Genomic DNA, 55,231 nt, shown 5'->3' on the forward strand with positions numbered 1-55,231 from the left:
AACGGCGCACTCCCCCCGCGCACTCGGTCCACGACCCCGTTTCGTGTGACGCCCGAGACTATCCAAGTACCAGGCCCCACACGAGATGGACGCCCCCCACGACCGGACCGTTCCCTCATCCGCCCCGGCAGGGGTTCACGAGGAACGAGGTGACGTCGTTGACGGCGGACCTGGGCCCCGCTCCCGGTCAGCGGTTGACGGTCTGGATCTCCCGGACGGTGACGGTCTGGTGGCTCACGAAGGTGCCGTCCTGCATGCGTTGCGGGTTCGGATGGCCGGTGCCCGTCCAGCTGATCTGCCACGTGACGGTGACGTCCAGCGTGTACGTCCCCTTGCCGGAGTCCTTGAGGAACACCACCCCGCACGGCGGCACGTTCCCCGCCCCCGGAGTCCACGCCGTCCCCGTCCCCTTGCACTTCCCCGACGCCGGGTACGTCTGCGCGTACGGGGTCCGGGGACGGATCTGGATCCCGGTCGGCCTCGCGGTCGTCGTCGCGGAGACGTTGTAGGCCGGAAGGAATGCGGTGACCGACACCGGGTGGAAGACGGTGGAGTCCATCCACACCCAGGTGGGGATGTTCACGCCCTGCTTCCCCGCGGGGTTGATCATCGCGTCGCCGGTGGGAATGAGAATCTCCCGGTACGCCAGCTCCGCCAGCACCTCGGGCGTGACCGCGTTCTTGTGCTCGGGCGGCGGCGGGTCGCCGAGGTCGACCCAGAAAGGTTCGTCGTTGCAGGAGTCCGCACCGGCCATACCGCCGTTCTCGGGCGGCGAATAGCCGGACCACCAATAGCCCTTGCCGGTCTTGTCCATGTTGAAATCGGTGTAGGGATGGCCGTCCTGGTATTTGTCCTTCTGCCCGGAGATCCACTCCCAGCTGGGGGACTGCTCCGCCCAGACACCTTCCGACGACTTCTTCAACTCGGCCGGGGTGTACGTCGGCTGGTACCAGCACGCGGGCGGCGTCCAGTTGCCCACGGGCTTCAGCGAACCCGTAGGGTGACCGCTCGTCCCGGTACCGTTCTTGCTCTTGTCGTACTGCACGCCGACGCTCGCGTTGATGGTCTGGTGACCCTTACCGTCGTCGCCCTTGCCGCCGTGGCCGTCGAAACTGGCGTGGGCGGCCCCTGGGGTCAGCAATGTCAACAGCGCCGCGGCCGACCCCGCGAGCAGCGCCGAGCGTCGCCCTATTGGGGCAGGCACTTCTTGTACCCCCGGATCGAAGTGATGTTGTCCGTCACCCATACTCCCTGCGCGTTCTTCTTCAGGTCGGTGTTGTAGAAGACGTAGTTCCTCGATTTGTCCTCGGTACTCGTCCCCCGGTCGACCTTGCCCGTCTTGCGGTCCTTGGGGAAGGCATTGGTCTCGTCACCGCAATAGAGAAGGGCCGCCTGGTCCTTGCTCAACATGGTTACTTCGCGGTTGTAGTAGCGAGTGGTCCCGTACAGCGACTGCCCCTGGCTCAGGAAGCTGTTGACGAACTCGACGGCATTGGTCGACGCCTTGCCGGTGCTGTAGAACTCCAGCGCGTCCGTGTGCGTGGAGCCCTGGATCACGGCGTCGTCGATAGCCGTCACGTATCCCTGGTTGTCCGCGAGGATCGCGTCCTTGACCGGGTCACCGGTCTTTCCACCCTCGAAGACGTCCTTGAAGTCCGCAGGGAAAGTGATCGTCGGCCGCTTCACCCCCGCCGCGGTCGGCGACGGCGCAGCCGACGTCGTCGTCGGCGCGGGCGCCGACGTGGAGACGTCCGTGCCCGGATCCTTGATCTTGCCGTCGTCCTTCTTCGAGCCGCCGCAGGCCGACAGCAGCAGCGCAGCAGAGACGGCCACGCAGGCGAGCGCCTGCGGTGCGCGCATGGTCAACAGACTCCCCGTTCGTTCGACAAAAGGCCGCCGAACCGGGCACAACGGCGCACTCCCCCCGCGCACTCGGTCCACGACCATAAGGGGAGCGGGTTCACGCGCGGACGGGGGTACGGCGATGAGCGGCGGATGGCGGGTGGCGGGCGCGGGGGTGGCCGCCGTGGTGCTCGTAGGGCTGGCGGGGGTGGCGGGGTGTCAGCCGTCCGACACGGGCGGGGCGTCGGGCAAGCAGGGGGCGCATACGAGCGACGCGCCCGCGGCCACCTCGTACCTCACCGGGGAGCCGGGGGCGGCCGGGCACGTGCTGGCCGTGAAGATCGACAACGTCGGGGCGGCCCGGCCCGCGACCGGGCTGGACGACGCGGCGATCGTGTACGCCATCGAGGTCGAGGGCGGGCTCTCCCGGCTGATGGCGGTGTACGACGACAGGCACCTGCCGAAGAAGGTCGGGCCGGTGCGCAGCGCGCGCGAGACGGATCTGCAGCTGCTCGCGGAGTACGACCGGCCCGCGCTCGCCTTCTCCGGCGCGCAGAGCGAGCTGCTGCCGGTGCTCAGGGCGAGCGACGACCTGACGGCGGTGACGGGCACGCGCGACTTCTACCGCGACTCCGCCCGCCGGGCCCCGCACAACGAGTACCTGCGGCCCGCGGGACCCGCCGCGAAGGGCGGCACCGCCGAGGACATCGGGCTGCGCTTCGCGGCGGCCGTCCCGCCCGGCGGTACGGCCGCCGCCACGGCGTCGGCGAAGATGCCCTCCGCGCGTTTCTCCTTCGCCTACGACGGCTCGCGCTACCGCGTCTCGATGGACGGCAAGGCCTCCCCGTGGTCGGCGGACAACGTGGTCATCCAGCACGTCGGCGTCCAGGAGTCGCGCTACCACAGCCGTACCGGCTTCGTCCCCTTCAGCCGGACCGTGGGCCACGGTCGGGCGCAGGTCCTGCGCGACGGACGGTCGTACGCGGCCGCGTGGGACCGCCCCTCCCCCACCGCGGGCACCTCCTACACGCTGGACGGCGCGCCGCTGGCGCTCAAGCCGGGGCACACCTGGATCGTGCTGGAGCCGTGAGAAGGTCTTCTGCTTTGTGGGCGATGTATGCTCGCTTTACACATCGCCCACATCGGAGGTGCCACATGTCCGTCACCCAGATCGATCTCGACGACGACGTGCTCGCGGCCGCGATGCGCCTGATGGGTACGACGACGAAGAAGGAGACGGTCAACACCGCTCTTCGCGAGTACGTCGCCCGGGTCGAACGGCTCGACGCGGCAGCGCGACTGGCCGCGATGGGCGCGCGGGGCGACTTCGACGAGGCCGCGCAGGCCCATGCGGCAGCCCGGCGGGCGGGGAAGCTCCCGTCGGTGTGAACGCGTACCTCCTGGACACCAGCGCCCTGTGGTATCTCTTCCGCACCCCGGGGGCCCTCGGCCCGTGGGAGGCGTTCATCGGCGCGGGCGCCTTCCGGCTGGCCGAGCCGACCCGCGCGGAATTCCTCTCTTCCGCGAAGAGCCCTCGCCACCGCGACGAACTCGCGGACGCGATCGACACCCTCTGCGGGCGCGCGGACGCCCCCGAGGGGGCTTGGCGCTGGGTCGACACCGCGCAGTACCGGCTCACCCAGCAGGGGCAGCACCGGTCCGCAGGTGCGCTCGATCTGCTGATCTGCGCCACGGCGGTCCATCACGACCTGACCGTCCTGCACGTGGACAACGACTTCGCCACCGTGACCGGCGTCCTCGAGGAGGTCCGGCAGCAGGACGTCCGCTCCGCCACCCCGGGCGGCGCCTGAACTCCGCGGGCCCTCACATCTGCACTTAGACAGCCAGCTGCACAGTTGGCTGTCCAAGTGCTACGGTGGAGGCATGACCGCGCAGCCCCCCGCCTCGCCCCCGCGGACCGACACCGGCGTCCTCGCCGGTGAGCTGCGGGTGGCGCTCGCCTCGCTGGTGCGGCGGCTCCGGGAGCAGGCGGACGGGACGGACCTCACGCGGTCGCAGTCGTCCGTGCTGCTGCGGCTGGAGCGGGAGGGGCCCGCGACGGCCACCGCGCTGGCCCGCGCCGAGGGCGTACGGCCGCAGTCGATGGCCAAGATCGTGCAGGCCCTGGAGTCCGCGGGGCTCGTCGGCGGCGCGCCCGACCCGAAGGACGGGCGCAAGACGCTGCTGAGCCTCACCGACGCCGCCCGCGAGGAATTCCGCACCGGCCGGCTCGCGAAGCAGGACTGGCTCACCAAGGCGCTCGACACGACGCTGACCGCCGAGGAGATCGACCGGCTGGCGTCCGTCACCGACCTGCTGCGGCGGCTCGCCCAGTTCCCCTGACCCACGACGCGCCGGCACACCCCCACCTCACCCCCGACACCGCTGACACCGCGCCCGGCACCGTACCCGCGTACTCCGGTCCGCCCGGCGCGCGCCCCCACACCGATCGACCGAAGGACTCCGCATGCCCGTCACCACGCTCGACGCGGCCACCGCGCTCGTCGTCATCGACCTCCAGCAGGGCATCGTCACGATGCCGCTCGCCCACCCCGTCGAGGACGTCGTGGCGCGCTCGGCAGAGCTGGCGCGGGCCTTCCGCGGTCGCGGGCTGCCGGTCGTGCTGGTCAACGTCGCCGGCAGCCCGCAGGGGCGGACGGACGCCGGGCCGGTCGTACTGGACGCGCCCGAGGGCTGGGCGGACCTGATACCGGAGCTGGAGCGGCAGCCCGGCGACATCCTCGTCACCAAGTACGCGCGCAGCGCCTTCACCGCCACCGGGCTCGCCGACCGCCTGCGCGAGCTGGGCGTGACGCAGGTGGTCGTGACCGGCATCGCCACCAGCGGCGGCGTCGAGTCGACCGCGCGGGACGCGCACGAGCTGGGCTTCCACGTCACGCTGCCGGCCGACGCCATGACCGACCGCAGCGCCGAGCGGCACGACCACAGCCTGCTCCAGGTCTTCCCGCGGATCGCCGAGACCGGCAGCACGCAGGACGTCCTGGGCGCGCTCGCCTCCCTGCCGGGACAGCCGGGACAGCCGGGGCTGTCAGGGCAGCCGGGACAGCCGGGGAGCGGCCCGGCCGCCGACCGGTCGTGACCGCCGCGACCCGCACCACCGCGACCCCGCCGGAGGCACCCGGCGGCGGCAAGCCGTTCGGTGCGCGCTTCGTGAGCCCGCTGCTGCTCGGCTCGACCCTCAACCCGATCAACAGCTCGATGATCGCGACCGGCCTGGTCGGCATCGGGCTGGACTTCCACAAGGGCCCGGGCACCACCGCCTCGCTGATCTCCGTGCTGTACCTGTGCAGCGCGGTCGCGCAGCCCACGATGGGCAAGCTCGCGACGATCTTCGGCGCGCGCCGGGTCTTCGTGAGCGGCGTGGTGATCCTGCTGGTCGCGGGCGTCATCGGCGCGACCGCGCCCGCCTTCGGCTTCCTGCTGGTGTCCCGCGCGCTCATCGGCATCGGCACCTCGGCCGCGTACCCGACGGCGATGGCGCTGGTCAGGAAGCGCGCGGACGAGGTGGGCACGGGGGTGCCGAGCCGGGTGCTGGGCAATTTCTCGATCGCCTCGCAGGTCACGATCGTCGTCGGGCTGCCGCTCGGCGGGCTGCTCGCGGGGGCGTGGGGCTGGCGGGCGCTCTTCCTGGTGAACGTGCCGCTCGCGCTCGTCACGCTGGTCTTCACGCTCGTCGGCGTGGCGCCTGACCGGCCGGTGCCGAAGGAGTCGCGCGCGGCCCTCTTCACCGCGGTCGACGTGCCCGGCATCGCGCTCTTCGCGGCGACGATCGTGAGCCTGCTGCTCTTCCTGTCCGACCTGACCTCGCCCGCCTGGTGGCTCGTCCCGGTGACGCTGCTGCTGGGCGCCGCGCTGGTGGTGTGGGAGCGGCGGACGGCGCGCCCGCTCCTCGACGTGCGGATGCTGGGCCGCAACCGGCGGCTGCTGCGCACGTACATCCGGCAGGCGGTCGTCGCGCTGGGCACGTACACCGCGCTCTACGGGCTGAGCCAGTGGATGGAGGAGAGCGCGGGCTACAGCGCCTCGCAGGTGGGGCTGATCATGCTGCCGCTGTCGGGCATCAGCATCGTGGTGGCCCGGCTGGTGTCGGGGCGCGGGTGGGTGCGGACGCCGCTCGTGCTGACGGGGGTGTCGCTGGTCGCGACCGGCGCGGTGATGCTGTTCGTCACGCACACCTCGTCCGTGCTGGTGCTGCTGTGCATGTCGGCGCTCTTCGGCTTCGCGAACGGCTTCTCCGGCTTCGCCAACCAGGCCGCGCTGTACGTGCAGGCGCCCGCCGATGAGATCGCGGTCGCGTCCGGCCTCTACCGGACCTTCGCGTACGTCGGCGCGATCTTCTCCTCCAGCCTGATCGCCATCGCCTTCGGGCACGCGGCGACGGACGCGGGGCTGCACGGGGTGTCGTACGTCATCGCGGGCATCGGTGTGCTGGTGCTGCTGATGAGCGTGCTGGACCGGGCGATCCCGGCCCGCGCGGAACGCTGAGCGGACCGCGGCCCCCGAGGTGCGGGGGCCGCGGCGGGCGTCAGAACGTGGCGGGCGGGTTGACCTGGGACTGCGGGATGCCGCTGCCGGTCAGACCCCACTTGGCGAAGATCTTCGCGTAGTCGCCGCTCGCGATGAGCTTGTTCACCGCGTCGCTGAGGGCCTTGGCCACCGGCGAGTTGCGGGCGGTGACGAAGCCGACGGTGGTACTGGACACCTCGCCGAGGAAGCGGGTCCCGGGGATGTGCGCGGCGTCGTACTTCAGGCCGAGCGTCGGGCCGAACATCACGTCGATCCGGCCGTTCCGGAGGCCGAGCACAGTGGCGGCCGCGTCCGAGGAGTACTGCACGGTGTACGGCTTCTTGCCGGCCGCCGCGCACTTGTCCTTGTTGGCCTCGAGGATCTGCTGGAAGGTCGAACCGGATCCGGTGGCGATGGTCAGGCCGCACACGTCGGCGATCTGCTTGACGGAGGTCAGGTCGGAGTCCTTCGACCCGAGGAAGGCCTGGCCGTCGTTGAGGTAGCTGGCGAAGTCGACGACCTGCTCACGGGCCTTGGTCACGCCGAAGTTGTCCTGGCCGACGTCGTAACGCCCGTTCTGGACGCCGGGGATGACGGTGGGGAAGGTGCCGTACTGGATGTCCCACTGCACGCCGAGCACCTTGGCGACGGCGTCGCGCAGGTCCACGTCGAGGCCGACGGACTTGCCGTCCACCTCGCCGCCGTGCGGGAGGGCGGACGTGCCGGGCTGCTTGGTGGTGCCGAGGACGAGCTTGCCGGAGTCGCGGATCTTCGCGGGGAGTTCGGCGGCGATCGTCGGGTCGGTGGTGATCGCGGACACCACGTCCTGCGTCGGGACCGCGCCGGAGTCACCGGGCTTGGCGGCCGCTGCCTGGGTGCCGTCCTTCCCCGCGTCGGAGTCCTTGCCGGAGTCGGAGGAGCCGCAGCCGGCGAGCAGCAGCAGGGCTGCGGTCGCGGCGGCGAGGGCCGCGAGGGGGCCGCGTCTCGCGAGGGGCGTTCGGGCGGGGCGGCGGCGGGCGCGGGCGCTGGTCACGGGAGTGCCTTTCGTACGGCGGGGACGGCGGGGACGAGGGGGACGAGGGGCGGGGAGGGTACGGGCAGGGGCCGCGGAGGTGCGGCGGGGCGGGCTCACAGGACCGCCGAGAGGAACGCGCGGGCGCGCTCGTGGCGGGGGGCGGCCAGGACGTCGGCGGGGGCGCCGGACTCGACGATCCGGCCGCCGTCGAGGAAGACCACGGTGTCGGCGACCTTGCGGGCGAAGCCGATCTCGTGCGTGACGACGATCATCGTCATGCCGCTGAGCGCCAGGTCCTGCATGACGCCGAGCACCTCGCCGACCAGTTCGGGGTCGAGCGCGCTCGTCGGCTCGTCGAAGAGCAGCAGCCGCGGGTCCATGGCCAGGGCGCGGGCGATGGCCACCCGCTGCTGCTGGCCGCCGGACAGCTGCCGCGGGTACGCGCCCTCCCGGCCGCCCAGCCCGACACGGGCCAGCAGCTCGCGGGCCCGGTCGGCGGCCTGCGGGCGGGGGCTGCGGCGGACGGCGACGGGGGCCTCGGTGACGTTCTCCAGCACGGTCAGGTGCGGGAAGAGGTTGAACTGCTGGAAGACCATGCCCACTTGGGAACGCTGCCGGGTCACCGTACGCGGGGGCAGCTCGCGCAGCCGGGCGCCGTCCCGGCGGTAGCCGACGAGGTCGCCGGCGATCTCGACGAAGCCCGCGTCCGGCTTCTCCAGGTGGTTGACGCAGCGCAGCAGCGTGGACTTGCCGGAACCGGAGGGCCCCAGCAGCACGGTGACCTCGCCTTCCCGCACGTCGAGGTCGATGCCGTCCAGGACGGTGGTGCCGCCGAAGCTCTTGCGCAGCCCCCGCACCCGCACCAGCGGGTTTCCGCCGCCGGTCACGACAGCCCCGCCAGGTCGGTCCTGGTCCGCCCGAAGAGCGGCAGGTTGGCGCGGGTGAGCTGCCAGAGCCCGCGTGCGGAGGGGCCGTTGCGAGCCAGGCCGTCGCGCCGCGAGCCGCGGGCGTAGTACCGCTCGACGTAGAACTGCCCGATCGACAGCAGGGTGGTCAGGATGATGTACCAGACCGTCGCGACCAGCAGCAGCGGGATGATCAGGAAGTTCTGGTTGTAGATGAGCTGCGCGGAGTAGAGCAGGTCCTCGACGGCGATGACACTCACGATCGAGGTGGCCTTGAGCATGCCGATCAGCAGGTTGCCGGACGCGGGCACGATCGCGGGCATCGCCTGCGGCAGCACGATCCGGCGGAAGATCCGCGCCTCGCCCAGGCCCAGCGCCTTGGCGGCCTCGCGCTGTCCGGGGTCGACGGCGAGGATGCCGCCGCGCACGATCTCGCTGCTGAACGCGGCCACGTCCAGGGTGAGTCCGACGTACGCGGCGAGGATGCCGCTGAAGAGGTGCGCGGTGCGGAAGTGCGCGAATTCGGGGCCGAAGGGCACGCCGAACGACAACCGCGGGTAGAGCGAGGCCAGTTCGAACCAGAAGAGCAGCTGCACGAGCGGCGGCACCGAGCGGATGAGCCACACGTAGCCGAAACTCACCGCGCGCAGCACGGGGTTGCCGGACAGCCGCATCGCGGCGACGGCGATGCCCAGCAGGTAGCCGCTGGTCATCACGGCGGCGGTGAGCCAGAGGGTGAGTTCCAGGCCGTGCAGGATGTTGTGGCTGAGGAAGTAGTCGCCGACGACGCCCCACTGGAAGCGCTTGTTGGCGACGACGGTGTGGCCCGCCATCGCGAGCAGGACGAGGAGCGCCGCGGCCGAGACCCACTGGCCGGGGTGGCGGAGCGGGACGAGCCGCGCGGCGAGCAGCTCCCGGTCGGTGGGCCGGTCGTCGAGGGCGGACAGCGACGGCGGGGGCTCCTCGGCGGGCGGCGGGTGGCCGGTGTCGGGGCCGCTCGCGGGGCCTTTCGCAAGACCTTTCGCGGGGCCCTTCACGGGGTCTTTCGCGAGGGAGGGCGGGTCCTCGGCGGGAGAGGGCGCGGACGCGGGCCTGTCGGTGGCGGGCGCGGGGGTGTCGTGCTGGGGCATGGCGGGTCCCGTCTGGTCGGGAGCACGGCGGCGCCGGGCCGCGTACGGCGGTGTACGGGCGTGCGCACTGCCGGACGTGCGGCGGCGCGGGGCGGCGCGGGGCAGGAGGCGGGACGGCATCGCGGACGCGGGGCCGCCCGGGGAGCCGGGGAAGCCGGAAGGGGAACGGCCGGGTCAGTCGGCGGCGCCGTCAGGTACCGAGGCGCACACCGGTGAAATCGGCCGTGCGGAAGGGGAGTTGCGGCTCAGAGGGCCGGGCGGTCCACCGGACACAGGGCGCTGCTGACGCGGAGGAGGTCGACGTGCCGCCGCTCCACCCGGGCCGGGAAGGAGCCGCGGGGGTGCGTCGTGCGGTCGCGCTGCGCTGCGGCGGCCATGGCCTTCCCCTCGCTCTCGTCTCGACGCGTATCGCCCCGTACGCCGTACAGGGCCTGTGGGCCAGCACGTTAACCGGCGCCCGCCGTTCGGACAATCCCCTTCGCGGACACCGGAGTCGAGAAGCGACGCACGTCACGTGCAGCCGGAAGGGATTGTGCGGGGCCGCGCGGCGGAGTTACGGTGCGATCGAGGGCCACGAGCGCCGCGGCCCCGTCGGGGTGCGGCGCGGGGCCGTACGGATGTGCACCGGACGCGGGCGCGAGGCCCGTCCGGGCGGGGAGGGAGGCGGGGCGATGCGGTCCAGCCGGCGCACCCTGCACGCTCACGCCACGTGCTCCCGGCGCGCGCTGCCCGCGCTCGCCACGTACTCCCGGCGGCACATCGACCTCCAGCGCGTCGCCACCGCCCTGTGTCCGGGCCTGGCGAACGGCCGTTCCGGGGCCTGACCACCGGACCGCCGCGCGACCGGCGCCGCCCGATCTCCGCGCCCGCGCCCGCCCCACCCCCGCAGCACCCCGTTCCCGGCCCCGCACGGCCCGCCCCCGCACCCCGCGTACCCCGCACCGGCGCACCACGCGCCGCGCCGTACGCCCGTAGGCGGAAGCGGCCCGCGCCGCCGGTCCCCTCGCGATCCTCGCGCCCCTCCGAGCAGGAAGCGGTAGCCGCCCATGCCCCGGAATCCCGCCCACCTCCACCTCGCCGCCGCCCTGGACGGCGCCGGCTGGCACCCCGCCGCCTGGCGCGAGCCCGGCGCGCGGCCCGCCGACCTCTTCCGGGCCGGCTACTGGGCCGACCTGGCCGCACGCGCCGAGCGCGGCCTGCTGGACCTCGTCACCATCGAGGACTCGCTCGGCCCGCAGGCCTCCCCCCTCACCGGCCCCGACGACCGCACCGACCAGGTGCGCGGGCGGCTCGACGCGGTGCTCACCGCGGCCCGGATCGCGCCGCTGACCCGGCACCTGGGGCTGGTGCCGGCCGCGGTGGTCACCCACACCGAGCCCTTCCACCTGTCGAAGGCCGTCGCCACGCTGGACCACGTCAGCACCGGGCGGGCCGGCGTGCAGGTCAGGGTGTCGCTGCGGCCGGACGAGGCCGGGCACTTCGGGCGCCGCGAGGTGCCCCGCATCACCTCGGTCGAGGAGCTGGAGTCGCCCGCCGGACAGGCCCTCTTCCGCGAGCTGTTCGGGGAGGCGGCCGACGCGGTGGAGGTCGTGCGGCGGCTGTGGGACAGCTGGGAGGACGACGCGGTGATCCGCGACGTGGCGACCGGCCGCTTCGTGGACCGCGGCAAGCTGCACTACATCGACTTCGCGGGCGACCACTTCAGCGTCAAGGGCCCCTCGATCACCCCGCGCCCGCCGCAGGGCCAGCCGATCGTGGCGGCGCTCGCGCACTCCGCCGAGCCCTTCCGGCTCGTCGGCACCTCCGCGGACCTGGGCTTCGTCACCCCGCACGACACCGCGCAGGCCGCCGCGACGGTCGCCGCGATCCGCACCGAGCAGGAGCGCGCCGGGCGCGGCGGCGAGACGGTGCACGTCTTCGGCGACCTGGTGGTCTTCCTGGACGCCGAGCCGGGGCGGGCCGCCGAGCGCCGGGCGCGCCTCGACGCGGCTCTCGACGCGCCCTACCGGAGCGACGCCCTGGTCTTCACCGGGACGCCCGCCGAACTCGCCGACGTGCTCCAGGACTTCGCCACCGCGGGGCTCACCGGCTTCCGGCTGCGCCCGGCCGAGCTGCCGTACGACCTGGACGCGATCACCGACGGCCTGGTCCCCGAACTGCAGCGGCGCGGCGTGTTCCGTACGGAGTACGCGGCCGACACCCTGCGCGGCCTGCTCGGGCTGCCGCGCCCGGCGAGCCGCTACGCCGCCGTCTGACCTCCGACCGCACGCCCACCGCCCGCATCACCCCCTGGAGGGCCACCAGCCATGAGCACCGCGCCCGGCAGCCGCACCGAATCCGGCAAGCCCCGCAAGCAGATCCACCTCGCCGTGCACTTCCCCGGCGTGAACAACACGACCGTGTGGAGCGACCCGGCGGCCGGCAGCCAGATCGACTTCGCCTCCTTCGTCCACCTCGCCCGGACCGCCGAACGCGCCAAGTTCGACTTCCTCTTCCTCGCCGAGGGCCTGCGGCTGCGCGAGCAGGCCGGGAAGATCTACGACCTGGACGTGGTGGGCCGCCCCGACACCTTCACGGTGCTGGCCGCGCTCGCCGCCGTCACCGACCGGCTCGGCCTGGCCGGCACGATCAACTCGACCTTCAACGAACCGTACGAGGTGGCACGGCAGTTCGCGTCCCTCGACCACCTCTCGGCGGGCCGCGCCGCCTGGAACGTCGTGACGTCCTGGGACGAGTTCACCGGCGAGAACTTCCGCCGCGGCGGCTACCTCGCCCGTAAGGACCGCTACGCGCGGGCCTCGCAGTTCCTGACCGCCGTCACGGCGCTGCTGGATTCGTGGCGCGGGGACGAGGTCGCCGCCGACAAGGACTCCGGCACCTTCCTGCGCGACCCGGACGCCGGGCGGTTCGAGCACCGGGCCGACCAGTTCGACATCCGCGGGCGCTTCAACGTGCCGCGCAGCCCGCAGGGCCGGCCGGTGATCTTCCAGGCGGGCGACTCCGACCAGGGCCGGGAGTTCGCGGCCTCCGGCGCCGACGCGATCTTCACCCGGCACGGCACCCTGGAAGCGGGCAAGGCCTTCTACGCCGACGTCAAGGGCCGGCTGGCGAAGTACGGCCGCTCGCCCGACGAGCTGCTGATCCTGCCGGGCGCCACCTTCGTGCTCGGCGACACCCCGGCCGACGCGGCCGAGAAGGCGGACGTCATCCGCCACCAGCAGGTCAGCGGCGCCACCGCGATCGCCTTCCTGGAGCGGGTCTGGAACCGCGACCTGAGCGGCTACGACCCCGAGGGCCCGCTGCCGGACGTCGAGCCCCTGTACGAGGGCGAGTTGATCGCCCTCGGACGCGCCGACGCGCGCGGCCAGGAGCTGCTGGAGACCGTGACGCGGTGGCGGGAGACCGCCGAGCGCGACAAGCTCTCGATCCGCGAGCTGGTCATCGCCGAGACCGGCCGCCAGTCCTTCATCGGCACCCCGCAGCAAGTGGCCGCGCAGCTCGACGACTTCGTGCAGGCCGACGCGAGCGACGGCTTCATCCTCGTGCCGCACCTGATCCCCGGCGGCCTCGACGACTTCGCCGACACGGTGGTGCCGCTGCTCCAGGAGCGCGGGGTCTTCCGCACCGAGTACACCGGCGAGTCGCTGCGCGACCACCTGGGACTGCCGCCGCTGGCCCCCGCCCCGGGCGGCCTGCGGCAGGTGGGGGCGGCGTCGTGAAGTTCCTCGCCATCACCCTGATCGTGCACGCCCCGCACCCCGTCACCGGCGAGCTGAAGTCGACCCAGGACCGCTTCCGCGAGGTGATCGGCAACGCCCTGCTGGCCGAGGAGCTGGGCTTCGACGGCTTCGGCGTGGGCGAGCGGCACGAGCGGCCCTTCATCTCCTCCGCCCCGCCGGTGGTGCTCAGCCACCTGGCCGCCCTCACCTCCCGCATCCGGCTCTTCACCGCGGTGACGACGCTGAGCCTGCTGGACCCGGTGCGGGCGTACGAGGACTACGCCACGCTCGACCACCTGTCCGGCGGGCGGCTGGAGTTGATCGTCGGCAAGGGCAACGGCAGCGCGCAGCGCGAGCTCTTCCACGTCACGACCGACGACCAGTGGGCGCGCAACGCCGAGAGCTACGAGCTCTTCCGGCGGATCTGGCGCGAGCGCAGGATCACCGCGGAGCCGCGCTTCCGCCCCGCGCTGGCCGAGGCCGAGGTGTGGCCGGAGCCGTACCAGCAGCCGATCCGGATCTGGCACGGCAGCGCCACCAGCCGCGAGTCGGTGGACCTCGCGGCCCGCTACGGCGACCCGCTGTTCTCGGCGAACGTCACCAACCCCATCGAGCCGTACGCCGAGCTGGTCCGGTACTACCGGGAGCGCTGGGCGCACTACGGGCACGACCCGGCGCTCGCCACGGTCGGCGCGGGGAGCGCGGGCTACTACGCCGCCCGTACGTCGCAGGAGGCCGTCGCCGCCTACCGGCCGGTGTTCGAGGGGCATCTGGCCTTCCAGAAGCGGCTTGGTGTCGAGCCGGTCTTCGCGACGCTGGAGGACTTCGTGGAGCGCAGCTCCGCGCTGATCGGCAGCCCGCAGCAGGTCATCGAGAAGGTGCACCGCTACCACGAGCAGTTCGGCCACACCGTGCTGCATCTGCACGCCGACGCGGGCGGTCTCACCGAGGCCCAGCACCGCGACGCACTGGAGCTCTTCCAGTCGGAGATCGCGCCCGTGCTGCGCAAGGAGATCCCCGACCCGCCGTGGCCCTGGGCCCCGGCCGGCCTCCCCGCGGACCCCGCCGCGCCCGCTGCTCCCCCGTCCCCCGACCACGCCGCCGCGGCCCCCGCCGCCTGACCGACAAGGAGCGCCGCCCGTGGCACCCACCCCGCTCGCCGTCCTCGACCTCGTCCCGATCCCGTCCGGCTCGACCGCGCCCCAGGCGCTGCGCAACAGCATCGATCTCGCGCAGCGCACCGAGGAATTCGGCTACGCCCGTTACTGGTTCGCCGAACACCACCTCAACCCCGGGGTGGCCGGCACCTCCCCGGCGGTCGTGCTCGCCCTCACCGCGGCCGCGACCCGCACCATCCGGATCGGCTCGGGCGCGGTGCAGCTCGGGCACCGCACCGCGCTCTCGACCGTCGAGGAGTTCGGGCTGCTGGACGCCCTGCACCCGGGACGTTTCGACCTCGGCCTCGGCCGCTCGGGCACGCGCGGCAAGCCGGGCGAGGCGCCCAAGGTCGCGGTGGCGGCCGGCGGCGGCACCCCGGTCGTCGACGGCCGGACGCCCAACGGCCTGCGCATACCGGGCCGTTTCGCCCCCGCGAGCCTGCTCTCCTCGCCCCGCTTCGTGCTGCACCAGAAGCTGCTGACGCTGCCGGGCGCCGAACCCCAGCCCTACGACGAGCAGATCGCCGACATCCTCGCGCTGATCGCCGGGACGTACGTCAGCGCGGAGGGCGTGGCCGCGCACGTGGTGCCCGGCGAGGGCGCGGACCTCCAGGTGTGGATACTCGGCAGCAGCGCGGGTGTCAGCGCGCAGACGGCGGGCGCGCAGGGCCTGCGGTTCGCGGCCAGCTACCACGTCAGCCCGGCCAGCGTACTGGAGGCGGTGGAGGGTTACCGCGCCGCCTTCGTGCCGTCCGCGGAGCTGGAGCGCCCGTACGTGAGCGTGTCGGCGGACGTGGTCGTGGCCGAGGACGAGGCGAAGGCACGGGAGTTGGCGGCCGGGTACGGGCTGTGGGTGCACAGCATCCGCACCGGCGCGGGCGCGATCCCCTTCCCCACCCCGGAGCAGGCGGCCGCGCACGTCTGGCAGCCGGAGGAGCGGGCGCTGGTCGCCGACCGGATCGAGACGCAGTTCGTCGGCAGCCCGCGCCAGGTCGCCGACCAGCTGGAGACGCTGCGCGACGCGACCGGCGCCGACGAGCTGATCGTCACCACCATCACCCACGACCACGCCGACCGCGTGCGGTCCTACGAGCTGCTCGCCGAGGAGTGGCAGCGCCGCTGACGAGCCCCCTCACCACCACGACGACGAGGAAGACACCATGAGCGCACCCGCACGGCCCACCGAGAACGCCACGAGCCCCGACAAGGCGGCCTTCGCCGAGGAGTGGGAGGCGTGGCACCGGCAGAAGGACGAGACCTTCGGCGGCCCCCACGGCTTCCTCGCCATCACCAGCCTCAACTGGCTGGACGAGAACCCCACCCGCTTCCCCGACGCGCCCGGTCTGTGGTCCAGCACCGCCGACGGCGTCACCGTCCAGCTCGACGAGGGCGAGGAACTGCTGCTGGACGGCGAAGTCCTGCGCGGCCGCCATGACTTCGGCGTCCTCGCCGAGCGCTCCAGCCTCTACCCCGCCGCCGGGGACGCGGTGTTCGAGGTCGCCAAGCGCGGCGGCCACGACATCCTGCGCCCCCGCCACCCCGACAACGCCCTGCGGCAGTCCTTCACCGGCACCCCCGCCTACGACCCCGACCCGCGCTGGGCCGTGCCCGGCCGCTACGAGGCCTTCGCGACGCCCCGCCCGACGACGGTCGGCGCGGTCGTGGAGGGCCTGGAGCACGTGTACGACGCGGTGGGCCGCATCGACTTCGCGGTCGACGGCACCTCCTACGCGCTGACCGCCTTCGAGGGCGCGGCCCCCGGCACCCTCCAGGTCCTCTTCACCGACGCCACCTCGGGCGTCACCACCTACGCCGCCAACCGCTCCCTGACCGTCGCCGCCCCGGACGCCGACGGCAACGTCACCCTCGACTTCAACCGCGCCACCAACCTCCCCTGCGCCTACACCGACCTCGCCACCTGCCCCCTCCCGCCCGCCGAGAACCGCCTCCCCCTCGCCGTCGAGGCCGGCGAGCTCATCCCCACGACCCCGGCGGCGACCACCCGCTCCGTCCCGGCCTGACACCGGAGCACAAGCGCCATGCGCGCGGGCCGGGTCACCTCTCCGGGCAGGCCGCCGGACCGGGTCGATGCGGGCCTCCACGGTGCGGAAGTCCTCCGCGGCCCCGTCCCCCCCACCGGGGTGACGGGGCCGCCCGGAAACCCGTCGCCGGCCGGCCGGCGACGGGTTTCCGGCCGCAAGGTGTCAGAGCAGGGCCGGGCTGCTGTGGTAGGCCTCGATCAGCCACGCCCCGGCGTGCCGGGCGAGCACCCAGGTGACCAGCTCCCGCTGCTCCGGGGCCGATTCGTCCTGGCCGGGGGCGAGCGTGGCGCTGGCGGTGTGGACGAGGGCGACGTCAGCGGTGACCGCCCGGACGTCGCGGACTTCGTGGACGCGCCGGGTGCCGTGCAGCGTGCCCGTGAAGGCGGCGGTCATCGCCGCCTCGATCTGCGCACGCCCGGCCAGCCGGGTGCCGGGCAGGACGACCGTCGCCGCGGGCGCGTAGGAGGCGGCGAACGCGGCGCCGTCGCCCGCGGCCCAGGCGTGTGCGGCGGCGCGGAAGACGTCGCGGATCGCGGTGTCGTCTGCGGTGCCGTACGTATCGGCCGTATGTGTCGTGCTGCTGCTCATGGCGAGCCCTCCCGTGACGTTCGCTGCTGTCACGAATGCAGACCCGCCCGGCGGCGGAAATTCGTCGGGTCCGGCCGGACCCGTCAGTCGAGGTAGCCGCGGAGCTGGTCGGCGAAGGTGTGGTCGCGGAGCTTGCTGAGGGTCTTGGACTCGATCTGGCGGATGCGCTCGCGGGTCACGCCGAAGAGGCCGCCGATCTCCTCCAGGGTGCGGGGGCGGCCGTCGGCGAGGCCGTAGCGGAGCTGGACGACGCGGCGTTCGCGCTCGCCGAGGGTGGACAGGACCGCGTCGAGGTGCTGGCGCAGCAGCATGAAGGCGGCCGTCTCGACGGGGGACACGGCGTCGCCGTCCTCGATGAGGTCGCCGAGCGCGACGTCGTCCTCCTCGCCGACCGGCGCGTGCAGCGAGACCGGCTCCTGGGCGAGCCGCAGGACCTCGCCGACGCGCTCGGGGGTGATGTCGAGCTGCGCGGCGACGTCCTCGGCGGTGGGCTCGTGGCCGCGCTCCTGGAGCAGGCGGCGCTGGACGCGGATGACGCGGTTGATCAGCTCCACGACGTGGACGGGGACGCGGATCGTCCGGGCCTGGTCGGCGAGGGCGCGGGACATGGCCTGCCGGATCCACCAGGTCGCGTACGTCGAGAACTTGTAGCCGCGGGTGTAGTCGAACTTCTCCACGGCCCTGATCAGGCCGAGATTGCCCTCCTGGACCAGGTCGAGCATCGTCAGGCCGCGTCCGATGTAACGTTTCGCCACCGAGACCACCAGCCGCAGGTTCGCCTCGATGAGCCGCCGTTTGGCCATCCGGCCCAGCACCACGATGCGGTCCAGGTCCACCGCGAGCTGCGAGTCCAGCGCGGGGAAGGCGGCGAGCTTCTCCTCGGCGAAGAGCCCCGCCTCGACCTGCCGGGCCAGCTCCACCTCCTGCGCCGCGGTGAGCAGCGGGATGCGGCCGATCTCGCGCAGGTACTGCCGGAAGAGGTCGGCGGACGGACCCGCCGGATCCGCGCGCGGGCGGGCCGGGAGCGGTACGTCGACCGCCTCGCCCTCGTCGTACGGCGCGGTGCCCGGCTCGCCGTCGGCCGGATGCGGCTCCGGCCCCGGGTCCGCCGCCCGCTGCTCCGGCACCCTGGCGTCCGCCCCGGCGGCGTGCGGCTGGTCCGGCGGCGGGTCGGGCACGGGGGTGAGCAGCGGCCGCGCGGGCGGCACCGGGATCTGCGCCTGGGGGTGCGAGTGCGTCTGCACGGAATCGACCTCCGCGGTGAGCGCGACATTGGGCTCTTCAGCGGGCTCGGAGAGGCTCGGGAGGGGCGCCGAGGCGGGCTCTGGGCCGTCCTTCAGTGTGGCGCACACACCGCTCCCGCCACGAGGGTCGTGCGGGCGGTTTTTCGGCTTTCCGTCACGCTTCGCGTACGGCCCGACACACGGGCGGGGCGCCGTACCGCTCAGAGCGCCGCGGCCCCGTGGCCGCGCAGCCGCTGGCCGTACTGCTGGAGCGCCCACAGCTCGTTCTGGGCCGCGACGAACTCGGGCGCGTCCTCGCGCACCCCTTGCGCGTTCAGCCGGGCCTGCGTGGCGAGGACCTGGGCGATACGCCGCTCCACCGCGTTCATCCGCACCCGCACCAGCACCTCGCCCGCGTAGAACTCCGGGCTCTTGTGCATGACGGGCTCCACCGCGAGCTCGGTGACCATCATCCGCACCGCGTCGTCGGGCGCGAACTCCCGTACCCGGGTGAGGTATTCGGCGTCGGCGAACTCGACCCCGCCGGCCTCCGCGATCACCCGGCGCACCTGCGCGTACGGCGGGCCGGTGAACTCGTCCTCGCCGTACGCGTCGAAGGCCGGCGAGACGAGCGCGGGGAACTGCAGGGCCAACTTGAGCAGTTCGCGCTCCACGCGGTGCGCGGGGCTGCGCAGGTCGAGGCGCGGCCCGCGCGGCACGTTCTGCGGCGGGCCCGCCGGGCGCCGTTCGGGGCCCCGCCCGGCGAAGTCCGGCCGTACGGGGGCGCCCTGGCCGGCGGCCCGGGCGCGGGCCAGCGCCCGCACCCGGCGGATGACGGACTGCTCCTCGGCCTGCGTGGCCATGCCCGCCATGCCGAGCAGCCGGATCGCGTAACGGTCGCGCAGCGCCTGGTTCTTGATCGCCGCGACCACCGGCACCGCGGCGTCCAGCGCCGCGACCCGGCCCTCGTCGGTGTCCAGGTTGTAGCGCGACACGATCGAGCGCAGCGCGAACGCGAACAGCGGAGTGCGCCCCTCGATGAGCCGCAGCACCGCCGAGTCGCCCTCGGCGAGCCGCAGTTCGCACGGGTCCATACCGCCGGGGGTGACCGCGATCGACGTCTCGGCGGCGAACTTCTGGTCGTCCTCGAACGCCCGCAGCGCCGCCTTCTGCCCCGCCTCGTCACCGTCGAAGGTGAAGACGACCTCGGAGGTCGCGTTGTCCATCAGCAGCCGGCGCAGGATCTTGATGTGGTCGCCGCCGAAGGACGTGCCGCACGTCGCGATCGCGTTCGTCACCCCGGCCAGATGGCACGCCATGACGTCCGTGTAGCCCTCGACCACGACCGCCCGGCCGGTCCTGGCGATCTCCTTCTTGGCCAGGTCGATCCCGTAGAGCACCTGCGACTTGCGGTAGAGCGGGGTCTCCGAGGTGTTCAGGTACTTCGGTCCCTGGTCGTCGTCGCGCAGCTTGCGCGCGCCGAAGCCGATGACCTCGCCGGTGATGTCCCGGATCGGCCAGATCAGCCGGCCGCGGAAGCGGTCGATCGCCCCGCCCCGGCGGCTCTCCAGCGCCAGCCCCGCGGTGATCAGCTCCCGGTCCGTGAAGCCCTTGCCGCGCAGGAAACGCACCAGCGCGTCCCACCCGGCGGGCGCGTAGCCCACACCGAAATGCCCGGCCGCGGCCTGGTCGAAGCCGCGCGCGGCCAGGAAGCGCCGGGCGATCTCCGCCTCGGCGCCCGCGAGCTGCTCGACGTAGAAGGCCGCGGCGGCGCGGTGCGCCTCGACCAGCCGGATCCGCTCGCCCTGCTGGCGGCCGGGCACATGCCCGCCCTCCTCGTACCGCAGGGTGATAGCGGCCTGGCCCGCGAGCCGCTCGACGGCCTCGGTGAAGGACAGGTGGTCGACCTTCATGACGAAGGCGAGCGTGTCGCCGCCCTCGCCGCAGCCGAAGCAGTGGAAGAGCCCCTTGGAGGGGCTGACCTGGAAGGACGGCGTCTTCTCGTCGTGGAAGGGGCACAGGCCCTTCAGATTGCCGCCGCCGGCGGACTTGAGCTGGAGGTATTCGGCGACGACCGCGTCGATCGGGACGGCGTCGCGTACCGCCTTCACGTCTTCGTCCCTGATCCTGCCCGCCACGCCAGAAGTCTACGGCCCGGCTCGGACAGCTCCGGACGCCGCGGTGTCGTCCGCCGCCTCCCGCGTCAGTCCCGCAGGAGGTCCTTGGTCACGAAGTCGTAGTGCAGGCCGCTCGGCTCCAGCAGGTACTCCTCGCCGACGCGCTCGAAGCCCATGTGCCGGTAGAAGTCGCTCGCCGAGGTGCGGCCGTGGCACCAGGCCAGGGCCGCGCCGCGGGCCGCGCACTCGCGCAGGCCCGCGGTCAGGGCGGCGCCGCCGAAGCCCTGGCCGCGGACCTCGGGGGCGCTGCCCATGCCGCGGAAGCGGTAGGCGGTGGCCGCCTCGCCGGGAAAGCCGTCGGGGAAGAAGGTGGCGCAGCCGCGGACCGCGCCGGCCTCGTCGTAGGCGGCTATGTGGAAGGTGCCGGGGAGCGCGTCCTCGGGGTAGACGGCGGTCTCGCGCGGCAGCCCGGTGCGCAGCACCGCCCAGCGCAGCGCGAAGATCTCCTCCACCGCGACGACGGCGGTGCGCGAAACGGACAACGTGACTGTCCCTCCTGGTCGGCCCGGGTCTCCCCGGGCCTTCACCAGGGGTCTACTCCACGAACGAGGGTAGCGGCACGCTCGGGTCCGACAGGGCCTCGGGGTCGACCGCCCGGCCCGAGCGGATGAGCTGCTGGATGTGCTCGGTGACGTCCCACACGTTGACGTTCATGCCCGCCAGCACCCGGCCCTCGCGCAGCCAGAACGCGATGAACTCGCGCTTGCCGACGTCCCCGCGGCACACCACCTGGTCGTACGACCCGGGGGCGGCGTGCCCGGAGAACTCCATCCCCAGGTCGTACTGGTCGGAGAAGAAGTACGGCACGCGGTCGTACGACACCTGCTGCCCGAGCATGGCGCGGGCCGCGGCCGGGCCGCCGTTCAGCGCGTTCGCCCAGTGCTCGACGCGCAGCCTGCGACCCAGCAGCGGGTGCTCGGCGTTCGCGACGTCGCCGGCCGCGAAGATGTGCGGGTCCGAGGTGCGCAAGGACGCGTCCACCGCGACGCCGCCGCCCTCCTCGCGCGGAGCCAGCGCCAGGCCCGCGACCTCCGCGAGCGCGGTCCGCGGGGCGGCGCCGATCGCGGCGAGCACGTCGTGCGCCGGGTGCTCCTCGCCGTCGTCCGTCAGCGCGGCCAGCACCATGCCGTCCTGGCCGGTGATCTCCGTGAGCTTCGCGCCGAAGTGGAAGCGGACGCCGTGCTCGGTGTGCAGGTCGGTGAACACCGCGCCCAGTTCGGGCCCGAGCACCGCGTGCAGCGGCGTCGGGTCCGGCTCCACGACCGTGACCTCGGCGCCGTACCCGCGGGCCGCCGCGGCCACCTCCAGGCCGATCCAGCCCGCGCCGGCGATCACCAGGTGGCCGTTCTCCCGGCCCAGCGAGGTCAGCACGTGCTTGAGCCGGTCGGCGTGCGCCAGCCGCCGCAGGTGGTGCACCCCGGCGAGGTCCGTGCCCGGGATGTCCAGGCGGCGCGGCTCGGAGCCCGTCGCGAGCAGCAGCTTGTCGTAGATGAGCGTGGTGCCGTCGCCGAGGCTGATGCTGCGGGCGTCCTTGTCCAGGTGCACCACCGGCTGCCCCAGGTGCAGCTCGACGTCGTGCTCGGCGTACCAGCCCGGCTGCTGCACGAAGACGGAGTCGCGCTCCGCGCTGTCCGTGAGGTAGCCCTTGGAGAGGGGTGGGCGTTCGTAGGGGTGGTCGCGCTCGTCGCCGATCAGTATCACCCGGCCGGTGAAACCCTCGGAGCGGAGGGTTTCCGCGGCTTTCGCCCCGGCGAGCCCCGCTCCGACGATCACGAAGGTCTGGTGTGCGTCCACCACTGGATGCCTCCCCTGCCGGTCTTTCCTTATACGCGAGCGTCCCTTACGGCAGGGCCGTCGGGAAGTGTGCCGCGCCGAACGATCATTGTGACCGCTTCGGCGGCCCTGCGCTCCGGGGGTCCCCCGGCACCCCTCTCCCCCGGGGCCTCCGGGGCCGGCCCGGTCCTCCGGGGCCTCCGGTGCCGGCCCGGTCCTCCGGGGCCTGCGGCGGTGCGCCTGCCGCCCGGGGCCGGGCCGGGGGCCGCTCCGGTTTCGGCGGCGGCTTTTGGGGGTGCCTTGGTTGCCGTGGCCTCCTCAGCGCTTTAGCATCGCCGTCCGGGGGATGGCCATGCGCGTTTATGGCCTCTTTCCGTCGTTTTCTGTCGTTCGTGCACGGTGGACTCGAAGGGAAAAGGAATGCGCATCAGGACGGGGCGCCGCGCGGTTCAGGCGGCGGCAGTGGGGGTAATGACCCTCGGGGCGATGGCAGTGGCGACCGGCGGCGCGCAGGCGGTCTCGGCACCCGGCGGGGCGGCGACGTGCCCGAGTAATTCCGTGTGTCTCTATTACAACTCGCCGGAAAACGGCTGGGGAGCCTTCGAGTATTTCTCCCCGGGGCAGCGCGGGCTCAACCTGTCGAACTTCAGGTTCACCAACCACGGGAACACCGGGAACGGCTACGGACAGGTCATCGCCATGAACGCCGCTTCCATCGTCAACAACACCGACCACTTCGTGAACGTCTATGTTTCGCAGGGCTATTACGTGCACTACGAGGGGCATTACGCGGGGAACCTCAACACCGCGTACAACAACGACGTCGCCATGGACACCTGAGGCTCCCGGCAGGGCGTCCTCACTTCGCGCGGCGGGGCGGCGTGAGGCGGGGGCAAAGCGGTGAGATCCCCGGGAAATCCGGGGGCAACCCGCAGGCGGCATGCTCGAAGGTATGAGGATGACGCAGCGACCTGTGCTCGTGGCCGTCGCGCACGGCAGCCGGGATCCCCGTGCGCTGCCCGCGGTGCGGGCCCTGGTGGAGCGGGTACGGACCGCCCGGCCCGGGCTGGAGGTGCGGCTCGGGCACGTGGAACTGGACGAGCCGCTGCTCGGGGACACCCTCGCCGGGCTGCGCGGCACCGCCGTGCTCGTCCCGCTGCTGCTCGGCCGAGGGCACCACGTGAAGCACGACCTGCCCGCGGCGCTCGCGGCGGCCCCCTGGGTGACGGGGGCGGTCGCGGCGCCGCTGGGTCCGGATCCGCTGCTCGCGGAGACGCTGCACGACCGGCTGCGGGCCGCGGGGTGGACCCGCGCCGGGCGGGCGGTCGTGCTCGCCGCGGCCGGGTCGCGGGATCCGCAGTCCGCCGCGGACACCGCCCGTACCGCCGCCCTGCTCGCGGCCCGGCTGGGGGTGCCGGTCGCTCCCGCGTACGCCTCCGCCGCGGCGCCGACGGTGCCGGAGGCGGTCGCCGGGCTCGTGAGCCGGGGGATCGCCCGCGACCGTATCGCCGTGGCCTCGTACTTCACCGCGCCCGGCCGCTTCGCCACGCAGACCGCCGCCGCCGCGCCCTGGATCGCCGCGGCGCCGCTGGGCGCGCATCCGGCGATGGCCCGCCTGGTCCTGCAGCGCTACGACGAGGCCGCCGCCGCCCTGCCGCGTACCGGCTCGCACCGCCTCGCCCACGCGGGCTGAACCTCCGTTCGCGGCGCCGGGCGGTTACCGTCGGCCGTATGGAGAGCCATGACGCCCGGGGCGAGACGCACGGCGGCTACCGGGCCGCCGACGCCGAACGGTACGTGCCCGAGCCCGACAAGCGGCCGGGCCGGACCGCCTTCCAGCGCGACCGCGCGCGCGTCCTGCACTCCGCCGCGCTGCGCCGGCTCGCCGGGAAGACGCAGGTCGTCGACCCGGGAGTGAGCTCGGGCGCCGTACCCGACACCAGCCCGCGCACCCGGCTGACGCACTCGCTCGAATGCGCCCAGGTCGGCCGGGAGCTGGGCGCGGCGCTCGGCTGCGACCCCGACCTCGTCGAGACCTCCTGCCTTGCGCACGACCTCGGCCACCCGCCCTTCGGGCACAACGGCGAGCTGGTCCTCGCCGAGTTCGCCGCCGGCTGCGGGGGCTTCGAGGGCAACGCGCAGAGCCTGCGGCTGCTCACCCGGCTGGAGCCCAAGCGCTTCGCGTCCCCGGATGTCAGCGTCGGCCTCAACCTCACGCGCGCCGCGCTCGACGCCGCCACCAAGTACCCCTGGCCGCGCGGGGGCCGGCCGGGCGATCCCGGCAGCCCGAAATTCGGCGTCTACGAGGACGACCTGCCCGTCTTCCGCTGGGCCCGCGAGGGTGCGCCCGAGGGGCGGCAGTGCTTCGAGGCGCAGGTCATGGACTGGTCGGACGACGTCGCCTATTCCGTCCACGACGTCGAGGACGGCCTCCAGGCCGGCCACATCGACCCCCGCGCCCTGCGCTCCGCCCCCGAACGGGCCGACGTCTTCGCCTGCGCGGCCGCCCGCTACGCCCCTCCCGGCACCGCCCCCGACGAGCTGGCCGAGGCCCTCGACCGGCTCCTGGCCCAGCCCTGGTGGCCCGACCACTACGACGCCACCGCCCTCGCCCAGGCCCGGCTGAAGGACGCGGCCTCCCAGCTCATCGGCCGCTTCTGCCTCGCCGCCGAGGGTGCGACCCGCGAGCGCCACGGCACCGCGCGCCTCACCCGCTACGCCGCCGAACTGGTCGTCCCGCGTGAGCAGCGGCTCGAATGCGCGGTGCTCAAGGCCGTCGCCGACCGCTACGTCATGCAGCGCGCCGCCCAGGCGCGGCGGCGGGCCGAGCAGCGCGTCGTCATCGCCGAACTCGCCGCGGCCCTCCTCGCCCGGGCCCCCGAGGGGCTCGACCCGCAGTTCGCCCCGCTCTTCGCCGCCGCGGGGGACGACCGCGGGCGCCGCCGCGTCGTCGTCGACCAGATCGCGTCCCTCACGGACGCCGCCGCCACGGCCCTCCACGCCCGCCTCACCCCGGCCTGACGGCCCACCCCGCGGCTACGGCCGCCGGAGCCACCGCGCCTGGTCGGCACCGTCGTCGCATCCGCTGCACGACGGGCGCCCCTTCGTCCTTGCCTTGCTGCCGTCCTGCACGGTCGGGCGTTTCCCGCTGTTGCGTTCCTGATCTCCCGGCCAGGGTGCAACCCCCGGGGCGGGAGCGACGTCAAGAGAGGTGAGGGGGTAGCGATGGGGCTCAAGGCGTGGGGGCGGGGGCTGCGGACCCGGAAGGGGCAGCGGCGGTTCGTGCAGGCCGTCGCAGGCGTGTGCACGGTGGCGCTGCTGCCTGCCGTATGGGTGCAGCTCGCGGGTGGCGGGCGGGTGCGGGACCTCTCGGACGTGCCGGCCGCGCCGGTGGGCGTCGTCTTCGGCGCGGGCCTGACCCCGGCGGGGCACCCCTCGCCGTATCTCGCGCACCGGCTCGACACCGCTCTCGCGCTCTACCGCGCGGGCAAGGTGCGGGTGCTGCTCGTCACGGGCGACAACAGCCGTACGACGTACGACGAGCCGGGTGCCATGCGGACGTATCTGGTCGCGCACGGCGTCCCGGCCACCCGGGTCGTCGTGGACGACGCGGGCTTCGACACCTGGGACTCGTGCAGTCGTGCGAAACGCGTCTTCGGGGTGGACAGGGCGATCCTGGTCAGCCAGGACTTCCACATCCGGCGGGCCCTCGCGCTGTGCGAGGCGGCGGGCCTGAGCGTGTACGGCGTCGGCGTCGACGAGCCGCACGACCGGACGTGGTACGCGGGCGGCGCCCGTGAGCTGCTCGCTGCGGGCAAGGCCGCGGTGGACGCGACGCTCCATCCCGCCCCGCGCTTCCTGGGCCCGAAGGAGCCGGGCGTGACGCGCGCCCTGGAGGCTCCCGCCGGGTGACGCGGCGGACGCCCGCCGGGCGACGCGGCGGGGTCCTCGGGGGAGCGCGGCGGACGCCCGCGGGGCGACGCAGCGGGGTCCTCCGGGTGGCGCGGCGGGCCCCGCGGGATTTTCACAGCGGTGAAAGTTCTACGCGCGTTGCGACAGCCTCGCACGCCCGCCGCACCCCGCATGGTCCAGACCTCTGCCGGTGTGCCCGAACCCCTTTACGTCACAGGACACTTCATGTCTCACTCATGACGCGTTCACAACAATGCCAGGTCCGCGGTCAATGATCCGCAGCGAACAGCACGCCCGTGTTCCGTGCCACACAGACGCGCTCAGGAGGAAAGCCATGCTTCCCCGCACCCGGAATCTGATGGCGATCGCAGCCGTGGGGGCGAGCGTCGCGCTCGCCACCACCCTCTCGGCCGGCGCCGCGGGCGCCGCGCCCGCCACCGCCCAGGCCAAGGTCTCCCAGGGCAACGACATCCCGCTCGGCGAGGGCTACATGGGCGCCGGCTACGCCCAGGACACCAAGGGCCGGCTCGCCGCACCCGCCGGCGACGACCTGGTGATGTCACCCGACGCCACCTACCCCGCCGGTATCGACGTGTCGCACTACCAGGGCTCCATCAACTGGTCGTCGGTGAAGTCCGCGGGCATCCAGTTCGCCTACATCAAGGCGACCGAGAGCACCGACTACAAGGACCCGAACTTCAACGCGAACTACCTCAACGCGTACAACGCCAAGGTGATCCGCGGGGCCTACCACTTCGCCCGCCCCGACCTCTCCACCGGTGCGGCGCAGGCCACCTACTTCGCCTCCCACGGCGGCGCGTGGTCCGCGGACAACCTGACCCTGCCGGGCATGCTCGACCTCGAAGGCGGCTGCTACGGCAAGTCCGCCGCGTCGATGCAGTCCTGGATCCTGGACTTCTACAACACCTACAAGTCCAAGACCACGCGTGACGTCGTGATCTACACCAGCCCGAGCTGGTGGAACAGCTGCACCGGCGGCTGGGGCGGCATGTCCGCGAAGAGCCCGCTGTGGGTCGCACACTGGACGACCGCCGCGAGCCCCACCATCCCGAGCGGCTTCCCGTTCTGGACGTTCTGGCAGTACAGCGACTCCGGCTCGGTGTCCGGCATCTCCGGCGCCGTCGACCGCGACCGCTTCAGCGGCACCACCGCCCGGCTGCTCGCGCTGGCTAACAACACCCCCTGACCCAGGGGTCGTTCCGCCCGCGGGGCGCCCCCCTGGCGCACAACGCCGGGGCGCCCCGCGGGGCAAGGCCGGCCTCCACGGACCGCAGACCCGCCCGGTCGGCGGACAGGCCCCTGACCAGCAGCCGGGCAGGGATCCGGCCGCTGCCGGAGGGGAGGGCGCCGCTACACTGCGCGCAGCCGCGGACGGTACCGCGGTGCTCTCCGTGGGGGGACCACAATGACACGAAGACCAATCCGCGCTGCATTCGTCGCAGCGGCGGCGGCACTCGGACTGTGCACCGGCATGGCCACGCCGGCGCATGCGGCCACCGGCTACGACCGCTGCCCGAAGGGGAGCTTCTGCCTCTTCGACGGCGACAACGGCACCGGGGCCATGGTCGCGTACACCGGTTCGCAAGCCAGCCTCGGATCGTGGGACAACAGGGCCAACTCGGTCTACAACCACACCGCGCTGCACAGCGTGTCCCTGTACAGCCTGCCGTCCTACCAGTACCTGGACCCGGTGCACGACGTGGAGATCACCTGGGCGACCCAGGGCGACAACCCGCTCGAACTGGCGCCGTTCTCCGACGCCAACAGCCACCTGGTGAACAACCTCAGCTCCTTCCGGATCGCCCACACGTCACGGGAGGCGCAGGGCGGCTCCGAGGCCCAGACCTGGCTGGACGGGAGCTGGAGGGTCGGCGAACCCTCACAGCGGTTCTTCGACCTCGACCACGACGGCAACACCGACATGCTGGGCCGCACGTGGTCCGGCAAGCTGTGGTTCATGGACGGCAACGGCTCCAGCCGGCTGGTCGGCTCGGGCTGGAACCAGATGAAGCGCGTGACGCGCCACGGGGACTTCAGCGGCGACGGCATGGAGGACCTGCTGGCCCAGGACTCCCTGGGGAAGCTGTGGCTCTACCCGGGCAACGGCCGCGGCGGGTTCGGCGCACGCAAACTCGTCGGGTCGGGCTGGAACTCGATGACCGCGATGCTCGCCGCCGGCGACATGAGCGGCGACCACGTGAACGACCTGCTCGGCCGTGACTCCTCCGGCAAGCTGTGGCTCTACAAGGGCAAGGGCAACGGCACGTTCACCTCGCGCGTCCTGATCGGCACCGGCTGGACCCAGATGATCGCGGTGAGCGAGCCCGGCGACATGAACGGCGACGGTCACCCGGACGTCGTCGCCAGCGACGGTGCGGGCAAGCTGTGGCTCTACCCCGGCAACGGCAAGAGCAAGCTCGGTGTCCGCAAGATGATCGGCACCGGCGGCTGGAAGCGCTTCCCGACCCTGCTCGGCGTCGGGGACTACAACGGCGACGGACGCCTCGACATCCTCGCGATCGCCGGGCCCGACGACGGCTGGGTCGGCGTGTACGAGGGCCGCGGCGGCGGGTCGCTCGCCCCCCGCATCGACCTCCAGATGCTCGACCAGGGCGACTCGCTGTTCTGAACGAGCCCCCCGTTCGCGGGACGAGGCGGCGCGGCAGTCGGGAGGACTGCCGCGCCGTCCGTACGAACGGCTCAGCGGCCGGCGACCGTCACCGAGGCGTCGTGCCGCACGGGGAAGTTGACCGAGTTCGCGATGAAGCACAGGCGGTGCGCCTGCTCGTGCAGCTCGGCCGCGAGCGCCGCCGAGGCGGCGTCCGCGACCTCCACCGCCGGGTGGAGCACGGCCTCGGTGAAGTGGCCGCCGCCGTCCGGGGTCTGCGTCATCGCGGCCTCGGCGCGGTCCGCGTAGGCCGTCACCGTCACACCCTTGACCGCGCACACGTGCAGATACGACAGCATGTGGCACTGCGACAGCGCGGCCAGCAGCAGGAGTTCGGGATTCCAGCGCGACTTGTCGCCCCGGAAGGCCGGGTCCGAAGACCCGAGCAGCACCGGTACGTCCGGTGCGTCCGGCGCCGACACCTCGTGGCCGCGCTCGTAGGCCCGGTAATTGCTCGTGCCCGTACCGAGATTGCCGGTCCACACCAGGTCGGTGCGGTAGGAGTGCACATTCGCTGACGCCATGGTGGCGGGTCCTTTCAGCCGCAGGTGTCGAGTACGTGCTGCCGCGCGACCGCGGCGGCGTCCGCGGCCCGGCCCTCGGTGATCGCCGACACCAGCTCGCGGTGCTGGGCGTTCACCTGGGCGGGCCGGTGCGGAGGGTCGAGGGACGCGCGCGTCGAGACCACGATCTGGTCCCACAGCCGGTCGAGGGCGGCCTGCGCGGGGGTGTTCGCGGCGAGGGCCGCGATGCGGGCGTGGAAGGCCCGGTTGCGGAGCACCGCCTCGGCGAGGCGGCCCGCGAGGGTCGCCTCCTCGGTGCGGTCCGCCTCCGCGGCGAGCGCGGTCAGTTCGGCCGGGGCGATGAGCCCCGCGGACTGGCGTTCCGCCGCGAGTTCCGCGGTCAGCGCTTCGAGGGCGGCACGGACGCGGTACGTGTCGCGGAGCGCCGCGGCGTCCAGGGCGGCCACCACGACGCCGCGCCCCCCGGCGCTCCTGACCAGCCCGTCGGCGGTGAGCCCGCGCAGGGCCTCGCGCACGGGAGTCCGGCTCATCGCGAGCGCGGCGGCGACCTCCGTCTCCGTCAGGCGCTGCCCGGCGGCGTACTCGCCGCCCAGGATCATCGCGCGCAGGCGCGCGCGGGCTTCGTCGGTCTGCTGCACGAGGCAAGTATTGCATGCAGGGCATGCACTGTATGCAATCCTCTGCGGGGTGCCGGGCGGGTCCGCTCCGGGGTGCCTGGTGCGGTGGGCGACGCGACCTCCCGCCGGTGGTGGGCTGGTCGCGCAGTTCTCCCCAGAGCTTCGCCTGGGGGGGTACCCCCACGCACCCTGGTTCGTTGCCTTGCATGGCATGCGTCAGCACCTGCCGTTTCGGGGCTTCGCCCCGCGGGCGGTTGTCGGCGCGAGAGGGTGAGCGTTTTCAGGGGAGCGTGGGGGCACCTCCCGGGCGAAGCCTGGGGGGAACTGCGCGCTCAGCCCCCGCGCGCGGGCGGTCGCAACGCACCCCCCGGGGAGGCACCCCGGCGCGTCACGCCGGGCGCGAGCGCAAGCGGCGGAGCATGCGGGCGTCCTGGAAGCCGACCGCGCGGGCCGCGGACTCGACGGTCGCGCCCTGCCCGATGAGGTGCTCGGCGCGCTCGATGCGCAACTCCTGCTGGTAGCGCAGCGGCGTGAGCCCGGTGGCGGCGGTGAAGCGGCGGGTGAGGGTGCGCTCGCTGAGCCCTGCCGCGGCTGCGAGGTCGCACAGCGCGAGCCGCGCGGTGAACCGCGCGTCCAGGACGTCCTGGACGCGATGCACCGCATCGCTCACATGCCCCCGGTGCCTGAGCATCGCGCTCGCCTGCTGCTCGTCGCCGTTGCGCCGCGCGTACACGACCATCTGCCGGGCGACGCGCGCGGCGGCGCCCGGCCCGTGCGTCCGGGCGACGAGGTGCAGCGCGAGGTCGATGCCGCTGGCGATGCCCGCGGACGTGACGACGCGCCCGTCCACGACGTACAGCACGTCGCGGACGACGTGGGCGCGCGGGTAGCGGCGGGCGAGTTCGTCCTGGAGGTCGTGGTGGGTGGTGCAGCGGCGGCCGTCGAGGAGTCCGGCGCGGCCGAGCGCGTCGGCCCCGGCGCAGATGCTGGCGACGGTGCCGCCGGCGGCGTGGTGGGCGTGCAGCCAGTGCAGGGTGGCGGGGGCGAGGGCGCCGTTGTCGCGCAGCCCGTGCGAGCGCCAGCCGGGGACGACGACGAGGTCGTCCTCGGTCAGCGCGGGGAGGACGGGGTCGGCGTGCAGCGCGACCCCCTGCGAGGTGGGGACGTCTTCCTGCTCGGCCGCGTAGTGCAGGGTGTGGCCGAGGCCGTAGTCGGCCGCTGTGGAGAAGACCTGCGCGGGCCCGGCGAGGTCGAGCAGGTGCAGGTGCGGTACGAGCAGGAAAACCACCCGGGTCACGATCCGGTCAGCTCCTTGAGGGTCGTCACGGTGGCGAATCGTCCGGCGAGCGCGTATTCGGTCCGGGCGATGATGTCCGCGGGCAGCAGCGTACGCGGATCGGCCAGCACCTCGGCGAGCGGCCGTCCGGCGGGCGCGTCGCGGTGCTCGATCGGCTCGGTGGCGGTGGCGTCGGTGACAAAGGTGACGTCGTAGCCGAGGTCGGAGGCGAGCCGGGTGGTGGTCTCGACGCACTGCTCGGTGCGGATGCCGCAGGTGATGAGGGCGCGGATGCCGCGCTCGGTCAGGATCTGCTGGAGGTTGGTGGTGGTGAAGGCGTTGTGCGCGGTCTTGGTCAGCAGCGGCTCGCCGGCCTGCGGGCGGAGGCCCTCCATGAGCGTGACGTGGCCGCTCCCGGGGTCGAAGACGGTGCCGGAACCGGGTTCGGAGTGCAGCACCCACACGACGAGGTGGCCGCGCTCACGGGCGAGGTCGACGAGTCGGGCCACCTTCTGCGCCACGTCGGGGTCGGAGGCGGCCTGCCAGCTCTCGCGCTGCCGGAAGGACTCCTGGACGTCGATGACCACAAGGGCGGTGTCGGTCTGTGTCATGGGGCGATCCTCCGCCGCCGGGGAGCGCCGCCACCAGGCACGATCATGACCCGCTGCGGAACGATCCGGTCAGCGCCCGGCCGGTCGGCCCCCATCCGCTCTCACCCGCTCACAGCCGCCGCTGAGAGCGGATGAGCGCACCGTTCCCTTCGGGTAATGGCGGGGATCCGGGTGGGTAACAGCCGCGGCCCACCGTGGTGGCACGGGCGACGACGGAAGGTTCTGACCATGGCTGCCACTACCGCTACCGCGGACACCCCGGACACCACGATCGTGCTCGTCGGCCACGGCATGGTCGGCCAGCGCTTCCTGGAGGCGCTCGCGGATCGGGGCGTGACCGCGTGGGCGCGGGTCGTCGTGCTGTGCGAGGAGTCCCGCCCGGCGTACGACAGGGTCCACCTGACGTCGTACTTCTCCGAGGGCGCGAGCCCGGAGGAGCTCTCGATGGTCGAGGACGGCTTCATGGAGCGGCACGGCATCGAGCTGCACGTGGGTGATCCGGCGGTGGCGGTGGACCGCGACTCCCGTACGGTGACGGCCCGTTCGGGGCTGACGGTGCGCTACGACACGCTGGTGCTGGCCACCGGCTCGTACCCGTTCGTGCCGCCGGTGCCCGGCAAGGACGCGGCGGGCTGCTTCGTCTACCGCACGATCGACGACCTGCTGGCGATCGAGGCGTACGCGCAGGGCGTGACGAGCGGCGCGGTCGTCGGCGGCGGGCTGCTGGGCCTGGAGGCGGCGGGCGCCCTCAAGGGGCTCGGACTGGACACGCACGTCGTGGAGTTCGCACCGCGGCTGATGCCGGTGCAGGTCGACGAGGGCGGCGGCGAGGCGCTGCGCAGCCGCGTGGAGGGCCTCGGGGTGAGCGTGCACACGGGGGTCGGCACGCAGCGCGTCACGGTCGGCGAGGGCGGCCGGGTGGCGGGCATGGAGCTGTCGGACGGCTCCGAACTGCCCGTCGGCATGGTGGTGTTCTCGGCGGGTGTGCGGCCGCGCGACGACCTGGCGCGGGCGTGCGGGCTGCCGGTCGGCGAGCGCGGCGGAATCGTCGTCGACGCGCAGTGCCGTACGCCCGCGGACCCGGCGGTCTTCGCGATCGGCGAGTGCGCGCTCGCGGCGGACGGGCGGGTGTACGGACTGGTCGCGCCCGGCAACGAGATGGCGGAGACGGCCGCGAAGTCCATCGCGGGGGACGCCGGTTCGTTCACCGGAGCGGACCTTTCGACGAAGCTGAAGCTGCTGGGCGTGGACGTCGCGAGCTTCGGCGACGCGCACGGCGCCACCGCCGGCTGCCTGGACGTCCGCTACTCCGACGCGCGGTCCGGCATCTACCGCAAGCTCGTGGTGGCCGCGGACGGCACGCTGCTGGGCGGCGTCCTGGTCGGCGACGTGGAGTCGTACGGGGTGCTGCGGCCGCTGACCGGCTCGGTGCCGCCGGTGGCGCCCGAGCACCTGGTGCTGCCGGCGGGCGCGGGCGCCCCGGTCGCGCTGGGGCCGGCGGCGCTGCCGGACGAGGCGGTCATCTGCAGCTGCAACAACGTCACCAAGGGCACGATCCGCGCGGCCGTCACCGACCACTCCTGCGGGAACGTGCCGGAGGTGAAGAAGTGCACCAAGGCCGGTACGAACTGCGGCAGTTGCCTGAAGGTGCTGGGCCAGCTGGTGGACGCCGAGCTGGAGGCGTCCGGCGTCGAGGTCGACAAGGGCCTGTGCCCGCACTTCGCGCAGACCCGCGCCGAGCTGTACGAGATCGTGCTGGCGCTGCGGATCTCCTCCTACCGCGAACTGCTCGACGGGCACGGCCGGGAGGGCGCGCGCGGCGGCGAGGGCTGCGAGACGTGCAAGCCGGCCGTCGCGTCGATCCTGGCGTCGCTGGCGCCCACGGTGGGCGCGAGCGTGCACGTCCTGGAGGGCGAGCAGGCGGCGCTGCAGGACACCAACGACCACTTCCTCGCCAACATGCAGAAGAACGGCTCCTACTCGATCGTGCCGCGCATCCCGGGCGGCGAGATCACCCCGGAGAAGCTCATCGTGATCGGCGAGGTGGCCCGCGACTTCGGCCTCTACACGAAGATCACCGGTGGCCAGCGGATCGACCTCTTCGGCGCGCGCGTCGAGCAACTGCCGCTCATCTGGGCCCGCTTGGTGGACGCGGGCTTCGAGTCGGGCCACGCGTACGGCAAGGCGCTGCGGACGGTGAAGTCCTGCGTCGGGCAGACGTGGTGCCGCTACGGCGTGCAGGACAGCGTCCGGATGGCGATCGACCTGGAGCTGCGCTACCGGGGCCTGCGCTCGCCGCACAAGCTCAAGTCGGCGGTGTCGGGCTGCGCGCGCGAGTGCGCGGAGGCGCAGAGCAAGGACTTCGGGGTCATCGCGACCGCGAGCGGCTGGAATCTGTACGTCGGCGGCAACGGCGGGGCCACCCCGCGGCACGCCGACCTGCTGGCGCAGGACCTGTCGGACGCCGAACTCGTCCGGCTCGTGGACCGCTTCCTGATGTTCTACATCCGCACCGCCGACCGGCTGGAGCGCACCAGCGTGTGGCTGGAGCGCATCCCCGGCGGCCTGGACCACGTACGCGACGTCGTCGTGCACGACTCGCTCGGCATCTGCGACGAGTTGGAGGCGCTGATGGCCGCGCACGTCGCCGGTTACCGCGACGAGTGGGCCGACACCATCAACGACCCGGAGCGGCTGAGCCGCTTCGTGTCCTTCGTCAACGCCCCGGACACCCCCGACCCCACGGTCCGCTTCGTCCCGGAGCGCGGCCAGATCAAGCCCGAGCCTGTGCTCCTGAGCCTCACGGAAACGGTGACCGCATGACTGCCACGACCGACCTCACCTCCCCGCTGCTCGCCGCCGCGTCCTGCGGCACCGTCGAACTGCACACCTCCCAGGGCTGGTTCGCCGTCTGCCCGGCGGACGCGCTGCAGCCCGGCCGCGGGGTGGCCGCCCTGCTGCCGGACGGGCGGCAGGCCGCGCTCTTCCGCGACCGCGCCGGGCGGATCTACGCGATCGGAAACGTCGACCCCTTCACGGGCGCGGCGGTGCTCAGCCACGGGCTGCTCGGAGCGGCGGACGACCGGCCGTACGTCGCCTCGCCGTTGCTCAAGCAGCGCTTCGACCTCGCGGACGGGCGGTGCCTCGACGACGACGGGGTGGCCGTGGCCAGCTACCCGGTGCGGGTGAGCTGACCACGGCGCGTCCTCTGCGGAGGGTGCGTCAGTTCAGCGTGCAGGCGAGGCTGTTGAAGACGAAGCCGGTCGGCGGCGGGTTGGAGCCGGACCAGGTGGCCTTGAAGCCGAAGGTCACGGTGCCGCCGCCGCGCGGGATGACGGCGTTGCTGTCGAGGTTGCGGGCCGCGTAGGTGGTCCCGGACTTGGTGACGGTGGCGTTCCAGGCCTGTGTGACGGTCTGGGTGCCGGCCGGCTGGTCCCAGGTGATGAGCCAGCCGTTGGCCTGGCCGGTGGTGGTCAGGGTGACGGTGGCGGTGAAGCCCGTCCCCCACTGGTGGACGTGGTAGTCGACCGCGCAGGTGGAGCCGGGCGGCGGGGGCGTCGGCGTGACGGGGGCCGTGGGGCTGGTCGGCGGGATCGTGGTGGGCGGTGCCGTGGTGGGCGGTGCCGTCGCGGGCGTCGTCGGCGGCAGGGTGGGGGCCGAGGTCGGCGGGGAGGTGGGCGGGCTGTCACTGGCGTGCGCGGTCGGCATCGCGACGGCCACCAGAGCCGCGGCCGCCGCGAGCAGCGCTGCGGCGGATCCGCCCGCGGCGGATCGCATCATTCGCTTCGAAAGCATGGGAAGTCGGTGCCTCTCTCCAAGTGGGGGATTGGATGAGGCATTGCGTACCCATGTTCGACGGGTGAACTACCCCGCTGCCGCGTTCAGTTGGGTTCAGGAGGGTTCAGTTGGCGGCGCCGTCGGCCTGTTCCGGGACGGCGGCGGGACCCTCGGGCGCGGCTTCGGCGGCCGGGGCCGCGGTGCTGCTGCGCTCCACGAGCCGGGTCGCCAGGTCCACCCGCAGGGTGCTGGGCTCGCGGCCGCGGCTGAGGTCGAGGACGAGCCGGGCGGCGGCCTCGGCCATCTCCGTGAGCGGCTGCCGCACGGTGGTCAGCGGCGGGCTGATCCAGGTGGCCAGCGGCAGGTCGTCGAAGCCGACCACGCTGAGGTCGCGCGGGATGGACAGGCCCAGCTCACGCGCGGCCTCGTACAGGCCGACCGCCTGGAGGTCGTTGCCGGTGAAGATCGCGGTGGGGCGGTCGGGGCGGCGCAGCAGTTCCAGGCCCGCGGCGTAGCCGGCCTCGTCGTGGAAGTTGCCGGTGACGACGAGGCCGGGGTCGAAGCGCACGCCGGCGGTCTCCAGCGCGGCGCGGTAGCCGTCGATCCGGGCGCGGCTGCACATCATGCCCGCGGGCCCGCCGAGTACGCCGATCCGGGTGTGGCCGAGGTCCAGCAGGTGGCGGGTGGCGGCCAGTCCGCCCTGCCAGTTGGTCGCGCCGATCGCGGGCACGTCCTCGCCGGGGTCGCCGGCCGGGTCGAGGACCACGAACGGGATGTCGCGGCTGATGAGCTGCGAGCGCTGGGCCGGGTCGAGTCCGGAGAGCACCAGGATGACGCCGGTCGGGCGGCGCGCGAGCACGCCGTCCACCCAGGTCTGCCCCGGGCTGAGGCGGCCCGCCGACTCCGAGAGCACCACGCTCAGGCTCTCCTGGCCCGCGACGCGTTCCACGCCCCGGATGACCTCCATCGCCCAGGAGCTGTCCAGCTCGTGGAAGACCAGGTCCAGCAGGGGGGCGGGCTGCATGCTGCCGCGGCGGCGCTGGTAGCCGTGCCGCCGCAGCAGGTCCTCGACCCGGCTGCGGGTGGCGGGGGCCACGTCACCTCGGCCGTTGAGGACCTTCGAAACAGTCGGAGCCGAGACCCCGGCGGCGCGGGCGATCTCGGCAAGCGTCGCCGTGCCCTCGCCGGTGGCTCCCGACTGGTCATCGCGCGAGGGCTGGGGAATCGTGGCACTCATGGCAAGGATCGTAGCCCGCGGGGACAGGGCCCGTCCGCACCGTGTCACACCTGATTCACAACAGGGGCACCAAAAGATTCGAATGGTCGGCCGAAAGCTTCGGAAATCCTGGGCAGGGCAGCCGGAAAGAGGTCCGTACCAGCGTCCCGCTCAGCCCTCGGACCCGGTCCCTTCCCCCATGAGGACGGGGAGGAGGTGCTCCTCCTCGTACGCGAAGTGCTCCTCCATCCGGGCCGCGAGGGCGTCCAGCCGCCCCGCCAGGCCCGCGGCCCTCTCCCCCGGCTCCCCCGGCGCCGTCACCGCGGACCGCAGCCCTGCCAACTCGCGGGCCACCTCCCGGTGCTCGGCGCGCAGCCGGGCCAGGACCGGCGCGAGGTGCGGGAAGCCCTCGTCGAAGGCGGGGAGGACGGCGTCCTCCGAGGCGTGGTGCGTGCCGAGCGCGTCGCAGAAGGCCAGGCAGTGCACGGTCAGGCCCTCCCCTGCGGCCGCACCCTCGCCCTGCCGCAGCCGCGCCAACTGGCCCCGCAGGTCCGCGTGCACGGTCAGCAGCTGGGTGGCGATGGCCCGGTTGCGCGCCGGGTCCGGCGCCGTGAGGTCCAGCGGGTGCAGCGCCACCACGGGGATGACCCGCGCGGTCTTGCGCTGGTAGTCGCCGTACGCCGGGACGCGCGCCGCCTGCCGCGCGTAGGCGGCGTCCCGCTCGGCCCCCTCCAGCACCTCGGCCCGGACGGCGAGGGTGCGCACTCCGCCGCGCCCGTCCGCCGTCTCGACCTCGGCCCGCGGGTGGACGAGAAGGTTGCGGTACCAGTCGGGGTGCCGGTCGCCGCCGGCGTTGGAGCCGAAGACCAGCAGCCGCCCGTCCTCCCGGGCGACGCCGAGCGGCGACGTGCGCCGTATGCGGCTGCGGGCGCCGGTCGTGGTGAGCAGGACGAGGTCCGCGCCCTCGAACAGGCCGCCGACGCGGCCTCCGTTGGCGCGGAACTCGGCGATGATCGATGCGTTCCAATCGGCCATGGCAGGCCCTCCGATAAGCTCGACCGTCAGACACGACTTTGCTTTGCAAGCAAAGAAGCTTTGAGTACGAAGCTAAAAGGCAGGAGAGACGTATGTCAACCGCGGACGGTGCCCAGCCCCCGGATACGACCCCCGACGGCACCCGGCAGACCGCCGGTGACGTCGGCGTCAGCGTCGAGGACGGCATCCGCAGCCTGCTGCTGCTCATGCCGCGGATGGTGGGCCGGGCCAAACGGATCAAGGTCCCGGCGGAGCTGAGCGGCTTCTCGCTCGCCCCCCGCCACCTCTCCCTCTTCTCCTATCTGCTCTTCGACGGCCCCCTGACCGTCAACGAACTCGCCGCCCGCCTCGAAGTGGCCCCCGCCACCGTGAGCCTGATGGTCAGCGACCTCGGCCGCCAGGGCATCCTCGACCGCACCCCCGACCCCGCCGACCGCCGCCGCACGATCGTCACGATCGCCCCCGCCCACCGCCCCGCGATCGACGCCTGGCTCGCCCGCGGTGCCACCGCCTGGCGCACCGCCCTCACCCCCCTGACCCCCACTGAACGCACCCTCTTCATCCGCACCCTCACCGCCTACGAGGACGCCCTGACCGACGAGCCGTCGTAGGCCCCTGCCCGCGGCACCGGGAGCCCCCGGCAAGGGAAGAGCCGGGGACGGCACGTCCGCACGAAGTGCCGTCCCCGGCGGGGTGGGCCGGGTGGTGGGTCACCGGTCGGTGAGGGTTGGCCCCCAGGGCGTGGGGCCGCCGGCGGTGCGCCCACGGGCCGGCCCGGTCAGGGGGTCAGGGTGGTGGCGCGGGCGGCCTCCAGTCGGGCGACGGGGATGCGGAAGGGGGAGCAGGAGACGTAGTCCAGGCCCACCTGGTGGAAGAAGTGGACGGACTCCGGGTCGCCGCCGTGCTCGCCGCAGATGCCGAGTTTGAGGCCGGGGCGGGTGGCCCGGCCCGCTTCGACCGCGCTGCGGACGAGGGAGCCGACGCCGTCGCGGTCGATCGTCTCGAACGGGGAGACGCCGAAGATGCCCTTCTCCAGGTAGGCCGTGAAGAAGGACGCCTCGACGTCGTCGCGCGAGAAGCCCCACACGGTCTGGGTGAGGTCGTTGGTGCCGAAGGAGAAGAACTCCGCGGCCTCCGCGATCTGCCCCGCGGTCAGGGCCGCGCGCGGCAGCTCGATCATCGTGCCGATGGCGAGCTTGAGCCGCGTGCCCGTGGCCGCCTCGACCTCGGCGATGACGCCGTCGGCCTCCTCCCGGACGATCTCCAGCTCCTGCACCGTGCCCACCAGCGGGATCATGATCTCCGCGCGCGGGTCGCCCTTCGCGGCCTTGCGGTGCGCGACGGCCTCCGCGATGGCCCGCACCTGCATCGCGAACAGGCCCGGGATGACGAGCCCGAGGCGCACCCCGCGCAGGCCCAGCATCGGGTTCTGCTCGTGCAGCTTGTGGACGGCCTGGAGCAGGCGCAGATCGTTCTCGTTGGCGTCCTTGCGGGATTCGGCGAGCGCGACCCGTACGGACAGCTCCGTGATGTCGGGCAGGAATTCGTGCAGCGGCGGGTCCAGCAGCCGTACGGTCACCGGCAGTCCGTCCATCGCCTCGAACAGCTCGATGAAGTCGGCCTTCTGGAGCGGCAGGAGGGATGCCAGCGCCTCGTCGCGCTCGGCGTCGGTGTCGGCGAGCACCAACCGCTCGACCATCTCCCGGCGTTCGCCCAGGAACATGTGCTCGGTGCGGCACAGCCCGATGCCCTGCGCCCCGAACCGCCGGGCCCGCGAGGCGTCCTCGGCGTTGTCGGCGTTGGCCCGCACCTGGAGCTTACGGATCCGGTCGGCGTACGCCATGATCCGGTGCACCGCCTGCACCAGCCCGTCGGCCTCGTCGGCCCCTGCGTGCATACGGCCCTCGAAGTACTCGACGACCGGCGACGGCACGACGGGCACCTCGCCGAGGTAGACCTTGCCGGACGAGCCGTCGATCGAGACGAGGTCGCCCTCCTCTATCACCACACCGCCCGGCGCGGTCAGCCGCCGCCGCTTGGTGTCGACCTCCAGCTCCTCGGCGCCGCACACGCACGTCTTGCCCATGCCGCGCGCGACCACCGCCGCGTGCGAGGTCTTGCCGCCGCGCGAGGTGAGGATGCCCTCGGCGGCGATCATGCCGTTGAGGTCGTCCGGGTTGGTCTCCCGGCGGATGAGGATGACCTGCTCACCCGAGCGGGACCACTTCACGGCGGTGTAGGAGTCGAAGACCGCCTTGCCGACCGCCGCCCCGGGCGATGCCGCGATGCCCCAGCCGATCCGCCGCACCTCCCCGCTGTCGGCCACCTCGCCGTCGAACTGCGGGAACATCAGCTGCGCCAGCTGCCCGCCGGTGACCCGCCGCAGCGCCTCCGCCTCGTCGATGACGCCCTGGTCGACGAGCTGCGTCGCGATACGGAACGCCGCCGCGGCCGTCCGCTTGCCGACCCGGGTCTGGAGCATCCACAACTGCCCGCGCTCGATGGTGAACTCGATGTCGCACAGATCCTTGTAGTGCTCCTCCAGCGTCTGCATGATCGCCATCAGCCGGTCGTACGACGTCTTGTCGATCGCCTCCAGCTCGGCGAGCGGCACGGTGTTGCGGATGCCGGCGACGACGTCCTCGCCCTGCGCGTTCTGCAGGTAGTCGCCGTACGTGCCCTGCGCGCCGCTCGCCGGGTCGCGCGTGAAGGCCACGCCCGTGCCGGAGTCCGGGCCGAGGTTGCCGAACACCATGGAGCAGACGGTCACGGCCGTGCCCAGGTCGCCCGGGATGCGCTCCTGGCGGCGGTACAGCTTGGCGCGCTCGCCGTTCCAGGAGTCGAACACCGCCCGCACCGCCAGGTCCATCTGCTCGCGCGGGTCCTGCGGGAAATCCCGGCCGGTCTGCGTCTTCACGATCTGCTGGAAGTCCGCGACGAGCTGCCGCAGGTCGGCGGCGTCCAGGTCGAGGTCGCTGCCCGCGCCCTTCGCACGCTTGGCGGCCTCCAGCGCCTCCTCGAACAGCTCGCCGTCCACGTCCATGACGGTCTTGCCGAACATCTGCACCAGGCGGCGGTACGAATCCCACGCGAAGCGCTCGTTGTCCGCCTGGGCCGCGAGACCGGCGACGGACGCGTCCGACAGCCCGATGTTGAGGACGGTGTCCATCATCCCGGGCATCGAGAACTTGGCCCCGGAGCGGACCGACACCAGCAGCGGGTCGTCTGCCTGGCCGAGCTTCTTGCCCATCCGCTGCTCCAGCGCTTCGAGGTGCGCACTCACCTCGTCGCGCAGCGCGGACGGCTCCGCGCCGGACTCCAGATAGACCCGGCACGCCTCGGTCGTGATCGTGAACCCGGGAGGGACCGGGAGCCCGAGGTTGGTCATCTCGGCGAGGTTCGCACCTTTCCCGCCGAGCAGGTCCTTGAGGTCCTTGTTGCCCTCAGTGAAGTCGTAGACGAATTTCTGCTGCTTCTGCCGTGCCGACACTGGGCCTCGACTCCTCGCAACGGGTTGCCCTGACGGCGGGGAGCGTACCCATCTCGAAGGCTCCGCAGTGCGTCCATCCGTACGACACACGGGTGTAAACCCCCGTCTGCGTTCACATCGAAAGTCCTCGCCCCTTCGGCGGGGCTTCTCCCCGCATTCACAACCCGAAGCCACGAATTCGCTGCGCGAGCCACCCGCCGGGCACGGTGGCTGAGGGTGACGTTTGGCGTGACCCTCTGCACGATTGCCGCTGACCCGGCGGGGCTCACCATTCGAGAGGTGACGCGCTCACCTGGGCGCTCATTTGAGCGCGGTCACTCGCCTTGTGAGCGGAATCACCCTCGCGGGTCTCACCGTTCGGACCCGTGCGTACGCCCGCGGGGCGAGCGTTTTTGAGGAGCCCGGGGGGACCTCCGAGCCCCCGCCGGGGCGCGGGTGGTGAACCGGCCGAAAAGGGCAGTTGCTGTCGTTTCCGGACCACTGGCCGGTGGCGGGTTGCTCGCGCAGTTCTCCCCCAGAGCTTCGCCTGGGAGGTACCCCCACGCGCCCCTGAAAATCGAGTGCCCCGCGGCGCAGCCGCAAGCCCGGGACGCTCGCCCGGCGGCGCAGCCGCAGCCGCAGAGCTCACCCGGCGCGGCAGCGCAAGACGCTCAGCCGCCCGACGTGGCGGATTCCGCGTCCTCGGAGAGGGCCTCGCAGGTGAAGGGGTCGTCCAGCCAGCCGTCCGGGAGGACGACGCGCTTGCCGGGGGCGGTGCGGCCGCGGGGGCCGTCCGCGCCTGCGGGCCAGGGCTGGGTGAGGTCGAGGCCGGCGAACTGCTCGTCCATCTCGGCCAGCGAGGACGCGGAGGCCAGGGCGCGGCGGGCCTCGGAGCCGACCGCGAAGCCCTTCGTGTACCAGGGCACGTGCTTGCGGAAGTCGATGACGCCGCGCGCCTCGTCGCCGAGCCACAGGCCCAGCAGCTCGGCGTGCCGCCGCATGATCGCGGCGACCCGGGCGAAGCCGAAGGCGGCGGGCGGCGCGTCCGGCGTCTCGAAGGCGGCGACGAGGTCGCCGAAGAGCCAGGGGCGGCCGAGGCAGCCGCGGCCGACCACGACGCCGTCGCACCCGGTCTCCCGCATCATCCGCAGCGCGTCCTCCGCGCACCAGATGTCGCCGTTGCCGAGCACGGGGATCTCGGGCACGTGCTCCTTGAGGCGCGCGACGGCGTCCCAGTCGGCGGTGCCGCCGTAGTGCTGCGCGGCGGTACGGCCGTGCAGGGCGACCGCGGTGACGCCCTCCTCGACGGCGATCCGCCCGGCGTCGAGGTACGTCAGGTGGTCGTCGTCGATGCCCTTGCGCATCTTGATGGTGACGGGCAGCTCCCCGGCGTTGCCGACGGCCTCGCGCAGGATGGCCCGCAGCAGCGGCCGCTTGTACGGGAGCGCGGAGCCGCCGCCCTTGCGGGTGACCTTGGGGACGGGGCAGCCGAAGTTGAGGTCGATGTGGTCGGCGAGGTCCTCGTCGACGATCATCCGCACGGCCTTGCCGACGGTCGCCGGGTCGACGCCGTAGAGCTGGATGGAGCGCGGCGTCTCGGTCGCGTCGAAGTGGATGAGCTGCATCGTCTTGTCGTTGCGCTCGACCAGCGCGCGGGTGGTGATCATCTCGCTGACGAAGAGCCCCTTGCCGCCGCTGAACTCCCGGCACAGCGTGCGGAAGGGCGCGTTGGTGATACCGGCCATGGGTGCGAGCACGACCGGCGGCCACACGGCGTGCGGGCCGATCCGCAGGGCGCCGGGCGCGGCCGGGGCAAGGGTGGTGTCAGCGGTCATGGGCTCCATTGTCCCGTACCCGGCGGGCACGGCCGCCGGAGGATGGTTGTACTGTAGTAACGATTACATTCGTACAATCATTGGACCCGCCATCCATGCCGGAACCCACCGCCCCGGAAGCCACCACCGCCCGCCGCCGCATGCTCATCCTCGCGATCTGCTGCATGAGCCTGCTGATCGTCAGCCTCGACAACACGATCCTGAACGTCGCGCTGCCGTCGCTGCAGAAGGACTTCCACTCCTCCGTCTCCGGTCTGCAGTGGACGATCGACGCGTATCTGCTGGTCATCGCCTCGCTCCTGCTGCTGTCGGGCTCGACGGCGGACCGCGTCGGACGTAGGCGGATCTTCCAGACCGGGCTCGCGGTCTTCACCGCGGGCTCGCTGCTGTGCAGCCTCGCGCCCAGCCTCGGCTGGCTCATCGTCTTCCGGATGGTGCAGGCGGTGGGCGGCTCGATGCTCAACCCGGTCGCGATGTCGATCATCACCAACACCTTCCACGAGCCCCGCGAGCGGGCCCGCGCGATCGGCGTGTGGGGCGGGGTCGTCGGCATCTCGATGGCGGCCGGGCCGATCGTCGGCGGCGCGCTCGTGCAGTCGGTCGGCTGGCGGGCGATCTTCTGGATCAACGTGCCGATCGGGCTCGCCGCGCTGCTGCTGACCGCCCGCTTCGTGCCGGAGTCGCGCGCGCCGCGCGCCCGCCGGATCGACCCGGTCGGACAGCTGCTGGTGGTCGCGCTGCTGGGCACCCTGACGTACGGCATCATCGAGGGCTCAGGAGCGGGCTGGACGTCCCCGGAGATCCTGGCCTGCTTCGTCGTCGCGGCCGCGGCGGCGGTGGCGCTCGCGCGGTACGAGTCCCGGCGCGAGGACCCGCTCATCGACACCCGGTTCTTCCGCAGCGTGCCCTTCAGCGGCGCGACCGTCATCGCGGTGTGCGGCTTCGCGGCGCTCGGCGGCTTCCTCTTCCTCAACACGCTCTACCTGCAGAACACCCGCGGGCTGTCCGCGCTCGACGCGGGCCTGTACATGCTGCCGATGGCCGCGATGGCGCTGGTCTTCGCGCCGCTGTCCGGCCGCCTCGTCGGCTCGCGCGGGCCGCGCGTCCCGCTGGTGCTGGCGGGCGTCGCGATGACGGCGAGCGGCGTGCTCTTCGCGGGCTTCGACGCCCAGTCGACGAACGCGCTGCTCTTCCCGGCGTACGTCCTGTTCGGCATCGGCTTCGGCTTCGTCAACGCGCCGATCACCAACACCGCGGTGTCCGGCATGCCGCGGTCGCAGGCGGGCGTGGCGGCGGCGGTCGCGTCGACGAGCCGCCAGGTGGGGCAGTCGCTCGGCGTCGCGGTGCTCGGCGCGGCACTGGCCGCCGGGCTGCACCAGGGGGCGTGGTGGATCATCACCGGCTGTGGTGCGGCGGTGCTCGTGCTCGGTACGCTCACCACCGGCCGTTGGGCCAGGCGCACGGCGGATCGTACGGCAGGGCTGCTCGTCGCCCCCGAGACGGCGGACAACCGGATGGCGGTGAAGACGTGACCAGCGCGACGACGGCACGGCGGGGGGCGGACTCCCCGGCAGAGCCCCTGCCGGGGCAGGGCGGGGAGCACGGCGCGGAGCGGACCGCGGCCGAACGGGTCTGGGGCAACCTGCGCGCGCTCGTGCTGGAGCACAACGAGCGCCGCAAGGAGGTCGCCGAGGCCCTCGGCATGAGCTTCTTCCGCATCAAGGCGCTGCGCCGGATCGCCAAGCACCCCGAGCAGCCGTACCGGATGAGCGAGCTGGCCGCCGAACTGGCCTGCGACCGCCCTTATCTGACGCTCGTGGTGGACGACCTCGAAGAGCGCGGCCTCGTCCGGCGCACCCAGCACCCGGAGGACCGCCGCGCCAAGATCGTGTCGGCCACCCCGGCGGGCCTCGCGACGGCCGCCCGCGCCAACGCGATCCTCGGCACCCCTCCCCCGGCCCTCCTCGCCCTCCCCCCGGACGACCTGGCGGCCCTGGACCGGATCACCGCCGGCCTGGCCGCCGTCCCGCGGGAGGGCTGACCGCGCGGGCCGGACCGCACGTCAGGCCCGCCCGTGCCTCACTCCCGCACCGCGCGGATCGCCGCGTCCAGCATCTCGCCCAGATTCCCCGTACCGCCCGCGCCCGACCAGCGGGTCACGGCGACGTCGAGGCAGCCGAGGACCGCCGTCGTGATCGCGGCGGCGCGCAGTTCGCGGTCGTCGGCCGGGCCCTCCGGGAGCCGGGACAGCACGCCGGGCTCCAGCAGTTCGCGCCAGCGGGCGTGCTTCTGCTGGCGGGCCGCGCCCAGCGCGGGGGTGTCGGCGAACATCCGGGCCCGGGCCAGCGCGGCTTCCCTGTCCTTCGCGAAGGGGGTGAGCAGGACGTCCAGGGCACCGCGCAGCGCCTCCCACGGGCCCTCCCCGGCGGGCCGTTCGGCCAGCGCGCCCGCGAGGACCGCGCCGGACTCCTGCATGCTGCCGACGACCATGTCCTCCTTGGTCGCGAAGTAGCGGAAGACGCTGCGCGCCGACATGCCGACCTGCGCGGCGATCTGCTCGACCGTGGTCTCCTCGAAGCCCTGGGCGAGGAAGAGTTCCATCGCCCGCTCGGCGATCTGTGCGCGCACCGTGGCGCGGGTCAGCTCACGCAGACCGGAGGCGGTGGCACGGGTGGGGGTCATTGGGTGATTTTAGACCGCGGCGGGGGCGCCCTCGGTGGTCACGATCCGCAGGAGTTGCTCCAGCCGTTCGCGGGTCTGCGCGTCCGCGGGGGCGTAGACGGTCATCCGCGGGCCGTCCTGCGGGCCGAGCCACAGGTGGCTGAAGTCGAAGGCGAGCAGGCCCACTTCGGGGTTGAGGTAGCGCTTGACGTGGGTGCCGAGGCGCAGCACGTCGTGCCGCTCCCACGCCTGGCGGAATTCCGCCGAGTGCTGCTGGAGCCGCCGCAGCAGCTCCTTCCAGCCGGGCTCGCCGATGTGCTGGGCCATCGAGGTGCGGAACTTGCCCGCCATCAGCCGGGTGTTCTCCTCGCGGTCCAACATCCGCTCGCGCCACAGCGGGTGGGTGAAGGCGAGCCACATGACGTTGCGGTCCTCGGCGGGCAGCGCGTCCAGGTCGGTCACCAGCCGCCCGTACGTGCGGTTGTACGCGACGATGTCGTAGCGGCTGTTGAAGACCGCGGCGGGCAGCGGCTCCAGCTGGTCGAGCATCGCGCGCATCGCCGGGGACATGCCCGGGCCGTCCAGGTGCGGGTGCGGGTCGGGGGTGCCGGCCAGCGTGAAGAGGTGGCTGCGCTCACTGGCGTCGAGCATCAACGCGCGGGCGATGGCGTCCGCGACCTGGCCCGACATCTGGATGGCGCGGGCCTGCTCCAGCCACGTGTACCAGGTGACGCCGACCGCTGCGAGCTGCGCGACCTCCTCGCGGCGCAGCCCGGGCGTCCGCCGCCGGCGCCCCGGCGGCAGGCCGACCTGCTCGGGCGCGATGCGCTCGCGGCGGCTGCGCAGGAAGTGCGCGAGTTCGCGCCGCCGGCTCTCCCCGGGCTCCGCGGCCGGCACGGCCCGCCCGCCGTCGGCCGCGTACGCGGGCACCTGCTCGGGTACGGGCCCGGCCGGGGTCGGGGCGGCGGGCGGTGTCGTGGTCATGGTTCCAGCGTGCCGGACGCGGCAGCCGGTTGCCAGGTGGTCGGTATACCTGGATAAACGCTCTCTGGTACCCCCTTGAGCGCGGGTCCAGTGTGAATGACGTGACCGACATGAACAAGGCCCTCGCTTCCCGGGCCCAGGTGCTGCCCCGCGTGACCCGCATCGCGGCACCGGCCCCCGTACCCGCCGCGCCACCCGCGGCACCCGTGCTGAGCGCGCTCGGACTGCTGACCGTGCTGCTCGGCGCCGCCCTCCCGATGGTCGACTTCTTCATCGTCAACGTGGCCCTCCCCACCATCGACCACGATCTCGCCGCGGGACCCGCGGTGCTGGAGATGGTCGTGGCCGGATACGGCGTCGCGTACGCCGTCCTGCTCGTGCTCGGCGGCCGGCTGGGCGACATGCTCGGCCGCCGCACCCTCTTCCTGTGGGGCCTCGGCCTCTTCGCGGCGACCTCGCTCGCGTGCGGGCTCGCCCCCACCGCCTGGACGCTGGTGGCCGCCCGCATCGCGCAGGGCGCGGCCTCCGCGCTGCTGCTGCCGCAGGCGCTCGCGACCATCCAGGCCGCCACGTCCGGCAGCAGCCGCGGCCGGGCGCTCAGCTACTACGGCGCCACCGCGGGCATCGCGAGCGTCGTCGGGCAGGTGCTCGGCGGGGTACTGGTCTCCGCGGACGTCGCCGGCACCGGCTGGCGGTCGATCTTCCTGGTCAACGTGCCCATCGCGGCAGTCGCGCTGGCGCTGGCGTGGAAGTCCGTGCCCGAGACGCGCTCGGACAACCCGGCGCGCGTCGACCGGCCCGGCACCGTCCTGCTCGCGGTGACGCTCGTCGCCCTGCTGCTGCCGCTCACCGAGGGGCGCGCGGCGGGCTGGCCGCTGTGGTCGTGGGTGCTGCTGGGCGTCTCGCCCTTCGCCGGAGCGGCTTTCGTGGCCGTCGAACGCCGCGGCGAGCGGACCGGCGGCGACCCGCTGCTGCCGCCGTCGCTGCTGCGGATCCACAGCGTACGCAGCGGGCTGCTGCTCATCCTGCCGCTGTGCGTCGGCTTCGGCGGCTTCATGTTCGTGCTCGCCGTGGCCATGCAGGACGGGCTGCGCCTCGGGGCGCTCGCGGCGGGCGCCGCGCTCGCGCCGCTGTCCGCGGCGTTCTTCGCGGCCTCGCTGCTGGGGCCGCGAGCCGTCGCGCGCTTCGGGCGGCTCACCGTGACGGGCGGCTGCCTCGTCCAGGCGGCGGGCGTCCTCACCCTGACGGCGACCTTCTACTGGGGCTGGCCGCACCTGGGCGTGTGGGCCCTCGCGCCGGGCATGGCGCTGACCGGCTTCGGGCAGGGCTTCCTGATGCCGGTGGTCTTCCGCATCGTCCTGAGCGAGGTGCCGGCGGCGCGGGCGGGGGTGGGCGGCGGCGCGATGGCCACGACCCAGCAGGCCAGCCTCGCGCTGGGCGTCGCCACGCTGGGCACGCTGTTTCTGACGTTGAGCACATCGGTGGGCGTCCGCGACGCCCTGGTCTGGACCCTGCTGGCGCAGCTCGCCGCGATCGCCGCGCAGGTCGCCCTGAGCTTCAGGCTGCCGCGTACGGTCGCCTGAGGAGGGTGCCCCTTTCCCCCTGTGCGCGTGTGCCGGTTGTCTGTGGCTGGTCGCGCAGTTCCCCGCGCCCCTGAAAAACGCTTGCCCTCCGCGGCAGAAGCGGCCCCCGAAGGGGCTCACTTCTGCCGCGGAGGGCAGCAAACCAGGGGCGCGGGGAACTGCGCGCGCAACCCCCACCGGGGGAAGGTCCCGTCGAGAAACAGCGCCCGGCGGGGCGGAGGGAACCCCCCGCCCCGCCGGGAGGCGGCTCAGCAGCCGAGGAGGCGCACCGCGAGGTAGGACTCGACCTGGTCGAGGGACACCCGCTCCTGCGTCATCGTGTCGCGCTCGCGCACGGTCACCGCGTTGTCCTCGAGCGTGTCGAAGTCCACCGTGACGCAGAACGGCGTGCCGATCTCGTCCTGGCGGCGGTAGCGGCGGCCGATCGCGCCCGCGTCGTCGAACTCGATGTTCCAGTTCTTCCGCAGCGCCGCCGCCAGGCCCTTCGCCTTCGGGGAGAGCTCGGGGTTGCGCGACAGCGGGAGGACCGCGACCTTGACGGGGGCGAGCCGCGGGTCCAGGCGCATCACGGTGCGCTTCTCCATGACGCCCTTCGCGTTGGGCGCCTCGTCCTCGTTGTACGCGTCGAGCATGAACGCGAGCATCGCGCGGTTCACGCCCGCCGCCGGCTCGATGACGTACGGGAACCAGCGCTCGCCGGCCTCCTGGTCGAAGTACGACAGGTCCTGGCCGGAGCCCTTGGAGTGCGCGGAGAGGTCGAAGTCCGTGCGGTTGGCGACGCCCTCCAGCTCACTGAACTCCTGGCCGCCGAAGTTGAAGCGGTACTCGATGTCGGCGGTGCGCTTGGAGTAGTGGGAGAGCTTCTCCTTGGGGTGCTCCAGCCAGCGCATGTTGTCCTCGCGCAGGCCCAGGCCGGTGTACCAGTTCCACCGCTCCTGCATCCAGTACTCGTGCCACTTCTCGTCCTCGCCGGGCTTGACGAAGAACTCCATCTCCATCTGCTCGAACTCGCGGGTGCGGAAGATGAAGTTGCCGGGCGTGATCTCGTTGCGGAAGGACTTGCCCATCTGCGCGATGCCGAACGGCGGCTTCTTGCGCGACGCGATCTGCACCTGGGCGAAGTTGACGAAGATGCCCTGCGCGGTCTCGGGGCGCAGGTACGCGAGCGAGCCGGCGTCCTGCGTCGGGCCGAGGTGCGTCTGGAGCATGCCGGAGAACTGCTTGGGCTCGGTGAAGGCGCCCTTGGTGCCGCAGTGCGGGCAGTTGATGTCGGCGAGGCCGTTCGCGGGGAGCTTGCCGTGCTTGGCCTCGTACGCCTCCTCCAGGTGGTCGGCGCGGTAGCGCTTGTGGCAGGAGGTGCACTCGGTGAGCGGGTCGGAGAAGGTGGCCACGTGGCCGGAGGCGACCCACACCTCGGGAGCGAGGATCACCGAGGAGTCCAGGCCCACCACGTCCTCGCGCGAGGTGACCATCGCCCGCCACCACTGGCGCTTGATGTTCTCCTTCAGCTCGACGCCCAGCGGCCCGTAGTCCCAGGCGGCCTTCGAGCCGCCGTAGATCTCGCTGCTCGGGAATACGAAGCCACGGCGCTTGCTCAGGCTGACGATGGTGTCGATCTTGTCGGCGGCCACGGTGCTCTCTTCAGTGCGACGAAGGGGTCAGTGCCCCAGATTACCGGCGGGGACGGGGCGCATATCAAATCCATTGGGCGGCCTGCAAGGACGGGCCCGGGACCGCACCGTCCGCGACGCAATTGACAATCGTTTCCAACTGAGATGAAAATGACTGTCATGAACATCAGTCGCCGGTTGATACCCGCCGCCGCGCTCGCTGCCGTCGCCGCCCTGGCCGTGCCCGCACTGACCGCCTGCTCCGGCTCGTCCGGCTCCTCGGCCGCCGGGGGCGGCGAAGGGAAGGGCGACGGGAAGCTGCAGGTCACCGCGTCCTTCTACCCGCTGGAATTCCTCGCCGAGCGCATCGGCGGCTCGTACGTGCAGGTCACGGACCTGACCAAGCCCGGCGTCGAGCCGCACGACCTGGAGCTGGCCCCCCGGCAGATCGCGGCGCTGACGAAGGCCGACGTGATCATCTCGCTGCACGGCCTGCAGCCCGCCGTGGACGACGCCGTCGCGCAGTCCGGCGTCCGGCACACCGTGGACGCCGCGAAGCTCACGACGCTGGAGGACCACGGCACCGAGGTCGACGGCCGCCACCACACCACCGGCGACAACGGCACCGGCGGCGAGAGCGACGAGGACGCCGGCTCGGACCCGCACGTATGGCTCGACCCGGTGCGCTACGCCGAGGTCGCCAAGGGCGTCGGCAAGGCCCTGGAGTCCGCGGACCCCGCGCACGCGGCCGCGTACCGGAAGAACACCGCCGGCCTCGTGTCGCAGCTCGGCGCGCTGGACACCGCCTTCCGGGACGGGCTGCGGAACCGTTCCACCGACACGTTCGTCACCACCCACGCCGCCTTCGGCTACCTCGCCGAGCGCTACGGCCTGGTCGAGGAGGCGATCAACGGCATCGACCCCGAGTCCGAGCCGAGCGCCGCCCGGATGAAGGCGCTGCACGACCTGGCCGGGCGCGAGCACGTCACGACCGTCTTCTTCGAGACGCTGGTCAGCGACAGGACGGCGAAGACCGTCGCGGGCGACCTGCACCTGCGCACCGATGTGCTCGACCCGATCGAGGGCATCACGGACAAGTCCCGCGGCAAGGACTACTTCGCCGTCCAGCGCAGCAACCTCGCCGCCCTCCGGCAGGCGCTGGGCGTGCGCAAATGACCGGCCCCGTCCTGAGCCTGCGCGGCGCGCACGCCGAGCTGGGCGGCCGCGAGGTGCTGCACGGCGTCGACCTGGCCGTGGGGCCCGGCGAGGTCGTGGCGCTGCTGGGCGCGAACGGCTCGGGCAAGTCCACGGCCGTACGCGCCGCGGTCGGCCGGGTGCGGCTGACCGCGGGCGCGTGGGAGCTGTTCGGCACGCCGGGCGCGCGCTTCCGGCAGTGGGCCCGGCTCGGCTACGTGCCGCAGCGCACGACCGCGGCCGCCGGGGTGCCCGCGACCGTACGGGAGGTCGTCGCCTCCGGGCGGCTGGCCCGCACGGGGCTGCGCCCGCCGCGCCGGGCCGACCGGGCGGCCGTCACGCGCGCGCTGGAGCTGGTGGGGCTCGCCGACCGGGCCCGGGAGAGCGTCGACGCGCTGTCCGGCGGCCAGCACCAGCGGGTGCTGATCGCCCGCGCGCTGGCCGGGGAGCCCGAGCTCCTCGTCATGGACGAGCCGATGGCCGGCGTCGACCTGGCCGCGCAGGACGTGCTGGCCGGCACCGTCCGCACGCAGGCCGCGGCCGGCACGTCGGTGCTGCTCGTGCTGCACGAGCTGGGGCCGCTGGAGCCGCTCATCGACCGCGCGGTGCTGCTGCGCGACGGCCGGGTGGAATACACCGGCCCGCCGCGCGAGCCGGCGCTGCCCTCGCAGACCGCCCTGCACCCGCACGCCGACCCCGCGACCGCTCCGGTGAAGGGACCGCTGGACCGATGGACCTCCTGAACTACGCCTTCATGCAGCGCGCGCTGCTCGCCGCCCTGCTGGTCGGGACGACCGCGCCCGCCGTCGGCGTCTTCCTCGTGCAGCGGCGGCAGGCGATCATGGGCGACGGCATCGGCCACGTCGCCCTCACCGGTGTCGCGCTGGGATTCCTGCTCCAGGTCAGCCCGGTGTGGACGGCCGTCGCCGTCTCGGTGGCCGGCTCCCTCGCGATGGAACTGATCCGCAGTTACGGCAAGGCGCGCGGCGACCTCGCGCTCGCAATGCTCTTCTACGGCGGCATGGCCGGCGGCGTGATGATCATCTACCTCGCGCCCAACGGCTCCAACGCCAACCTGGCCACATATCTCTTCGGCTCCATCAGCACGGTCTCCCCGCAGGACATCCCGCCGATGATCGCGCTCGCGGCGTTCGTGCTGCTCGTAGTGCTGGTGCTGCGGCGGCAGCTGTTCGCCGTCTGCCAGGACGAGGAGTTCGCGTTCGTCGGCGGGCTGCCGGTGCGGGCGCTCAACCTGCTGCTCGCGGTGACCGCCGCCGTCACCGTCACGGTGGCGATGCGGGCGGTGGGGCTGCTGCTGGTCAGCGCGCTCATGGTCATCCCGGTCGCCGCGGCCCAGCAGGTCACCCGGGGCTTCGCGTGGACGCTCGCGGTGTCCGTGGTGATCGGCGTCACGGTCGCGCTGTCCGGCACGGTCTTCTCGTACTACGCCGACGTGCCGCCCGGCTCCAGCATCGTGCTCGCCGCCCTGGCCCTCTTCCTGCTCTTCGCCGCCGCGGGCTCCCCCGCGCTCCGGCGGCTCGGTCGGCTGCGCCGGGGCTGGCACAATGGGGGCGTCGGGACGCGCACGCCGTCATGAGGAGGCACCGGTGACCACCACGAAGCAGTCCGCCCCCGCCGGCGCTCCCCCTGTCGCCGGGCGCGCGACCCGCCAGCGGGCGGCCGTCGCGGCGGCGCTCGACGAGGTCGACGAATTCCGCAGCGCGCAGGACCTGCACGACATCCTCAAGCACCGCGGCGCCTCGGTGGGCCTCACCACCGTCTACCGCACGCTCCAGTCCCTCGCGGACGCGGGCGAGATCGACGTCCTCCGTACGGGTGAGGGCGAGTCCGTCTACCGCCGCTGCTCGGGTGGCGGGCACCACCACCACCTCGTCTGCCGCTCCTGCGGCAAGGCGGTCGAGGTCGAGGGCCCCGCGGTCGAGAAATGGGCGGAGGCGGTGGCCTCCGACCACGGTTTCGTCGACGTCGACCACACGATCGAGATCTTCGGCACCTGCCGCGACTGCGCGGAGCGGTAGGAGCCTCAGGAGGCTCCGGCCTCGTTCGGGAGGGCCCCGCCGAAGCGGCGGTCGCGACTGGCGAACTCGTGGCAGGCGCGCCACAGGTCGCGGCGGTCGAAGTCGGGCCACAGGACGTCCTGGAAGACCATCTCCGCATAGCTGCTCTGCCACAGCAGGTAGTTGGACGTGCGCATCTCGCCGCTCGGGCGGAGGAAGAGGTCGACATCCGGCATGTCCGGGTAGTACAGGTACTTCGCGAAGGTCTTCTCGTTGACCTTGCCCGGGTCGAGCCGGCCCGCGGCGACATCGCGGGCGATCGCCTGCGCCGCGTCGGCGATCTCCGCGCGGCCCCCGTAGTTGAGGCAGAAGTACAGCGTCATCGCGTCGTTGCCGACGGTCTGCTCCTGGGCGACCTGGAGCTCCTGGACCACCGACTTCCACATCTTCGGCATGCGGCCGACCCAGCGGATGCGGATGCCGAGCTCGTCCATCTCGTCGCGGCGGCGGCGGATGACGTCGCGGTTGAAGTTCATCAGGAAGCGCACCTCGTCGGGCGAGCGCTTCCAGTTCTCGGTGGAGAAGGCGTAGAGCGAGAGGTTCTTGACGCCGATCTCCAGGCAGCCCTTGAGGACGTCGAGGACGACGCCCTCGCCGACCTTGTGGCCCTCGGTGCGGGGCAGGCCGCGCTCCTTGGCCCAGCGGCCGTTGCCGTCCATGACGATCGCGACGTGCTTGGGCACCAGCTCCGCGGGGAGCTTCGGCGGCTTGGCGCCGGAAGGGTGCGGGTCGGGAGTGCGGTAGGAGGTCCGGTTCCGGGCCAGAATCCCGCGACGTGCCATGCTCGTGCTTCTCCTACATCTCGGCCGGCGCGGCGGCCTTGCCGGTGTTCTCTGACTTCTCAGGCTTCTCTGTCTTCTCAGACTTCTCGGTCTTCTCGACGAAGCGCAGGGAGCGCAGGCCGCGCTCCAGGTGCCACTGGAGGTAGGCCGCGACCAGCCCGCTGCCCTCGCGGCAGTGCCGCGGCTCGCAGGCGTCGGCGGTCTCCCAGTCGCCGCCGAGCAGCGCGCCGAGGAGTTCCAGCGACTCCCGCGAGGGTACGACGCTTCCCGGTACGCGGCACTCCCCGCAGACCACACCGCCCGCGCCGACGGCGAAGAAGCGGTTGGGGCCGGCCATGCCGCACTTGGCGCAGTCGTCGAAGCTGGGGGCGTAGCCGTTGACGGCGAGTGAGCGCAGCAGGAAGGCGTCGAGGACGAGCCGGGCGTCGTGGTCCCCGGCGGCGAGCGTGCGCAGGGCGCCGACCAGCAGCAGGTACTGCTGCACCGCGGGCTCGCCCTCGTGGTCGGTGAAGCGCTCGGCGGTCTCCAGCATGGCGCTGCCCGCGGTGTAGCGCTCGTAGTCGGCGACGATGGGGCCACCGTACGGGGCGATGGTCTCGCTCTGCGTGCACAGCGGCAGCCCGCGGCCGACGAGGTCGCCGCCGCGCGCGAAGAACTGCACGTCGACATGGGTGAAGGGCTCCAGCCGGGCGCCGAACTTCGACTTCGTGCGGCGCACCCCGCGGGCCACCGCGCGCACCCGGCCGTGCCGCCGGGTCAGCAGCGTGATGATCCGGTCCGCCTCACCCAGCTTCTGGGTGCGCAGCACGATGCCGTCGTCGCGGAACAGACTCATACGGCCCATTCTTGCCTACGCCGCGAGCGCCGCGGGCCGTCTCTCCCGGGGGGTGCCTGCCCGGCGGCCGGCTCAGCGTTCGGCACCCGGTGCGACCAGGCCGGACTCGTACGCGGCGATGACCAGTTGGGCCCGGTCGCGGGCGCCGAGCTTGCCCATGATGCGGCTCACATGGGTCTTGGCGGTGAGCGGGCTGAGGCCCAGCGCCTCGCCGGCCTCGGTGTTGTTCAGGCCGCGGGCGACCAGGGTGAGCACCTCGCGCTCGCGGTCGGACAGCCCGGCGAGCCGTCCGGCGGCGGGGGCGGGCACCGGGACCGGCGGGCGGTCGGGCAGCCGCAGCACCCGGGCGATGAGCCGGGCGGTGGGGCCGGGCGACAGCAGCGCGTCACCGGCGGCGACGGTACGGATCGCGTCCAGCAGCTCGGCGGGCCGGGTGTCCTTGACC

At 73.0% G+C, this 55,231-nt stretch carries 53 protein-coding genes and 1 pseudogene (1 of these 54 cut by a window edge); 28 read left to right on the forward strand and 26 right to left on the reverse strand.

Annotated elements, in window-relative coordinates:
* Nucleotides 1-187 precede the first annotated feature (187 nt).
* Nucleotides 188-1,141 carry a hypothetical protein gene (locus IH54_RS0123030; RefSeq protein ID WP_052397761.1) on the reverse strand — a complete coding sequence of 318 codons (954 nt, stop codon included), beginning with the start codon at nucleotides 1,139-1,141 and terminating at the stop codon, nucleotides 188-190.
* Between the two features lie 47 nt (nucleotides 1,142-1,188).
* Nucleotides 1,189-1,860 (reverse strand): hypothetical protein, encoded by a 672-nt coding sequence (locus IH54_RS0123035; RefSeq protein WP_031519882.1) that lies wholly within the window; start codon nucleotides 1,858-1,860, stop codon nucleotides 1,189-1,191.
* Nucleotides 1,861-1,984: 124 nt separating this feature from the next.
* Here IH54_RS0123035 and IH54_RS0123040 point away from each other — a divergent pair, with 124 nt between their 5' ends.
* The 6 genes from IH54_RS0123040 to IH54_RS0123065 all read left to right on the forward strand — a co-directional run bounded on the left by IH54_RS0123040 (nucleotide 1,985) and on the right by IH54_RS0123065 (nucleotide 6,348).
* On the forward strand, nucleotides 1,985-2,932 hold the full coding sequence (locus tag IH54_RS0123040; protein ID WP_031519884.1) for a DUF3048 domain-containing protein: 948 nt from the start codon (nucleotides 1,985-1,987) through the stop codon (nucleotides 2,930-2,932).
* 65 nt (nucleotides 2,933-2,997) lie between these two features.
* The gene (locus tag IH54_RS0123045) at nucleotides 2,998-3,231 is read left to right on the forward strand and encodes a type II toxin-antitoxin system VapB family antitoxin (protein ID WP_031519886.1); all 234 of its coding nucleotides are present in this window, start codon (nucleotides 2,998-3,000) and stop codon (nucleotides 3,229-3,231) included.
* Nucleotides 3,228-3,653, forward strand: a complete 426-nt coding sequence (locus IH54_RS0123050) for a PIN domain-containing protein (RefSeq protein WP_031519888.1) — start codon at nucleotides 3,228-3,230, stop codon at nucleotides 3,651-3,653. Before IH54_RS0123045 ends, IH54_RS0123050 begins: the two co-directional genes overlap by 4 nt.
* A 73-nt stretch (nucleotides 3,654-3,726) precedes the next feature.
* Nucleotides 3,727-4,185 carry a MarR family winged helix-turn-helix transcriptional regulator gene (locus IH54_RS0123055; RefSeq protein WP_031519891.1) on the forward strand — a complete coding sequence of 153 codons (459 nt, stop codon included), beginning with the start codon at nucleotides 3,727-3,729 and terminating at the stop codon, nucleotides 4,183-4,185.
* Nucleotides 4,186-4,309: 124 nt separating this feature from the next.
* The gene (locus IH54_RS0123060) at nucleotides 4,310-4,942 is read left to right on the forward strand and encodes an isochorismatase family cysteine hydrolase (RefSeq protein ID WP_063762355.1); all 633 of its coding nucleotides are present in this window, start codon (nucleotides 4,310-4,312) and stop codon (nucleotides 4,940-4,942) included.
* Entirely contained in the window at nucleotides 4,939-6,348 is a 1,410-nt protein-coding gene (locus IH54_RS0123065; RefSeq protein ID WP_052397762.1) for an MFS transporter, read from the forward strand. Before IH54_RS0123060 ends, IH54_RS0123065 begins: the two co-directional genes overlap by 4 nt.
* A 40-nt stretch (nucleotides 6,349-6,388) precedes the next feature.
* Here IH54_RS0123065 and IH54_RS0123070 read toward each other — a convergent pair whose 3' ends face one another.
* The 4 genes from IH54_RS0123070 to IH54_RS47760 all read right to left on the reverse strand — a co-directional run bounded on the left by IH54_RS0123070 (nucleotide 6,389) and on the right by IH54_RS47760 (nucleotide 9,796).
* The gene (locus tag IH54_RS0123070) at nucleotides 6,389-7,402 is read right to left on the reverse strand and encodes a transporter substrate-binding domain-containing protein (RefSeq protein ID WP_078862449.1); all 1,014 of its coding nucleotides are present in this window, start codon (nucleotides 7,400-7,402) and stop codon (nucleotides 6,389-6,391) included.
* A gap of 95 nt (nucleotides 7,403-7,497) precedes the next feature.
* On the reverse strand, nucleotides 7,498-8,271 hold the full coding sequence (locus IH54_RS0123075) for an amino acid ABC transporter ATP-binding protein (RefSeq protein ID WP_031519899.1): 774 nt from the start codon (nucleotides 8,269-8,271) through the stop codon (nucleotides 7,498-7,500).
* A complete protein-coding gene (locus tag IH54_RS0123080) occupies nucleotides 8,268-9,419 on the reverse strand; it encodes an amino acid ABC transporter permease (RefSeq protein WP_078862450.1) in 1,152 nt (383 codons plus the stop codon). Before IH54_RS0123080 ends, IH54_RS0123075 begins: the two co-directional genes overlap by 4 nt.
* Nucleotides 9,420-9,664: 245 nt before the next feature.
* A complete protein-coding gene (locus tag IH54_RS47760) occupies nucleotides 9,665-9,796 on the reverse strand; it encodes a putative leader peptide (protein ID WP_267965221.1) in 132 nt (43 codons plus the stop codon).
* Nucleotides 9,797-10,090: 294 nt separating this feature from the next.
* Between IH54_RS47760 and IH54_RS45650 the strand changes: the two genes are divergently transcribed.
* From IH54_RS45650 to IH54_RS0123115, 6 genes are all read left to right on the forward strand, one after another.
* Nucleotides 10,091-10,243, forward strand: a complete 153-nt coding sequence (locus tag IH54_RS45650) for a putative leader peptide (protein ID WP_159012013.1) — start codon at nucleotides 10,091-10,093, stop codon at nucleotides 10,241-10,243.
* A gap of 222 nt (nucleotides 10,244-10,465) precedes the next feature.
* Nucleotides 10,466-11,674: an LLM class flavin-dependent oxidoreductase gene (locus IH54_RS0123095; protein ID WP_031519905.1), complete on the forward strand. Its 1,209-nt coding sequence runs from the start codon at nucleotides 10,466-10,468 to the stop codon at nucleotides 11,672-11,674.
* Between the two features lie 51 nt (nucleotides 11,675-11,725).
* Nucleotides 11,726-13,138: an NtaA/DmoA family FMN-dependent monooxygenase gene (locus IH54_RS0123100; RefSeq protein WP_031519907.1), complete on the forward strand. Its 1,413-nt coding sequence runs from the start codon at nucleotides 11,726-11,728 to the stop codon at nucleotides 13,136-13,138.
* A complete protein-coding gene (locus IH54_RS0123105) occupies nucleotides 13,135-14,259 on the forward strand; it encodes an LLM class flavin-dependent oxidoreductase (RefSeq protein ID WP_031519910.1) in 1,125 nt (374 codons plus the stop codon). Before IH54_RS0123100 ends, IH54_RS0123105 begins: the two co-directional genes overlap by 4 nt.
* 19 nt (nucleotides 14,260-14,278) lie before the next feature.
* Nucleotides 14,279-15,418, forward strand: a complete 1,140-nt coding sequence (locus IH54_RS0123110) for an LLM class flavin-dependent oxidoreductase (protein WP_031519912.1) — start codon at nucleotides 14,279-14,281, stop codon at nucleotides 15,416-15,418.
* Between the two features lie 37 nt (nucleotides 15,419-15,455).
* Nucleotides 15,456-16,316 (forward strand): DUF1684 domain-containing protein, encoded by an 861-nt coding sequence (locus IH54_RS0123115; protein ID WP_052397763.1) that lies wholly within the window; start codon nucleotides 15,456-15,458, stop codon nucleotides 16,314-16,316.
* 183 nt (nucleotides 16,317-16,499) lie between these two features.
* Here IH54_RS0123115 and IH54_RS0123120 read toward each other — a convergent pair whose 3' ends face one another.
* The 5 genes from IH54_RS0123120 to IH54_RS0123140 all read right to left on the reverse strand — a co-directional run bounded on the left by IH54_RS0123120 (nucleotide 16,500) and on the right by IH54_RS0123140 (nucleotide 22,122).
* Entirely contained in the window at nucleotides 16,500-16,925 is a 426-nt protein-coding gene (locus IH54_RS0123120; RefSeq protein ID WP_052397764.1) for an SgcJ/EcaC family oxidoreductase, read from the reverse strand.
* A gap of 83 nt (nucleotides 16,926-17,008) precedes the next feature.
* Nucleotides 17,009-18,277, reverse strand: coding sequence for an RNA polymerase sigma factor (locus tag IH54_RS0123125; protein ID WP_052397765.1), 1,269 nt, complete (start codon nucleotides 18,275-18,277; stop codon nucleotides 17,009-17,011).
* Between the two features lie 92 nt (nucleotides 18,278-18,369).
* A complete protein-coding gene (gene dnaG / locus IH54_RS0123130; RefSeq protein ID WP_031519921.1) occupies nucleotides 18,370-20,286 on the reverse strand; it encodes a DNA primase in 1,917 nt (638 codons plus the stop codon).
* Between the two features lie 65 nt (nucleotides 20,287-20,351).
* Entirely contained in the window at nucleotides 20,352-20,807 is a 456-nt protein-coding gene (locus IH54_RS0123135) for a GNAT family N-acetyltransferase (protein ID WP_031519923.1), read from the reverse strand.
* Nucleotides 20,808-20,859: 52 nt separating this feature from the next.
* Nucleotides 20,860-22,122 carry an NAD(P)/FAD-dependent oxidoreductase gene (locus IH54_RS0123140; RefSeq protein ID WP_031519926.1) on the reverse strand — a complete coding sequence of 421 codons (1,263 nt, stop codon included), beginning with the start codon at nucleotides 22,120-22,122 and terminating at the stop codon, nucleotides 20,860-20,862.
* 462 nt (nucleotides 22,123-22,584) lie between these two features.
* Here IH54_RS0123140 and IH54_RS0123145 point away from each other — a divergent pair, with 462 nt between their 5' ends.
* The 6 genes from IH54_RS0123145 to IH54_RS0123170 all read left to right on the forward strand — a co-directional run bounded on the left by IH54_RS0123145 (nucleotide 22,585) and on the right by IH54_RS0123170 (nucleotide 28,660).
* Entirely contained in the window at nucleotides 22,585-22,938 is a 354-nt protein-coding gene (locus IH54_RS0123145; RefSeq protein WP_052397767.1) for a peptidase inhibitor family I36 protein, read from the forward strand.
* Nucleotides 22,939-23,038: 100 nt separating this feature from the next.
* On the forward strand, nucleotides 23,039-23,791 hold the full coding sequence (locus IH54_RS0123150; RefSeq protein WP_052397768.1) for a sirohydrochlorin chelatase: 753 nt from the start codon (nucleotides 23,039-23,041) through the stop codon (nucleotides 23,789-23,791).
* A gap of 38 nt (nucleotides 23,792-23,829) precedes the next feature.
* Nucleotides 23,830-25,119: a deoxyguanosinetriphosphate triphosphohydrolase gene (locus tag IH54_RS0123155; protein ID WP_031519932.1), complete on the forward strand. Its 1,290-nt coding sequence runs from the start codon at nucleotides 23,830-23,832 to the stop codon at nucleotides 25,117-25,119.
* A 204-nt stretch (nucleotides 25,120-25,323) separates the two neighbouring features.
* Nucleotides 25,324-26,010, forward strand: a complete 687-nt coding sequence (locus tag IH54_RS0123160; protein WP_031519934.1) for a SanA/YdcF family protein — start codon at nucleotides 25,324-25,326, stop codon at nucleotides 26,008-26,010.
* 334 nt (nucleotides 26,011-26,344) lie between these two features.
* Nucleotides 26,345-27,217 carry a GH25 family lysozyme gene (locus IH54_RS0123165; protein ID WP_031519937.1) on the forward strand — a complete coding sequence of 291 codons (873 nt, stop codon included), beginning with the start codon at nucleotides 26,345-26,347 and terminating at the stop codon, nucleotides 27,215-27,217.
* A 285-nt stretch (nucleotides 27,218-27,502) separates the two neighbouring features.
* Entirely contained in the window at nucleotides 27,503-28,660 is a 1,158-nt protein-coding gene (locus IH54_RS0123170; protein ID WP_052397769.1) for an FG-GAP-like repeat-containing protein, read from the forward strand.
* 71 nt (nucleotides 28,661-28,731) lie between these two features.
* Here IH54_RS0123170 and IH54_RS0123175 read toward each other — a convergent pair whose 3' ends face one another.
* The 4 genes from IH54_RS0123175 to IH54_RS0123190 all read right to left on the reverse strand — a co-directional run bounded on the left by IH54_RS0123175 (nucleotide 28,732) and on the right by IH54_RS0123190 (nucleotide 31,727).
* Nucleotides 28,732-29,223 carry an OsmC family protein gene (locus IH54_RS0123175; RefSeq protein WP_031519942.1) on the reverse strand — a complete coding sequence of 164 codons (492 nt, stop codon included), beginning with the start codon at nucleotides 29,221-29,223 and terminating at the stop codon, nucleotides 28,732-28,734.
* A 14-nt stretch (nucleotides 29,224-29,237) separates the two neighbouring features.
* Entirely contained in the window at nucleotides 29,238-29,861 is a 624-nt protein-coding gene (locus IH54_RS0123180; protein WP_031519945.1) for a GntR family transcriptional regulator, read from the reverse strand.
* 367 nt (nucleotides 29,862-30,228) lie between these two features.
* Nucleotides 30,229-31,137 carry a GlxA family transcriptional regulator gene (locus tag IH54_RS0123185; protein WP_031519948.1) on the reverse strand — a complete coding sequence of 303 codons (909 nt, stop codon included), beginning with the start codon at nucleotides 31,135-31,137 and terminating at the stop codon, nucleotides 30,229-30,231.
* Nucleotides 31,134-31,727, reverse strand: coding sequence for a cysteine hydrolase family protein (locus tag IH54_RS0123190; protein ID WP_031519950.1), 594 nt, complete (start codon nucleotides 31,725-31,727; stop codon nucleotides 31,134-31,136). Before IH54_RS0123190 ends, IH54_RS0123185 begins: the two co-directional genes overlap by 4 nt.
* A gap of 228 nt (nucleotides 31,728-31,955) precedes the next feature.
* On the opposite strand from IH54_RS0123190, the gene nirB reads away from it, so the two are divergent.
* Both nirB and nirD read left to right on the forward strand, forming a co-directional pair.
* Entirely contained in the window at nucleotides 31,956-34,550 is a 2,595-nt protein-coding gene (gene nirB / locus IH54_RS0123195; protein WP_031519952.1) for a nitrite reductase large subunit NirB, read from the forward strand.
* Nucleotides 34,547-34,921, forward strand: coding sequence for a nitrite reductase small subunit NirD (gene nirD, locus IH54_RS0123200; protein ID WP_031519955.1), 375 nt, complete (start codon nucleotides 34,547-34,549; stop codon nucleotides 34,919-34,921). The genes nirB and nirD overlap by 4 nt, the downstream gene beginning before the upstream one ends.
* 28 nt (nucleotides 34,922-34,949) lie before the next feature.
* Here nirD and IH54_RS40115 read toward each other — a convergent pair whose 3' ends face one another.
* From IH54_RS40115 to IH54_RS0123215, 3 genes are all read right to left on the reverse strand, one after another.
* Complete coding sequence (locus IH54_RS40115) at nucleotides 34,950-35,522, reverse strand: cellulose binding domain-containing protein (RefSeq protein ID WP_078862453.1); 573 nt, start codon at nucleotides 35,520-35,522, stop codon at nucleotides 34,950-34,952.
* A 106-nt stretch (nucleotides 35,523-35,628) separates the two neighbouring features.
* Nucleotides 35,629-36,741, reverse strand: coding sequence for a LacI family DNA-binding transcriptional regulator (locus IH54_RS0123210; RefSeq protein WP_052397770.1), 1,113 nt, complete (start codon nucleotides 36,739-36,741; stop codon nucleotides 35,629-35,631).
* A 150-nt stretch (nucleotides 36,742-36,891) separates the two neighbouring features.
* Nucleotides 36,892-37,755, reverse strand: coding sequence for a nitroreductase/quinone reductase family protein (locus IH54_RS0123215; protein WP_031519964.1), 864 nt, complete (start codon nucleotides 37,753-37,755; stop codon nucleotides 36,892-36,894).
* Between the two features lie 206 nt (nucleotides 37,756-37,961).
* On the opposite strand from IH54_RS0123215, the gene IH54_RS0123220 reads away from it, so the two are divergent.
* Nucleotides 37,962-38,366: a MarR family winged helix-turn-helix transcriptional regulator gene (locus IH54_RS0123220; RefSeq protein ID WP_052397779.1), complete on the forward strand. Its 405-nt coding sequence runs from the start codon at nucleotides 37,962-37,964 to the stop codon at nucleotides 38,364-38,366.
* A 167-nt stretch (nucleotides 38,367-38,533) separates the two neighbouring features.
* Here the strand turns inward: IH54_RS0123220 and ppdK are convergent, their stop codons facing one another.
* Both ppdK and dusB read right to left on the reverse strand, forming a co-directional pair.
* Nucleotides 38,534-41,245, reverse strand: coding sequence for a pyruvate, phosphate dikinase (ppdK, locus tag IH54_RS0123225; RefSeq protein WP_031519968.1), 2,712 nt, complete (start codon nucleotides 41,243-41,245; stop codon nucleotides 38,534-38,536).
* 650 nt (nucleotides 41,246-41,895) lie between these two features.
* The gene (gene dusB / locus IH54_RS0123230) at nucleotides 41,896-43,059 is read right to left on the reverse strand and encodes a tRNA dihydrouridine synthase DusB (protein ID WP_031519970.1); all 1,164 of its coding nucleotides are present in this window, start codon (nucleotides 43,057-43,059) and stop codon (nucleotides 41,896-41,898) included.
* A gap of 95 nt (nucleotides 43,060-43,154) precedes the next feature.
* On the opposite strand from dusB, the gene IH54_RS0123235 reads away from it, so the two are divergent.
* Nucleotides 43,155-44,591: an MFS transporter gene (locus IH54_RS0123235; protein WP_031519972.1), complete on the forward strand. Its 1,437-nt coding sequence runs from the start codon at nucleotides 43,155-43,157 to the stop codon at nucleotides 44,589-44,591.
* Nucleotides 44,588-45,100 (forward strand): MarR family winged helix-turn-helix transcriptional regulator, encoded by a 513-nt coding sequence (locus IH54_RS0123240; protein WP_234343720.1) that lies wholly within the window; start codon nucleotides 44,588-44,590, stop codon nucleotides 45,098-45,100. Before IH54_RS0123235 ends, IH54_RS0123240 begins: the two co-directional genes overlap by 4 nt.
* Before the next feature lie 38 nt (nucleotides 45,101-45,138).
* Here IH54_RS0123240 and IH54_RS0123245 read toward each other — a convergent pair whose 3' ends face one another.
* Together IH54_RS0123245 and IH54_RS0123250 are read right to left on the reverse strand one after the other, a co-directional pair.
* Nucleotides 45,139-45,741, reverse strand: coding sequence for a TetR/AcrR family transcriptional regulator (locus tag IH54_RS0123245; protein WP_031519978.1), 603 nt, complete (start codon nucleotides 45,739-45,741; stop codon nucleotides 45,139-45,141).
* A 9-nt stretch (nucleotides 45,742-45,750) separates the two neighbouring features.
* Nucleotides 45,751-46,704: a helix-turn-helix transcriptional regulator gene (locus IH54_RS0123250; protein ID WP_078862455.1), complete on the reverse strand. Its 954-nt coding sequence runs from the start codon at nucleotides 46,702-46,704 to the stop codon at nucleotides 45,751-45,753.
* A gap of 110 nt (nucleotides 46,705-46,814) precedes the next feature.
* Between IH54_RS0123250 and IH54_RS0123255 the strand changes: the two genes are divergently transcribed.
* Nucleotides 46,815-48,287 carry an MFS transporter gene (locus IH54_RS0123255; protein ID WP_078862456.1) on the forward strand — a complete coding sequence of 491 codons (1,473 nt, stop codon included), beginning with the start codon at nucleotides 46,815-46,817 and terminating at the stop codon, nucleotides 48,285-48,287.
* A gap of 248 nt (nucleotides 48,288-48,535) precedes the next feature.
* Here the strand turns inward: IH54_RS0123255 and IH54_RS0123260 are convergent, their stop codons facing one another.
* A complete protein-coding gene (locus tag IH54_RS0123260; protein WP_031519984.1) occupies nucleotides 48,536-49,918 on the reverse strand; it encodes a glycine--tRNA ligase in 1,383 nt (460 codons plus the stop codon).
* 159 nt (nucleotides 49,919-50,077) lie between these two features.
* Here IH54_RS0123260 and IH54_RS0123265 point away from each other — a divergent pair, with 159 nt between their 5' ends.
* From IH54_RS0123265 to IH54_RS0123280, 4 genes are read left to right on the forward strand one after another with little or no spacing between them, the layout of a single operon-like run.
* Complete coding sequence (locus tag IH54_RS0123265) at nucleotides 50,078-51,073, forward strand: metal ABC transporter substrate-binding protein (RefSeq protein ID WP_031519986.1); 996 nt, start codon at nucleotides 50,078-50,080, stop codon at nucleotides 51,071-51,073.
* Nucleotides 51,070-51,834 (forward strand): metal ABC transporter ATP-binding protein, encoded by a 765-nt coding sequence (locus tag IH54_RS0123270; protein WP_031519988.1) that lies wholly within the window; start codon nucleotides 51,070-51,072, stop codon nucleotides 51,832-51,834. Before IH54_RS0123265 ends, IH54_RS0123270 begins: the two co-directional genes overlap by 4 nt.
* Nucleotides 51,822-52,688, forward strand: coding sequence for a metal ABC transporter permease (locus IH54_RS0123275; RefSeq protein WP_052397771.1), 867 nt, complete (start codon nucleotides 51,822-51,824; stop codon nucleotides 52,686-52,688). Before IH54_RS0123270 ends, IH54_RS0123275 begins: the two co-directional genes overlap by 13 nt.
* A complete protein-coding gene (locus IH54_RS0123280; RefSeq protein WP_078862457.1) occupies nucleotides 52,657-53,130 on the forward strand; it encodes a Fur family transcriptional regulator in 474 nt (157 codons plus the stop codon). The genes IH54_RS0123275 and IH54_RS0123280 overlap by 32 nt, the downstream gene beginning before the upstream one ends.
* Before the next feature lie 5 nt (nucleotides 53,131-53,135).
* Here IH54_RS0123280 and IH54_RS0123285 read toward each other — a convergent pair whose 3' ends face one another.
* The 3 genes and pseudogenes from IH54_RS0123285 to IH54_RS0123295 all read right to left on the reverse strand — a co-directional run.
* A complete protein-coding gene (locus IH54_RS0123285; RefSeq protein WP_031519993.1) occupies nucleotides 53,136-53,951 on the reverse strand; it encodes an isoprenyl transferase in 816 nt (271 codons plus the stop codon).
* Between the two features lie 91 nt (nucleotides 53,952-54,042).
* Nucleotides 54,043-54,786 (reverse strand): annotated as a pseudogene (gene recO / locus IH54_RS0123290) (DNA repair protein RecO); the annotation flags it as partial.
* Nucleotides 54,787-54,858: 72 nt separating this feature from the next.
* Nucleotides 54,859-55,231 carry the 3' portion of a response regulator gene (locus IH54_RS0123295; RefSeq protein WP_031519997.1) on the reverse strand. 326 nt of this gene lie beyond the right edge of the window, so the window shows 373 of its 699 coding nt (coding positions 327-699); the start codon falls outside the window, past its right edge; the stop codon is at nucleotides 54,859-54,861.

The organism is Streptomyces sp. NRRL F-5123 (assembly GCF_000721495.1).
In the GTDB taxonomy this organism is placed as follows: domain Bacteria; phylum Actinomycetota; class Actinomycetes; order Streptomycetales; family Streptomycetaceae; genus Actinacidiphila.

Excerpts from the sequence above, each read along its gene's own strand:
- IH54_RS0123035 (WP_031519882.1), bottom strand. The coding sequence starts at position 1,860 with ATGCGCGCACCGCAGGCGCTCGCCTGCGTGGCCGTCTCTGCTGCGCTG.
- IH54_RS0123040 (WP_031519884.1), top strand. The coding sequence starts at position 1,985 with ATGAGCGGCGGATGGCGGGTGGCGGGCGCGGGGGTGGCCGCCGTGGTG.
- IH54_RS0123045 (WP_031519886.1), top strand. The coding sequence starts at position 2,998 with ATGTCCGTCACCCAGATCGATCTCGACGACGACGTGCTCGCGGCCGCG.
- IH54_RS0123055 (WP_031519891.1), top strand. The coding sequence starts at position 3,727 with ATGACCGCGCAGCCCCCCGCCTCGCCCCCGCGGACCGACACCGGCGTC.
- IH54_RS0123060 (WP_063762355.1), top strand. The coding sequence starts at position 4,310 with ATGCCCGTCACCACGCTCGACGCGGCCACCGCGCTCGTCGTCATCGAC.
- IH54_RS0123080 (WP_078862450.1), bottom strand. The coding sequence starts at position 9,419 with ATGCCCCAGCACGACACCCCCGCGCCCGCCACCGACAGGCCCGCGTCC.
- IH54_RS47760 (WP_267965221.1), bottom strand. The coding sequence starts at position 9,796 with ATGGCCGCCGCAGCGCAGCGCGACCGCACGACGCACCCCCGCGGCTCC.
- IH54_RS45650 (WP_159012013.1), top strand. The coding sequence starts at position 10,091 with ATGCGGTCCAGCCGGCGCACCCTGCACGCTCACGCCACGTGCTCCCGG.
- IH54_RS0123095 (WP_031519905.1), top strand. The coding sequence starts at position 10,466 with ATGCCCCGGAATCCCGCCCACCTCCACCTCGCCGCCGCCCTGGACGGC.
- IH54_RS0123100 (WP_031519907.1), top strand. The coding sequence starts at position 11,726 with ATGAGCACCGCGCCCGGCAGCCGCACCGAATCCGGCAAGCCCCGCAAG.
- IH54_RS0123115 (WP_052397763.1), top strand. The coding sequence starts at position 15,456 with ATGAGCGCACCCGCACGGCCCACCGAGAACGCCACGAGCCCCGACAAG.
- IH54_RS0123120 (WP_052397764.1), bottom strand. The coding sequence starts at position 16,925 with ATGAGCAGCAGCACGACACATACGGCCGATACGTACGGCACCGCAGAC.
- IH54_RS0123145 (WP_052397767.1), top strand. The coding sequence starts at position 22,585 with ATGGCAGTGGCGACCGGCGGCGCGCAGGCGGTCTCGGCACCCGGCGGG.
- IH54_RS0123150 (WP_052397768.1), top strand. The coding sequence starts at position 23,039 with ATGCTCGAAGGTATGAGGATGACGCAGCGACCTGTGCTCGTGGCCGTC.
- IH54_RS0123155 (WP_031519932.1), top strand. The coding sequence starts at position 23,830 with ATGGAGAGCCATGACGCCCGGGGCGAGACGCACGGCGGCTACCGGGCC.
- IH54_RS0123160 (WP_031519934.1), top strand. The coding sequence starts at position 25,324 with ATGGGGCTCAAGGCGTGGGGGCGGGGGCTGCGGACCCGGAAGGGGCAG.
- IH54_RS0123165 (WP_031519937.1), top strand. The coding sequence starts at position 26,345 with ATGCTTCCCCGCACCCGGAATCTGATGGCGATCGCAGCCGTGGGGGCG.
- IH54_RS0123170 (WP_052397769.1), top strand. The coding sequence starts at position 27,503 with ATGGCCACGCCGGCGCATGCGGCCACCGGCTACGACCGCTGCCCGAAG.
- IH54_RS0123175 (WP_031519942.1), bottom strand. The coding sequence starts at position 29,223 with ATGGCGTCAGCGAATGTGCACTCCTACCGCACCGACCTGGTGTGGACC.
- IH54_RS0123190 (WP_031519950.1), bottom strand. The coding sequence starts at position 31,727 with ATGACACAGACCGACACCGCCCTTGTGGTCATCGACGTCCAGGAGTCC.
- nirB (WP_031519952.1), top strand. The coding sequence starts at position 31,956 with ATGGCTGCCACTACCGCTACCGCGGACACCCCGGACACCACGATCGTG.
- nirD (WP_031519955.1), top strand. The coding sequence starts at position 34,547 with ATGACTGCCACGACCGACCTCACCTCCCCGCTGCTCGCCGCCGCGTCC.
- IH54_RS40115 (WP_078862453.1), bottom strand. The coding sequence starts at position 35,522 with ATGCTTTCGAAGCGAATGATGCGATCCGCCGCGGGCGGATCCGCCGCA.
- IH54_RS0123210 (WP_052397770.1), bottom strand. The coding sequence starts at position 36,741 with ATGAGTGCCACGATTCCCCAGCCCTCGCGCGATGACCAGTCGGGAGCC.
- IH54_RS0123215 (WP_031519964.1), bottom strand. The coding sequence starts at position 37,755 with ATGGCCGATTGGAACGCATCGATCATCGCCGAGTTCCGCGCCAACGGA.
- IH54_RS0123220 (WP_052397779.1), top strand. The coding sequence starts at position 37,962 with ATGCCGCGGATGGTGGGCCGGGCCAAACGGATCAAGGTCCCGGCGGAG.
- dusB (WP_031519970.1), bottom strand. The coding sequence starts at position 43,059 with ATGACCGCTGACACCACCCTTGCCCCGGCCGCGCCCGGCGCCCTGCGG.
- IH54_RS0123235 (WP_031519972.1), top strand. The coding sequence starts at position 43,155 with ATGCCGGAACCCACCGCCCCGGAAGCCACCACCGCCCGCCGCCGCATG.
- IH54_RS0123245 (WP_031519978.1), bottom strand. The coding sequence starts at position 45,741 with ATGACCCCCACCCGTGCCACCGCCTCCGGTCTGCGTGAGCTGACCCGC.
- IH54_RS0123250 (WP_078862455.1), bottom strand. The coding sequence starts at position 46,704 with ATGACCACGACACCGCCCGCCGCCCCGACCCCGGCCGGGCCCGTACCC.
- IH54_RS0123255 (WP_078862456.1), top strand. The coding sequence starts at position 46,815 with ATGAACAAGGCCCTCGCTTCCCGGGCCCAGGTGCTGCCCCGCGTGACC.
- IH54_RS0123265 (WP_031519986.1), top strand. The coding sequence starts at position 50,078 with ATGAACATCAGTCGCCGGTTGATACCCGCCGCCGCGCTCGCTGCCGTC.
- IH54_RS0123270 (WP_031519988.1), top strand. The coding sequence starts at position 51,070 with ATGACCGGCCCCGTCCTGAGCCTGCGCGGCGCGCACGCCGAGCTGGGC.
- IH54_RS0123275 (WP_052397771.1), top strand. The coding sequence starts at position 51,822 with ATGGACCTCCTGAACTACGCCTTCATGCAGCGCGCGCTGCTCGCCGCC.
- IH54_RS0123280 (WP_078862457.1), top strand. The coding sequence starts at position 52,657 with ATGGGGGCGTCGGGACGCGCACGCCGTCATGAGGAGGCACCGGTGACC.
- IH54_RS0123285 (WP_031519993.1), bottom strand. The coding sequence starts at position 53,951 with ATGGCACGTCGCGGGATTCTGGCCCGGAACCGGACCTCCTACCGCACT.